A 57,671-nucleotide genomic window follows, 5' to 3' on the forward strand; every position below is an offset into this window, starting at 1 on the left:
CCTCGCTACTATCCACATCTGGATTCACAAAATATTATTAGTGGGATAGGTTCCTGAAAGAACATCAATTAATCCGCCAAATGATTACTCAGATGATAACTAAAGTGAAAGCAGCAAGACTGTTATGTTATCAAGCTGGTTATCTCAAAGATATTAACGACCCCAACTCGATTATGGAGACTTCTATTGCAAAGTACTTTGCATCGACAGTGGCTACCAAAATAGCAAATGATGCCGTGCAAATTCATGGTGGCAATGGTTGTAGTAATGAGTACCCAGTTGAAAGATATTTACGAGACTCTAAAATTATGGAAATTATTGAAGGTAGTACTCAAATTCAAGAAATTACTATCGCAGAATCAGGTTATCAAGATTATTTTTTTTCAACTGTTCCTACTAGCTTAGAAAAAAATATTATTTTAAAATAATATTTTTTTCTAAGCCAATAAAGACAACTAAACTTCACGAAATAAGAAGAAATATTACGAAATGCTTTGTATTCATAGTAGCTAACATTCAATAAATTTATATCGTCGAATCAGGTTATTAAGATTATCTTTTTTTATCCGCAAATAAGGAAAACTAAACTTCACGAAATAAGAAGAAGTATATTTTTGGAGATTGTTTATGAAAGTTAAAAATAGTAACTCAATTTTAAGGATCAAAAATCCTAGTAAAAAAGAATTTGTAGAGCTTTGGAAGCAATATCAGCCTTTTTTAATTGAAGGTGTTGCTGAATATTGGAATGGCTGTAAAAATTGGTCTAATGATTATCTATTAAAAAAATGTGGAAATAAAATTATTCCTATATCAGTTTTTACTAGACAATATTTGTATAACTCTAATTATGTATTACACGAAACTTACAAAAACAAGGAAGAGATGAAGTTAAAAGACTATGTAGATATAATAACTGAAAATAAAAAAGAAATTGATTTAAAATATTATATGAGTGAGCTAGATTTTGAAAAATATTTGCCTGAACTAACTGATGATATAAATTATCCAGAATACTTTAATATAAAACCATTCATTTTCTTCTGGTTTGGTTCCTCTGGTAAAACTACTACTCTTCACTTCGATCAAGCACATAATATTTTTGCTCAAATTCGAGGTAAAAAAAGAATACTTCTGTTTCCTCCTTCAAATTATTTATCATATTATCCACCCCTTGGAGAGAGTGATACTTATGCAAATTATAGTAAGGTAAATCCTATTACCCCAAATTTGGAATTATTTCCAAGATTTCCTTGGCAAGACCAAATTGAAGTTATACTTCAACCTGGAGAAATTCTATATATCCCCCCTCTTTGGTGGCATCACGTTACAGGAGTAGATGAAAACATATCATTATCATTTTGGTATGATGTTAAAATAAAAGATTTTTTCAGGCAAAAGAGATTTTTTTCTACGATTTTGGATATATTGCCTCATTATGCACGTCATTCAATCTCTTCACTGAGCATGCTTAAGTTATTATTTCAATCTCTTTGGTAATCACAAGTAATTTGAAATAAGCTTGTATCAAGTATACAAATGAGCGAAAACAGTTTGGTGTTTATCTTAAAAAACATCAATTAATCCGCCAAATGATTATTCAGATGATAACTAAAGTGAAAGCAGCAAAACTATTATGTTATCAAGCTGGTTATTTAAAAGTCATTAATGACCCAAAATCGATTATGGAGACTTTTATTAAGAAGTACTTTGCATCCACAGTAGTCTACCAAAATAGCAAATAATGCCCTGCAAATTCATGGTGGCAATGATTGTAGTAATGAGTACCAGTTGAAAGGTATTTACGAGACTCTAAAATTATGGAAATCATCAAAGGTAGAGTTCAAATTCAAGAAATTACTATCGCCGAATCAGGTTCTCAGGATTATCTTTTTTAAATACTTCTATTGGCTTAAAAAAATCTGATTTTCAAATAATATTCTTAATCCGCAAATAAATACAATTAAATTCACAAAATAAAAATAAGTAGATTCTTGGAGATTGTTTATGAAAGTTAAAAATAGTAACTCAATTTTGAGGATTAAAAATCCTAGTGAAAAAGAATTTTTAGAGCTTTGGAAGCAATATCAGCCTTTTTTAATTGAAGATGTTGCTAAAGATTGGGATGCTTGTAGTAAATGGTCTAATGATTATTTGATAAAACAGTGTGGAAATAATCTGGTTGATATACAGAATTTTAAAAAAGATTTTTTTGAGGATTATAAGATATTTTCTTATATTGGTGCTTATGTTGAAGATCGAAAAATAATTAAATACAAAGAATATGTAAAGGAGATAGAAGAGAAAGTTAATGAAAATAAGAATGATTCTGATTTAGTAGGATGTTATTTACCTAGTGCATTTTTTGAAGATTCTTTTCCAGAAATTATTGGAGACGTAATTTATCCAGAATACTTAAATAGAAAGCCATTAGTTAACTACTGGCATGGTTTCTCAAGTAAAAACTTTTCTTCAACTACTGTCCTTCATTTTGACGCAGTTCATAATATTTTTGTTCAAATTCGAGGCAGAAAAAAAATACTTTTATATCCTCCTTCAAATTATTTGTCCTTTTATCCACCTCTTGATGATAGTCGTGGTTTAGCAGCTTATAGTAGGGTAGATCCGAATCTCCCCAATTTGGAATCATTTCCGAAGTTTCCTTGCCAGGAAAGAATGGAAGTTTTAATTCAACCGGGAGAAATGCTCTACATACCACCTTTTTGGTGGCATTATGTAACAGCAGTAGATGAGAATATATCATTATCATTTTTCTATGATGTTACAATTCAAGATTATTTCAAGCAAAAAAAGATGTTATCAGTTTTTTTAAACATCGCACCTCATTATCTATATCATGCAATCTCTTCTCCAGACGCTCTACAGTCTTCTATAGCTATGATAAAATCTTTTATTTTACCGGGTAGTTTCACAGAGGGCGCTAGAGACAAAAAACTTAAATAGCAAAAAAAGTCATTGAGATACATTTCGCACGGAAATAAACTGAGCTTTTGATTTAGCTACGAGCTATTAGCCAAGAACTTATAGCTGATAGCTAATAGCTAACCGCTCAAACTATAAGTACACCGAAGAGAAAGGGTTTAATATATGATTAGCATTAAAGAACAAGATGTAAATAGTAAAGATAAAGATAAAAAAGTTATTAAATGTGTGGTTTGGGATTTAGATAATACTTTATGGCAGGGAGTTTTGCTGGAAGATAAGAAAGTTTCTCTGCGAGAAAATATAGTAGAGATTATTCAGATTTTAGATAGTCGTGGTATACTTCAATCTATAGCCAGTAAGAATGAACCTGCTACAGCAATAGCCAAACTAGAAGAATTTGGTTTAAAAGAGTATTTTTTATATCCACAAATAAACTGGAACTCTAAAGCATCTTCTCTCAAAGAAATTGCTAATTTGCTTAATATTGGGATAGATGCGATCGCTTTTATTGATGATCAATTATTTGAACTAGAAGAAGTAAAATTTTCCTGCCCAAAAATCCTGTGTATTAATGCTGATGAAATAAGGTATATTGTCGATATGCCAGTCATGAATCCTCGTTTTATTACAGAGGATTCAAAATTAAGGAGGCTAATGTATCTTAATGATATAGAACGAAATAGTTTCGAGAAAGAATTTATTGGAACTCAAGAAGAATTTTTAGCTACACTAAATATGACTTTCACTATCTCTTCTGCTCAAGAAGATGATTTACAAAGAGCCGAAGAATTAACAATAAGAACAAATCAATTAAATACAACTGGTTATACATACTCCTATGACGAGCTAAATCAGTTTCGTCAATCTGATAAGCATAAAATGTTAATTAGTAGTTTAGAAGATAAATATGGTAACTATGGAAAAATTGGGTTAGCTCTTGTGGAATGTGAAGAAGTTGTGTGGACTCTAAAACTTTTGCTGATGTCTTGTCGTGTCATGTCTAGAGGTGTCGGCACAATTATGCTAAATCATATTATGAAATTGGCTAAAAACAATAATGTTCGTTTGCGGGCTGAGTTTATTTCAAATAATCGGAATCGCATGATGTACATATCTTATAAGTTTTCAGGCTTTCAGGAAGTTGATAAAAATGGAGATTTGCTGATTTTAGAAAATGATCTAAGTCGAATACAGCCTGTCCCTGAGTATGTGAATGTCAAAGTTATAAATTAAAAAATATTGCTGGTTTTTGTAGTTTGACAGGGGAGATTATGGATAAAAGAAAAGATGAAATTTCAAAACGACGGTCAAAGCTTTCACTCGTGCAGCAAGAGTTTCTCAAAAAGCGGTTACAAGGTGAAATTCACTCTGACTTTCAATTAGAAGTTATTCCAAAACGTTCCCAAATAAATCCGGCTCCCCTGTCCTTTGCTCAACAACGCTTATGGTTTTTGGCCCAGTTAGAGCCAAACAGTCCTTTCTACAACATCCCTGCTGCTGTTCGTTTACAGGGACAATTGAATCTAGGAGCATTGCAACAAAGTTTCAACGAAATTATCAGTCGCCATGAAGCGTTGCGAAGCAATTTCCAAACAATAGAAGGGCAAGCAATATCTGTCATTTCTGAAATGATGCCCTTAATATTACCAATATTTGATATTAGCGAGCTACCTTTAAATCAACAAGAAGCTGAAGTCAGACAACAGGCTTCTCAAGAAGCACAAAAACCTTTTGCTCTCAACAGCGACTTGTTACTGAGAGCAAAGCTGTTGAGACTTAGTAAACAAGAACATATATTATTACTGACAATGCACCACATTGTCTCTGACGGTTGGTCGATAGGTGTTATGGTGCGCGAATTAGCAACACTTTATCAAGCCTTCTGTAATGGACAACCCTCGCCGTTACCTGCACTACCAATACAGTATGTAGACTTCGCGGTTTGGCAAAGAGAATGGCTGCAAGGAGAAGTACTCGAAACTCAGATATCTTATTGGCTTAAGCACTTAGAGAACGCACCAAAAGTATTAGAGTTACCTACAGACCACCCAAGACCAGCAATTCAGACTTTCCGGGGTGCAACCTACTCATTTAAATTATCAAAAGAATTATCCGCATCCCTAAACAAATTAAGTGAGCAACAGGGAAGTACTTTATTTATGACTCTGTTAGCAGGTTTCCAAACACTGCTATGGCGTTATACGGGTAAGGAAGATATTGTGATCGGTTCAGCAATCGCTAACCGCAACCGAACAGAGATAGAAGGGTTAATTGGATTTTTTGTCAATACCTTGGTATTGAGAACTAACCTGGCAGGAAATCCCAGCTTTGAAGAACTACTAAAAAGGGTGCGGGAAGTAGCGTTAGGAGCTTATGCACATCAGGATTTGCCTTTTGAGTTGTTAGTTGAGCAACTGCAACCACAGCGAGACTTAAGCTATACACCATTATTTCAAGTGATGTTTGTGCTTCAGAATGCACCGATGTCTGCGTTAGAGTTGCCTGGTTTGACTTTAACTCCCTTAGAAAGCAGTAGTGATAGTGCCAAGTTTGATTTAACCTTACAAATGACAGAAACAGAGGAGGGACTAGCTGGAAGCTTAGAATACAATACTGATTTATTTCAAGAAAGTACGATACATCGAATGGCGGGTCATTTGCAAACGTTGCTTGAAGGAATTGTTGCTAATCCGCAGCAGCGTTTGTCGGAATTACCACTGTTGAGTGAATCTGAACGGCATCAATTGCTAGTGGAGTGGAATGACACTCAGGTTAATTATCCTCAAGATCAATGCATCCATCAGTTATTCGAGGCTCAAGTAGAACGCACACCTGATTCTATAGCAGTGGTGTTTGAAGACCAACAGTTGACCTATGGGGAATTAAACACCAAAGCAAATCAACTAGCGCATTATTTGCAAACATTAGGAGTAAAACCAGAAGTATTAGTCGGGATTTGTGTAGAGCGATCGCTGTTAATGGCGATCGGACTATTAGCCATCCTGAAAGCAGGTGGTGCATATATACCATTAGACCACAGCTATCCTCAAGAACGCATTGCATTTATACTAGAAGACACTCAAGCCCCAGTCTTGCTTACTCAAGAGTCGCTTCTTGAGGCGATGCCGCAACACAAAGCTAAAGTGGTTTGTTTAGATACCGATTGGCAGACAATCGCCCAACAAACCCAGGAAAATTTATTATCTCTTGTCAATAGTCAGAACTTAGCTTATATCATCTATACCTCAGGTTCAACAGGCAGACCAAAAGGTGTAATGATTCAACACGCAAACACAGTTGCAATGTTGGATTGGGCAAACAAAACCTTTGCGATGGAAGCTATGCAAGGAGTTTTAGCATCAACCTCAATTTGCTTCGATCTTTCGGTATTCGAGATATTTGTTCCTCTGTGTTGTGGTGGCAAAGTGATTTTAATCGAGAACGCACTCTTGTTACCAACTTCATCAGTAGCCTTAGATGTAACCTTAATTAATACTGTCCCAAGTGTAATTTCACAGTTATTAAAAACTGATAGTATTCCAGCTTCAGTGCAGATTGTGAATGTCGCAGGTGAACCACTTCATAATAAACTTGTACAACAACTTTATCAGCAAGATAATATACAAAAAGTATTTAACCTATATGGACCTTCAGAAGATACAACTTATTCAACCTTTGCCTGCATACACAAGGATACCAGCAGCACTCCACCTATCGGTCGCCCGATTTACAACACCCAGATTTATTTATTAGATCAAAATTTACAACCTGTTCCTGTAGGTGTAGCAGGGATGTTGTATATTGGTGGTGCAGGTTTAGCCCGTGGTTATCTAAACAAAGCGGAACTGACTGCCGAGAAATTTATTCCCAATCCTTACGCCAACTTGCCAGGGGAACGGTTATATAAAACTGGAGATCAAGCACGCTATTTGCCTAATGGAGAGATCGAATATATTGGTCGCGTTGACTATCAAGTAAAAGTGCGTGGTTTTCGTATTGAACTGTTAGAAATTGAAGCAGTTATTATTCAACACCCAACAGTCCAAGAAGCTGTAGTTGTGGTTAATTTTTCACAGGCGGATTCTCAACAAATAGTTGCCTATATAGTTCCACAAATAGAGCAAACGCTAACGATTTCTGAACTGCGTGGCTTTTTGGAGTCAAAGTTGCCAAGCTATATGGTGCCAGCAGCTTTTGTGATATTATCAGCACTACCATTAACACCTAATGGTAAGGTTGACCGTAAGGCACTACCTACACCTGATACAGCTAGACCTGAAGACAAAGAACTAGTAGCACCTCGTAATTACATAGAAGCCAAACTGACCGAAATTTGGGCAGGAGTGCTTGGTGTGGATAAAGTGGGTATTTTTGATAACTTTTTTGAGTTAGGTGGGGATTCTATCCTTGGCATTGTAGTTATTACCAGAGCCAACCAGGCTGGCCTAAAACTGGGAGTTAAACAATTATTTCAAGCTCAAACAGTTGCTGGCTTGGCAAGTTTGGCAGTTACGAAAAAGGTAAACCAAACTGAACAAGGACTCATCACAGGTTTAGCCTCTCTCACACCAATACAATACTGGTTTTTTGAACAGAATCTACTTGAACCTTACCACTGGAACCAAGCAGTTTTACTAGAAGTTAAACAAGTTCTTCATCTAACTATATTAGAAAAATCTGTACAGCAACTACTGTTACACCATGATGTTCTTCGCTTACGTTTTGAGCAAACAGAGTCTGGTTGGCAGCAAATTATATCCAGCCCTGATACAGAATTACCCTTAATAAATTTTGATTTCTCTGCCCTGTCAGCAAGCAAACAAGAACTAGCCATCGAAACAGCTGCTACCAAATTACAAGCCAGTCTTAATCTCTCAACAGGCCCATTGATGCGAGTTGCTCTGTTCGACTTAGGGCATCGACCAAGCCGTTTGCTGATACTCATCCACCATTTAGCCGTAGATGGCGTTTCTTGGCGGATTTTACTGGAGGACTTGGAGACAGTATACCAACAGTTAAATCAAGGCAAGAAAGCGCAATTGCCAACAAAGACAACTTCGTTTAAATATTGGTCGCAATGCTTACAGGAATATGCACAATCAGCTACCCTCCAGCAAGAATGGGACTATTGGCTGAGTCCGTCTTGGCAGCAGATTGCTCCTTTACCAGTCGATTTTTCTAACGGCGACAATACTGTGGCGGAAGTTCGGAACATCTCAATTTTTCTGACTGTAGAACAGACTCAAGCCTTGCTAAAAGAAGTACCAAAAGCTTATAATACACAAATTAATGATGTCTTGTTAACGGCATTAGTACAAGCTTTTTCTCAATGGACTAGCAACAGTTCTTTGTTGTTGGCTCTCGAAGGTCATGGGCGGGAAGAAATTTTCGATGATGTCGATTTGTCGCGCACAGTAGGTTGGTTTACCTCTGTTTTCCCTGTACTGTTAAATTTAGGAAAAACGTCTCATCCCGTAGAAGCGTTGAAAGTAGTAAAAGAGCAGCTGCGGGGCATTCCAAATAAGGGAATGGGCTATGGTGTACTACGTTACCTGAGTCAGGATACTATGAGAGTAGAGTCACTGCGATCGCTTCCCCAAGCTGAGGTGATCTTCAATTACTTAGGTCAGTTCGATCAAACATTTTCGGACTCGTCAATATTTAAAATCTCTCATAAATCCCAAGGACAAACGCGCAGTTCGCAAAACTGCGAGACATATATGCTAAATATCGATGCTTTAGTAATTGATAACCAGTTAAGAGTGAATTGGGCGTACAGTGAAAAAATATATCGACGAAGTACTATTGAACGATTAGCGCAAGAGTTTTTGGAAGCATTGCAAGTACTCGTGACTCATTGTCAATACCCTGAAGACAGAGGATATACACCTTCTGATTTTCCAGAAGCAGACTTAATTCAACAAGACCTTGATCGGTTTTTAGAGAAAATCAACCGAGGGAGTAAAAATAAAACAACATGAAAGAAAATATCCAAGATATATATCCATTATCTCCGATACAGCATGGTATGCTTTTTCACAGTTTGCACGCTCCTGAAATGGAACTATACCATGCACAAACCGTCTACACTTTCAGTGGCAATCTGAATCTTGCGGCTTTTAAATACGCTTGGCAGCAAGTAGCAACCCGACACACAATGTTGCGTACTAGCTTCTATTGGGAAGAATTGGATAAACCACTACAAGTTGTGCATCGGCAAGTAGAAGTACCTGTAGAATATCAAGACTGGCAGGAAATCAATCCATTAGAACAGCAAGAGCGTTTACAGTCTTTTCTCAACAGCGATCGCCAGCGACGTTTTGATTTTTCCCAAGCACCTCTAATGCGTGTGGCTATCATCCAGATTCAAGAACACGCTTACTACCTTGTTTGGAGTAGCAACCTGATCGTTCTAGATGGTTGGTCATATCCATTGGTATTAAATGATGTGATTGAAATTTATGAAGCTTATTGTCAGGGTGAGGATGCATCCTTAGCAGATGGCAGTTGCTTTAAAGATTATATCAAATGGCTCAAACAGCAGGATTCATCAAAAGCAGAGGATTTCTGGCGACAGCATCTTAATGGAGTTAAAGAGGCTACTCCTTTAAGGAATTTAGAGTCAAACAATTTGTCCAACTTAGAACAACGATACGAGGATATAAAAATCAGTCTATCGGAAGCAACGACAAAGAATCTATATTTATTAGCAAGACAGCATCACCTCACCATGAGTACCCTAGTTCAGGGAGCTTGGGCTATACTTCTGTATCACTACAGTGGCAAAAATGATGTAGTCTATGGTTGTACTACTTCTGGTCGTCCAGTAGATTTACAAGGTTCAGAGTCAATGGTAGGGGAAATGGTTAATACCTTACCAGTAAATATCAAGGTAGATATGAATGAGTATTTATTACCTTGGCTTCAACAATTGCAAAATCAGTTAATAGATATTCGTGAATATGAATATTATCCATTGGTAGATATTCAAAAGTGCAGCGAAGTTCGGGGTAATGTAACCTTGTTTGAGAGCATAGTGGTGTTCGAGAACCAAAAAACAGGTAAATTTCTGGAAGAATGGGGGAGTCTAAACATCTCTGAGAAAACTGAATATTACAAAACTAACTATCCTCTAACGATAGTTGGGTATCCTGGTTCAGAACTGACAATTGGGATTAATTATGATTTTCGCCGCTTTGATGCTGCAACAATCATTAATATATTGGAGCATTTAAAAATATTGCTCGAAGGCATAGTGACGAATCCTAAAGTACGTCTTCAGGAGTTATTATTGCTTATAGAGCAAAAACTCCATATTAAATTATCAATGTTAGAAATAGAAATGTCATTGGATTTTGATTTTGTTTCCACAAATTAAATAGCTAGATAAAGCTTAAAAAATAAAAGTTAGCAAAAAAAATATTTCCAATATTTTAATATTGATTTATTTATAATTAGAGAAAAAGAAGGGGTTTTTGGCTTTTAGCGATCGCTTGTTTGACCCGAAGATTTTTTTGAAGGAAAACCCCAGATTCAGCAATACCAGATTAATGTATTTTGTAATTTAAATAGAAAACTCATGAATATATTTGAAAAGCGTGAATCAAATGTCAGAAGCTATTGCCGCAATTTTACCGCAATCTTTCATAGAGCTAAAGGTTCTATAATTTATTCTGAATCAGGTAAAGAATATATTGATTTTTTAGCAGGAGCAGGTGCTTTAAATTATGGACATAATCACGACTATATCAAAGAAAAGGTGATCTCATACTTAGATGCCGATGGAATAACACATGGTTTGGATATGTATACTTCGGCTAAGGAGAAATTTTTAGCCAAGTTTGATGAGGTAATACTAAGTTCAACAAAACTAGATTATCGCATTCAGTTTTGTGGACCAACAGGAACAAATGCAGTTGAAGCTGCTTTAAAACTAGCGAGAAAAATCAAACGAAGAACAGGCATATTTTCCTTCATGGGAGCATATCACGGAATGACTTTAGGGAGCCTATCGATTAGTGGCAACATCGAAATTAGAGCAGGCACAATTGGTACATCAAGTAATGTAAATTTTATGCCTTATCCCTATGGATTCATGGAGAGTTTTGACACAATAGAATATATAAATTCTGTTTTAAATGATGTCAAGTCCGGAATTGAAAAACCAGCAGCAATAATCTTTGAAACAGTGCAGGCTGAAGGTGGAGTTGTTGTAGCTCCCATTGAGTGGATGCAAAGACTAAGAAGGTTATGTGACGAGAATGATATTTTATTAATCTGCGATGATATTCAGGTTGGCTGTGGTCGAACAGGCTCTTTCTTTTCCTTTGAAAGAGCAGATATTGTTCCCGATATGGTAGTACTTTCTAAATCTATTAGCGGGTACGGGTTTCCAATGTCACTATTATTGATTAAACCAGAATTGGATATATGGGAACCAGGTGAGCATAATGGTACTTTTCGGGGTAATCAATTGGCATTTATAGGAGCAACAGCGGCTCTAGAGTATAGAGAAAGTAGCAATCTCGAACAAGATGTCAAAGCCAAAGAACTTTTTTTGAAAAATTTTCTCACTCAGCAAATAGCACCAATTAGTGAAAAGATAGCAATACGTGGAATTGGTATGATTTGGGGTATTGATTTAAAAAGTTTTGGCGGCAATAGTTTTGCTAAAAGTATAACATCACGTTGTTTTGAGCTAGGATTAATAGTTGAACGCGCAGGTAGAAATGATACTGTAATTAAAATTTTGCCCCCTTTGGTAATTGATATGTCTACCTTAGAAAAAGGTTGTTCAATTATCAAAGAAGCTTTTAATGACTGCATGTCAAATTAAATTGGCATACTAATATTTATAACTCAGCAAGTAATTTATTATCACGAAACAATATGAGTACCAAATCACACTCAAATGACTTATTATCTCAAAAAATTTATTGGATAAATAAGTTATCAGGAGAACTACCAGAAACAAATCTAATTCTGGACTATGTAAGACCTTCATTTTCTAGTGATAGAAACAAATCTCTTAGCTTTGACTTATCAAATGACTTATCTAAAGCAATCATTAAGCTAGCTAAAGGTTCTTATTTTTCAACGTACTTGATATTAGTGTCTGCATTGAATATATTGCTACAAAAATATACTCGAAATAATGATGTTATTATTGGAATACCTATATATGAAGAAAATTGTATAGGTTGTGTAAATAGCAAAGTCATTCCCTTGCGTACTCAGGTAACACGTCAACTTTCATTCAAAGATTTTACTTTTGAAGTAAAAGATGCAATTATCGGTGCTTTCAACAATCAGAACTATAATTTTAATGAGTTAATTAAGTTGTTAGAACTATCAACAAGCCCTAATCGTTGTCCAATTTTTGACATAGTAGTTTTATTAGAAAATATTCATAGAAAAAAAGATTTAAATCAACTTAATAATGACATAACATTTTATTTTTCAGTTAATGGTGAAGATATTATTATTAATGTTGAGTATAAAGAACATCTTTTTCAACGTGAAAATATAAAATTGATGATTAGGTATTATGCTAATGGTCTTGAAAGTATTATCAAAAATGTGAATGATAAAATATCAGATATTCTTTTTTTGAAAGAATCTGATACACACCAGTTATTGAAACAATATAACAACAATACTAAAATATACCCAGTTGATCAGACAATAAATCAATTATTTGAATATCAGGTATCTCAAACTCCAAATAAGATAGCTGTGATTCACAAATCAGCTAAATTAACATATCAAGAAATAAATAAGAAAGCTAATCAAATAGCTAGACTACTACGGAAAATAGGAGTTTCTAAAGGAGAGTTTGTAGGCATTTTTAAAGACCGCGATATCAATTTTCTGGTTGCTATCCTTGCTGTCTACAAGGCGGGTGGGGCATATATACCGATTGATAGTACTTATCCACCAAATCGAATTAAATATATGCTATCTAATAGCGAAGTTAAATTTATATTAACAGATTGTTCGCTATTAAACTCCTTATCAGACTTGCTAGAACATGATTCGCAATTATCATCTATTATTTGTTTAGATGATGTCTTGACTAAGACTACACTATTGGCTAATAAAGCAGAGCTTAAAATATATAGCAAGTGTGATTTTGACCAGCTACCTCATGACAATATAGAACATCTGAATGATGCTGTCACCCCAGCTTATATACTTTATACTTCCGGCTCTACAGGATTATCTAAAGGGGCAATTGTTAGACATGATGGTGCAATAAATCATATTTATGCTCAATTTGATGAGTTGGAGTTAAGGTCGGAATTTTGTTTTCTCCAAAGCGCTCCTTCCTCAACAGATATTTCTGTATGGCAATTTTTGGCGCCACTTTTAATTGGCGGAAAGACTATAATTATAGATATCGAAACTGTTGCGATTCCCGAACAATTATTTGAAGTACTTAAATCAGAAAAAATTACGGTTGTTGAATTAGTACCAACATTATTTGGTGGGTTACTTGAATATACTTCCCAATTACCAAATTATGAGCGGGTATTACCAGATTTAAAATGGATGATATTATCGGGTGAATCTGTATCGGTTAAATGGGTAAATAAGTGGCTTGAGATATACCCCCATATCAGAATTGCTAATGCTTACGGTCCTACCGAAGCTGCTGATGATATTACCCAGTTTATCGTTAACAAACCTTTGCCAGAAAATCAGCGAACAGTTCCAATTGGTAAACCATTAGCAAACTTAAATCTCTACATTCTGGATGAAGAAATGCAGCTATTACCTATTGGTGTTCCTGGAGAAATTTGTGTATCGGGAATTGGTGTAGGTGATGGGTACTGGAAAAACGAAGAAAAAACTAATTTAAGCTTTGTTGCTAACCCGTTTACAAATACCATAAACAGCTTACCTGGTAATCGCAGAGATTTAATTTATAAGACTGGAGATTTAGGAAGATGGCTGACTGATGGGAATATCGAATTCCTTGGACGTATTGACCATCAAGTGAAGATTCGTGGTTTCCGGGTTGAACTTGGAGAAATTGAGACATTTCTAGGTCAGCACCCGAATGTACGTGAAAATGTAGTTGTGGTTCAACACGAGCAAGCAGATAACGTGCAATTAGTTGCCTATGTGGTTGCGAAGACAGAAGTAGTTCCTAGTATTAACGAACTCCGTAGCTTCTTGAAGGAAAAATTACCTGACCACATGATTCCTTCTGCCTTTGTAGTACTGGAAAAACTACCGCTAGCACCAAGCGGTAAAGTAGACCGTAAAGCTCTGCCTAAACCAAATAATCTTCGTTTAGAATTAGAAACAGTTTACGTGTCTCCGCGAAATGAGATAGAGCGGACGGTTGCCGATATTTGGCAAAAAGTACTTAAGGTGGAGAAAGTTGGCATTAAAGATAACTTTTTTGACCTCGGTGGTCATTCGCTAAATGTACTTCAGGTTTATAGCAAAGTGCGAGAACTTTTGAAAGCGGATTTAGCTATAACTGACCTTTTTAAATATCCGACTATAAATTCTTTATCACAGTATTTAAGTCAAAAAAATCATAGTGATGAAGTATTTGCTTCTGAAAGTCATCAAATCAATGAAAATCTAGAAGCTGGTAAAGCTAGATTAAAACAAAGCCTCTTACGAAAAAAACAACAACTTATTTAAAAACGAATAGAATATTAATTAAAAGGATAAAAATAATGCCTAACTCAGTAGATTATTTAAGTGACAAAACAGGCTTAGAAATAGCTATTATTGGGATGAGTGGCTGTTTTCCCAAATCTCAAAATATTGAGCGATTTTGGCAAAATATCCGAGACGGAGTAGAATTGATTCATTATTTCACCGCTTCAGAGCTAAAAGATTTAGGTGTAGATTCTGCCGACCTGACAAACCCTTATTATGTCAGGGCAGAGGGTGTAGTTGAAGGTATAGATTTGTTTGATGCTTCATTCTTCGGTATAAATCCCAGAGAAGCTGAAATTATGGATCCCGGACTCCGTTTGTTTTTAGAACATGCATGGACAGCACTTGAAAATGCTGGTTATAGTTCCGAAGCTTACAATCAGCCGATTGGAGTTTATGTTGGTACTAGTTTTGGCGGTTATTTACGTAATATTTATTCAAATTATGAAATTGTAGAATCTCTTGGTGAACAACAAATAGAGAAAGGAACCTCTGGAGCTTCCGTTACATTTGCTTCTTATAAATTAAACTTGCAGGGACCAAGTTATGCCGTTCAAACTACCTGCTCAAGTTCATTGGTTGCTTTACATTTAGCCTGTCAAGGTTTACTTAGTGGCGAGTGTGATGTTGCTTTGGCGGCTGGAGTCTCAATTTCAGAAGCAGTCGGTTATGTATATCAGCAAGATGGAACTTCATCTCCTGATGGACATTGCCGTGCTTTTGATGTCAAGGCCAAGGGATGTCCGAGAGGAAGGGGTTTAGGTGTTGTAGTTTTAAAGCGTTTAGACGAAGCGATCGCAGATGGAGACTGCATCCATGCAGTCATCAAAGGTTCCGCCATTAATAATGATGGAGCAAACAAAGTTAGCTACACTGCACCCAGCGTTGACGGTCAGGCAAAGGTGATTAGAGCGGCTCAGATTATGGCTGAGGTGGAACCCGAAACAATTACCTATATAGAGGCTCATGGGACTGCAACCGCTCTAGGCGACCCCGTTGAAATTGCTGCTTTAACACAAGCTTTCCGCAGCAAAACTCAGAAAAAGGGCTTTTGTGCGATCGGTTCTTTGAAAACCAACATTGGACATTTGGACGAAGCTGCTGGCGTTGCAAGTCTAATCAAAACCGTTTTAGCGCTCAAGCATAAACAGATACCACCTAGCTTAAACTTTGAAGAACCTAACCCCCAGATAGATTTTGCTAACAGTCCTTTTTACGTTAACAACACATTGTCTGAGTGGAAAAGCAATGACGCTCCTCGTCGTGCTGGAGTTAGTGCTTTTGGTTTTGGTGGGACAAATGCCCATGTAATTTTAGAAGAAGCGACCATAATTAAACCCTCTAGCCCTTCTCGGTCTTGGCAGTTATTATTACTTTCAACCAAAACAAATACAGCACTGGAAACTGCTACAGAAAATCTGGCTAATTATCTCCAAAAGCATCCAGATTTCAATCTTGCTGATGTTGCTCATACTTTGCAAGTGGGTCGCTGGACTTTGAACCATCGCCGAATGGTAGTTTGCCAAGACCAAGGAGATGCAATCAAAGCACTGCAAGACCCTCAAATGGCTTTCACCCATTACCAAGAACCTTGTAATCGCTCGATTGTGTTTATGTTTTCTGGACAAGGTTCGCAGTATGTAAACATGGGTCGGGAATTATACGATAGTGAAACCGTATTTAGAGAGCAAGTTGATTACTGCTGCGAGCTGCTCATACCTCACTTAGAAATAGACCTACGTACAATTTTCTACCCCTGTGAAGAAAAAACTCAAGAAGCAGCACAAAAGTTACAGCAAACAGCAATTATTCAACCAGCTTTGTTTGTGCTTGAATATGCTCTAGCCAAGTTATTGATGGCCTGGGGCGTGCGTCCTGAGAGTATGATTGGTCACGGTGTAGGAGAGTATGTAGCTGCCACTGTGGCAGGGGTTTTCTCTTTGGAAGATGCCTTGGCAATAGTAGCCACTCGCGGAAAACTAATGCAGCAATTGCCTGGTGGTGCTATGCTCTCAGTTCAGCTTCCAGAACAAGAGGTAGAACAACTGCTAGAAAAGGAAATCTCTCTGGCTGCAAGCAATGCACCTTCTTCCTGCGTGGTGTCTGGTTCGACAGAAGCGATAGACCAATTGCAACAGATGCTACAAAAAATAGGTGTAAGTTGTAGACATTTGCATACTTCCCACGCCTTTCATTCTCAAATGATGGAACCCATCATTGAGACTTTCACCTGGTCGTTACAAAAACTAAAACTTAATCCCCCAAAAATTCCTTTTGTGTCCAATGTTAGCGGAACTTGGATTACCGTAGCAGAAGCGACAGACCCTAACTATTGGGCGAGGCATTTAAGGCAGCCAGTGCGTTTTAGCCAAGGGGTAACAGAGTTACTCAAACAGCCAGAGCAAATACTGTTGGAGATTGGCCCGGGACGGACACTGAGTAGTTTGGCTAAACAACATCAAACAGATGAACTGATAGCGCTAACCTCTATACGACATCCTCAAGAGCAACAATCAGATGTAGCATTTTTACTCAACACCTTGGGTAGACTTTGGGTAGTAGGAGTTCACATTAATTGGTCTGGTTTTTACGTAGATGAAAAGCGTCATCGTGTACCCTTACCTACTTATCCTTTTGAGCGCAAGCGTTACTGGCTGGAGGTAAATCGAAATGCACTTCTGGCAATGAAGTCGCCAAAAACCTTAGATAAGAAGCCAGATATTGCTGACTGGTTCTATATTCCTCGTTGGAGAGAATCTACACCGCTTGAGCTTTTCCAAAAACAAAAGCTGGTAGAACAAAAGTTATGTTGGCTAGTTTTTGTCGATACCTATGGAGTTGGATCAGAAATTGCAGAAAGACTCAAACAACAAGGTAAGGATGTGATTACCGTCAAAGTCGCAAATAATTTTGCGAAACTTAGTGACTGTACATATACAATTAATCCCCAACAGAGAGATGATTATGATATCTTGCTTCAAACACTAAGAGAGCAGAATTGGACTGCCCAGGGGATTGCCCATTTTTGGGGCGTTACTCCCAACGATACTCTACACTCTCAAGAGCTAGAAAAACAAACACAACATCAATTTTTTGAAGATTGTCAGTATCTCGGTTTCTGGAGTCTACTTTTTTTAGCACAGGCCTTAGGAAAACAAGATATTAGCAATTCTCTGAAGATGATGGTAGTCACCAGTAATTTATATGATGTAACTGGCGAGGAGAAATTATGCCCTTCTAAAGCAACCGTATTAGGGCCATGTAAGGTAATTCCCAAGGAATATTCAAACATATATTGCCGTAATATTGATATAGTAGTCAATTCTTTAAAAACCCCACCAGGACAAAATGTTTTAGACAATTTGCTCGCAGAATTTACAGCAGATCAAACAGATGACATAGTTGCCTACCGTGGTTATCATCGCTGGATTCAATCCTTCGAGCCTGTGCATTTAGAACAGAGCATAGCTGATAAAACTAAGTTAAAGGAGGGAGGGGTTTACTTAATTACTGGTGGACTAGGCGGTATTGGTTTAGTATTAGCAGAACATCTAGCAAAGAAAGTGCAGGCTAAATTAGTTCTAGTTGGACGAAAGAGTATTCCCGAAAAAAATAATTGGCAAGAATGGTTGGCAACTCATGATCAACAAGATAGGGTTAGCCGGATAATTTGTAAACTGCAAGTATTAGAGGCTCTTGGTGCAGAAGTTTTGGTAATCAGCGCAGATGTGACTAATTCCGAACAAATGCAGGCTGTGATTGCTCAGTCAACAGCAAAATTTGGTGTGATTAATGGTGTTGTCCACGCAGCTGGTATTGCTGGTGGCGGTGTCATCCAACTTAAAACCCCGGATATAGCAAGCAAGGTACTCGCACCAAAAGTCAGAGGAACGATATTACTAGAGCAAGTTTTTCAGAATATTAATCTAGATTTCTTGGTACTTTGTTCATCCCAAAGTTCTATATTGGGTGAATTTGGACAGGTAGATTATTGCGCGGCTAATGCATTTCTTGATGTATATGCATATAATCAAGTTTCTAAATCTGGACGATTAACAATATCAATCGACTGGGATACTTGGCAAGAAGTAGGTATGGCAACGGAGATTATTTTACCAGATAATCTCAAATATATAGCTGAAGATGTAGTTGCAGAAGAGTTAAAAGAAGCTATAATGCCCCAAGAAGGCGCTGATGCTTTTGATCGCATTTTGGGAAGTGCCTTACCTCACGTTGTTGTGTCAACAAAAAATTTCTCAGATGTAATTAAGGAGAATCATTATCTCAATTTTCTGGCAGAAGGATTAAAACTTCTGGAAGATAACTCAGCTTCAGCTAGTATTTTCCAAGTAAACCATCCTCGCCCAAATCTAGGTAATGATTATGTTGCACCTAATAATGAAATTGAAGGAACTATTGCTCGAATCTGGCAACAGATCCTGGGAATTAATCAAATAGGTATTCATGATAGCTTTTTTGATTTGGGAGGACATTCCCTATTAGCTACTCAACTTCTCTCTCGATTGCGTCAAGAGTTTCAAGTAAACCTGTCTCTGCATAGCTTTTTTGAAGCACCCACTATTATCGATCAAGCATTGATGGTTGAACAGACCCGAAGTTCGGGAGAAAGGTATAGTATCAACATGATTGAAAGAATCGAGCGGAGTAATGAGCAACAGGTGTTGGCAAAGCTCGATCAAATTTCAGACCAAGAAGTAGAGTTACTGCTTAATAAGGTGTTAGCAGAAAAGGGAACCGAGCAATGACCAAGAATCGCGAAAAAATTAATGATATTTCACCAGAAAGAAAACGTGAATTGTTGGCAAAACTACTTCAAGAAAAGGTTAGCCAGCTTCAGATTTTTCCAATGTCTTTTGGTCAACAACGACTTTGGTTTATAGACCAATTGCAACCTGGTAACTTTGCTAATCACATATCGGCAGCTTTGCGTCTTACAGGTTTCCTGAATCAAGCTGTATTATTGCAAACCCTGGATGAAATAGTGCAACGCCACGAAGTTTTGCGAACTACTTTCGCAACGGTGGAAGAAAAACCTGTTCAGGTAATTATTCCTACTTTAAGCTTGAATTTACCTACCATCAATCTGGAGGAATTATCTGAGGTTGAGCAAGAAGCTGAAGTTAAAAAGTTAGTTATACAAGAAATTCAGCAACCCTTTAATTTGAGCCAAGCTCCATTACTGCGAGCTACTTTGCTGCGTCTCAAAGAAACAGAACACATTTTAGTGTTCACAATGCACCATATTATCTCTGACGGATGGTCAATGGGAGTACTGACTCAAGAAGTCGCAGTACTTTACGAAGCCTTCTCGAAAGGGCAGCCTTCTTTGCTTTCAGAACTGCCAATACAGTATGTAGACTTTGCAGCTTGGCAGCGACAAAGGCTACAAGGAGAACTACTACAATCACAAATAGCTTATTGGAAAAACCAGTTAGAGGGCGCACCAAAATTATTAGAGTTACCTACTGACTACCCACGACCTGCCGTTAGCAGCTTTCAGGGTGCCAGCTATTCATTTGAGTTATCTGATGATTTATATGTAGCCTTAAATAAATTGAGCCAGCAGTATGGAAGTACCTTATTTATGATCCTGCTGGCAGCCTTTCAAACATTACTATGGCGTTATACAGGTAGTGAAGATATTGTAGTCGGCTCGCCCATTGCTAACCGCGATCGCACAGAGTTAGAAGGATTAATTGGTTTTTTTGCCAATACAATTGCACTGCGAACTAATTTGGTAGGTAATCCTACCTTTGAGGATCTACTAACTCGCGTGCGGACAAAGCTATTAGAAGCTTACACCCATCAAGATTTACCTTTTGAGCAACTAGTAGAAGAACTGCAACCACAAAGAAACTTGAGCTACACCCCAGTATTTCAAGTGATGTTTGTACTTCAAAATACACCAATGTCAGTTTTTGAGTTGCCTGGTTTGACTATAAGTCCCTTGGCAATTGATAATGGTAGTGCCAAGTTTGATTTGACCCTAGAGATAACAGAAACACCACAAAAAATTTTTGCTAACCTGGAGTTTAATACAGATTTATTTAAGGAAAGTACTATTAAGCGGATGGCTGGACATTTCCAGACCTTACTTAAAGAGATTATTGCAAACCCGAAACTACGGCTTTCAGAATTATCACTGCTAACAGAAGCAGAAAAACGTCAATTACTAGTGGAGTGGAATGACACTCAGGTTAATTATCCTCAAGATCAATGCATCCATCAGTTATTCGAGGCTCAAGTAGAACGCACACCTGATTCTATAGCAGTGGTGTTTGAAGACCAACAGTTGACCTATGGGGAATTAAACACCAAAGCAAATCAACTAGCGCATTATTTGCAAACATTAGGAGTAAAACCAGAAGTATTAGTCGGGATTTGTGTAGAGCGATCGCTGTTAATGGCGATCGGACTATTAGCCATCCTGAAAGCAGGTGGTGCATATATACCATTAGACCACAGCTATCCTCAAGAACGCATTGCATTTATACTAGAAGACACTCAAGCCCCAGTCTTGCTTACTCAAGAGTCGCTTCTTGAGGCGATGCCGCAACACAAAGCTAAAGTGGTTTGTTTAGATACCGATTGGCAGACAATCGCCCAACAAACCCAGGAAAATTTATTATCTCTTGTCAATAGTCAGAACTTAGCTTATATCATCTATACCTCAGGTTCAACAGGCAGACCAAAAGGTGTAATGATTCAACACGCAAACACAGTTGCAATGTTGGATTGGGCAAACAAAACCTTTGCGATGGAAGCTATGCAAGGAGTTTTAGCATCAACCTCAATTTGCTTCGATCTTTCGGTATTCGAGATATTTGTTCCTCTGTGTTGTGGTGGCAAAGTGATTTTAATCGAGAACGCACTCTTGTTACCAACTTCATCAGTAGCCTTAGATGTAACCTTAATTAATACTGTCCCAAGTGTAATTTCACAGTTATTAAAAACTGATAGTATTCCAGCTTCAGTGCAGATTGTGAATGTCGCAGGTGAACCACTTCATAATAAACTTGTACAACAACTTTATCAGCAAGATAATATACAAAAAGTATTTAACCTATATGGACCTTCAGAAGATACAACTTATTCAACCTTTGCCTGCATACACAAGGATACCAGCAGCACTCCACCTATCGGTCGCCCGATTTACAACACCCAGATTTATTTATTAGATCAAAATTTACAACCTGTTCCTGTAGGTGTAGCAGGGATGTTGTATATTGGTGGTGCAGGTTTAGCCCGTGGTTATCTAAACAAAGCGGAACTGACTGCCGAGAAATTTATTCCCAATCCTTACGCCAACTTGCCAGGGGAACGGTTATATAAAACTGGAGATCAAGCACGCTATTTGCCTAATGGAGAGATCGAATATATTGGTCGCGTTGACTATCAAGTAAAAGTGCGTGGTTTTCGTATTGAACTGTTAGAAATTGAAGCAGTTATTATTCAACACCCAACAGTCCAAGAAGCTGTAGTTGTGGTTAATTTTTCACAGGCGGATTCTCAACAAATAGTTGCCTATATAGTTCCACAAATAGAGCAAACGCTAACGATTTCTGAACTGCGTGGCTTTTTGGAGTCAAAGTTGCCAAGCTATATGGTGCCAGCAGCTTTTGTGATATTATCAGCACTACCATTAACACCTAATGGTAAGGTTGACCGTAAGGCACTACCTACACCTGATACAGCTAGACCTGAAGACAAAGAACTAGTAGCACCGCAGACAACCCTTGAAAAGCAGTTGGCTGTGATCTGGACAGAAGTATTAGGCCTGAAAAATATAAGTATAAACGACAACTTTTTTGGATTAGGTGGGGATTCGATTCTTAGCCTTCAAGTAATATCCAAAGCCAACCAAACAGGGCTGCACCTAACTCCTAAACAGATGTTTCAGTACCAAACTATTGCCCAATTAGCGACAGTAATTGGTGCAACTCAGAAAATTCAAGCTGAACAAGGAGTTTTAACTGGAGCGCTAGAGCTAATACCTATTCAGCACTGGTTTTTTGAACAAAAGCAACCAGAACCACACCATTGGAATCAAGCTGTATTCTTAGAAAGCAAGCAGAATATTGACCCTGTGGTTTTAGAGAAAATTATAAAGTTTCTACAAATACATCATGATGTACTACGTTTACGATTTATACAAGAGGAATTTAGTACTCAAGCACTTATTGTTAGTCCTGATGATGTAATACCACTGACATGCTTTAATTTCTCAGCACTACCAAAAGATCGACAATCGCCAGCAATAGAGGCAGCAGCAACTAAACTTCAAGCTAGCTTAAATCTGTCACAAGGGCCGTTATTCCAGGTTGCGCTTTTCAACTTGGGCGACAATCAACCCAACCGCTTGCTTTGGATTATTCACCACTTAGCTGTTGATGGTGTCTCTTGGCGAATTTTAATTGAAGATTTTCAAACAGCTTACCAGCAAATTAGTCAAGGCAAAGTAATTAAGTTGCCACCCAAAACAACTTCTTACAAACAATGGTCTAGCCATCTACAAAAATATGCACAAGCTTCAGCACTACTTTCAGAGCTAGACTTTTGGCTGAGAACACAATATCAATCAGTTTCGTCTATACCAAGAGATTTTCCTGATGGAAATAATATAGAAGAAACCACTTCTATGGTATCGGTATCGCTGTCTGTAGAAGAAACCCAAAGTTTGCTGCAACAAGTGCCAGCAGCTTACCAAACACAAATTAATGATGTATTGTTAACAGCACTTATACTAACGTTTAATCACTGGACGGGAGAAAATTCTCTACTAATTGACTTGGAAGGGCATGGGCGAGAAGAAATCTTTGAGGATGTGGACTTATCGAGGACTATCGGTTGGTTTACAACTATTTTCCCAGTACACCTAAAGCTGGAAAATGCCAACGAGCAAGGAAAAGTCTTGAAGTCAATAAAAGAGCAGCTACGAGCAATTCCGAATCGAGGTATTGGCTATGGATTACTGCGCTATCTTTGTCAGGACAAAAAAATAGCTGAACAATTTTCCTCATCAAAGGCTGAAGTTGCTTTCAACTATTTAGGACAGTTCGATCAAGTTTTACCAGAATCATCTTTATTTAGCTTCGCGCAGGAATCGAGTGGTTCTACTAAAAATTTGCAAAGTAAACGAACTCATTTACTGGAAATTAACGGTGGTATTTATCAAGGAAATTTGGAAATGAGTTGGTTTTACAGTAGTCAGTTGCATCGACAAACCACGATTGAAGTACTTGCTCAGAGGTTTATTGAGGAACTGCGATCGCTGATTGCTCATTGCCTATCTCCCAATGCAGGTGGTTTTACCCCTTCCGATTTCGCAGATTTTCAGCAAAGCCAATGGGATCAAACCGATCTCGATGCCATTACAGCAGCTATGGGGGATATCTAACATGGGTGTGCAAAATAAAAACATTGAAGATTTTTATCCCCTCTCGCCTATGCAGCAGGGCATTCTGTTCCATAGTCTTGCAGATCCTAAATCTGGCATCTATTTTGAACAATTTAGCTGGACTCTCCACGGAAAGCTCAACGTTACAGCCTTTCATCGGGCATGGCAGCATATTGTAGAACAATATTCCATTCTCCGAACCTGCTTTGTTTGGGAAGGCTTAAAAGAACCAGTACAAATTGTGCATCGACAGGTGGCTTTACCGTGGCACGAGTATAATTGGCAGGATCTCTCCCCAGAAGAACAACAACAAAAGTTAGAACTTTTCTTACAAAGCGATCGCTCTAGTGGCTTTGAACTTAAGCAGCCACCATTGATGCGCTTAACACTGATTCAGCTTTCAGATATTTCCTATAACTTTACCTGGAGTCATCATCATCTGTTGCTAGATGGCTGGTCTGTTGCCTTAGTTTTTAAAGAAGTCCTTGCTTGTTACAAAGCTTTCAGCAATGGTCAAGATTTATACTTAGAATCAATTCGCCCGTATCGAGATTACATTGTCTGGCTACAGCAACAAAACCTATCTGAAGCTGAGACTTTCTGGCGACAGATGCTTAAAGGTTTTACCACTCCGACACAGCTATCGGTGAATCAAGGAACTAGAAAATTACTGACTCAAACAGATGGCTATGACGAGCGAGAAGTTAAACTTTCTGTAGTAACAACAGCAGCATTGCAGTCTGTAGCAAAGCAACACCAGTTAACGCTGAACACTCTAGTACAGGGAGCCTGGGCTTTGCTATTGAGCTGCTACAGTGGTCAAGAAGACGTAGTTTTTGGGGCAGTAACTTCTGGTCGTCCCCCTACTTTACCTCAAGCCGAGTCTATGGTAGGGCTGTTTATCAACATGTTACCGATTAGAGTACAAGTATCACCCAAAGAATTTCTTTTGCCTTGGCTTCAGAAAATCAAAGATCAACTAGTTGAAGCACGGCAATACGAGTATTGTCCATTAGTGAAAGTCCAAGAATGGAGCGAAGTTTCCAAAGGTGTATCTCTGTTCGAGAGTATAGTAGTTTTTGAGAACTATGCTGTAGATCCTTCCTTACGGCAGAGGGATATAAATTTGGAGATAGAGGAATTTCATAGCTTTGAAAAGACTAACTATCCGATAACCCTAAGCGTGAATCCAGGTGAGGAGTTGTTGCTCAATATTACTTGCGATGACAGCGATCGCTTCGACACTGACACTATCACCCGGATGCTAGGACATTTACAGACTTTGCTAGAGGGTATGTCCACCAATCCACAGCAACGTCTTGGTGAGTTATCGCTCTTAACAGAACATGAGCGACATCAGTTACTTGTGGAATGGAATCAAACTCAGGTTGAATATTCTCAAGATCAATGCATCCATCAGTTATTCGAGGCTCAAGTAGAACGTACACCTGATGCGATCGCAGTGGTGTTTGAAGACCAACAGTTGAGCTACTGCGAACTCAACGCCAGAGCCAATCAACTAGCATATTATTTACAAACTTTAGGAGTAAAACCAGAAGTATTAGTCGGGATTTGTGTAGAGCGATCAATCGAGATGATAATTGGGATATTAGCCATCCTCAAAGCTGGGGGAGCCTATGTACCGATCGATCCAACCTATCCACAGCAGCGATTGGCACTGCTGCTAAATGATGCTCCACTTACAGTATTACTTACACAACAGTACCTACTGGCACAATTACCACCACATACAGCAAAAGTCATCTGCTTAGATGACGATATTAATTGGCAAGCCGGATCATCAGCAATCAAACAAAACCCTGTAAATCAAACCACCCCTGCAAATCTAGTCTATGTGATTTATACATCAGGCTCTACTGGCACACCTAAAGGTGTTACTATTGAACATCAGTCTTTGGTAAACTTTGTCCAAGCAGCGATCGCAGAGTACGAACTACAAGCACAAGACCGGATCTTGCAATTTGCCTCTATCAGCTTCGATGTTGCTTGCGAAGAAATTTTTTCTTGTTTGCTGCATGGCGCAACCTTGGTACTGCGAACCGATGATATGCTGGCTTCAATACCAGCTTTATTGGAAAAATGCCAACAACAGTGTATATCTGTTTTAGACATACCTACTGCCTTCTGGCATCAGCTAACTTCTGAACTTTCAACATCAGAATTAAAGTTACCAGAATCACTGCGCCTAGTTATTATTGGTGGCGAAAAAGCTTCCCCAGATAAGGTTCTCACCTGGCAACAAAAAGTAAAACCAGAGATAAGGCTAGTAAATGCTTATGGTCCGACAGAAACTACGGTTAGCGCTACGGTTTGCAACTTTGCAAGAACCAAAGAACTGGTAAAAGTGGAGCGCGAAGTTCCCATTGGACGAGCGATCGCTAATATGCAAACCTATGTGTTAAATACTGATTTACAACCGGTTCCCATCGGTGTTTGGGGCGAATTGTACATTGGAGGAATTGGCGTAGCCAGAGGTTATCTGCACCAACCAGGACTAACAGCTCAGAAGTTTATACCAAATCCTTTTAGCGATCGCCCAGGTTCTCGTCTTTACAAAACAGGCGATCGGGTACGCTACCGCAGCGATGGTCAAATTGAATTTAGCGATCGTATTGACAACCAAGTAAAAATTAGGGGCTTCCGTATTGAGCTAGGGGAAATAGAAGCACTCATCAACGAACATCCATCTGTTATGGAAGCAACAGTGATTTCTAGGAAAGATGTGTCAGACTACGAGCAGTTAGTGGCTTATGTAGTTGCTAATACATCTGATGTTGTAAAAGAGCAAACATCAGCAGTTGTGTCTCAATTACGGCAGCATTTAGAGGCGAAGCTGCCGAACTACATGATGCCGTCAGCATTCGTGATGCTAAATGCACTACCACTTACACCTAATGGTAAGGTTGATCGCCAAGCATTGCCTGCACCTGGTACGACAAGACCTAAATTAGAAGCAGCTTATCAGCCACCCCAAACCGAAATAGAAAAAACTATTGCTAGTATATGGCAACAAATACTGAATGTTGAGGACGTAGGAATTTATGACAATTTCTTTGAACTTGGTGGTCATTCATTGCTATTAATTCAAGTTCATAGCAAGTTGCAAAAAGTATTTCAGCGATATTTCACCTTAGTTGATATGTTTGAATATCCGACTGTAAGTCACTTGGCTAAATATTTTAGTCAGGAATCTAGCGAAGAAACACCTGTTTTACTAGCTGCTCATCATCCAGAGAGCAGAACGGCTTCAGTACAGCGGCGAAAACAAGTTAGAAAACAGTATCGAGAAGCAACAAAGCAAAAAGATATTTAGTCTCAACAAGGTATTGAAGAAATAAGAGCGATCGCTAGAAGATGGATACCCTATAAAATCAAACATTTTAGAAAGTGTTCATAACACTTAAAAAAAAGAAGGCAAAACCTTCTTATTTCAAAAATGAAGTATAAAAATTTATTGCAACAAACACAATATGACATCGAGCAGCCAAGAAATGCTAAACAAGAATTACCTTTTTGAATCTGAACAGGTATTACATGATGGGATAGAAGAGCAAGTAATGCAAATGTTTGCTTCATTCAATCAGGTAAACTCTATTGAAAAACAAATAGATGAAATAACTGATAATATTTCTCAAGATTTTTTAAGCAATATTGACTCTAATACCAACATTGATTTAGACTCACTATTAGAAAAGTTTTCTGATAGTAAAATTCCAGTTCAGCCCACTAATTTTGAGGGCTATCTTAAGTACATAGGCAATAATCTTGTTGCTCATTCAATACATACATCTTCGCCACGATTTATTGGTCACATGACCTCGGCACTTCCTAGTTTTGTACGCCCTTTGGCTAAACTCATGACGGCAATGAATCAAAACGCCGTCAAAATAGAGACAGCTAAAGCCCTCACCTTCTGTGAACGTGAGGCTTTGGCTATGTTGCATCGACAGATTTATAATTTCTCTGACGGTTTCTACACTCAACATATTCAAAATAACCTCAGTACACTAGGAATCTTAGTTTCTGGTGGAACAGTGGCGAATATCTCAGCACTTTGGTGCGCGCGAAATGCTTCACTAGGGCCAAAAGATGGATTTCTCGGCGTAGAAAAAGAAGGTTTAGCAGCTGCTCTAGATTTCTATGGCTACAAAGGAGCAGTAATTATTGGCTCTGACTTGATGCACTACTCTTTTGATAAAGCTGCGGATTTGATGGGCATTGGTACTCATAGTTTGATAAGAATTCCTGCTGACTGTAATAATCGAGTTAACTTACAAGCACTGCGCCAAACTGTTATAGACTGTCGTAACCAAAACTTACTAATTATCGCAATTGTAGGGGTTGCTGGCACGACAGATTCAGGTGGAGTTGATTCCCTTAAAGATATTGCGGAGATTGCACAAGAAGCCAATGCTCATTTTCACGTAGATGCTGCTTGGGGTGGCCCACTGATTTTTTCTGAACAATATCGGTATAAGCTTGCTGGTATAGAAAAAGCTGATTCAGTCACTATTGATGGACATAAACAACTGTATTTGCCAATGGGTATTGGTATGGTCTTTTTCCGCAACCCCTATCTAGCTTCTTCAATCGAAAAACAGGCTAGCTATACCATGCGTAAGGGATCGTTTGATTTAGGTAAACGTGCTTTAGAAGGTTCTCGGCCGGGCATGGCTTTATTTTTACACGCTGGTCTAAAACTAATTGGGCTTAAGGGATATGAGTTTTTAATTGATGAAGGAATCCGCAAAACTCAATACATGGCTGCTCGGATTTCGGCGATGCCTGAATTTGAATTGTTGGCAGAACCTGATACTAATTTGTTAATCTATCGCTATATTCCAGAGCAATTTAGAGGGCTGATTGCCAAAACACAGTTAACAGAAACAGATAATCAAATTATTAATGATTGTAATGAATATTTACAAAAGATGCAGCGTCATATCGGTCGCACTTTTATCTCACGAACAACGAAAATAACTATCAGCTTGGACAAAGAAATTCCTATAATTGCCATGCGTGCAGTAATTGCTAATCCATTAACGACTGAAGAAGATATTGAGGCTGTTTTAAATGACCAAATTCAGATTGCTTCTGAAATTTCACTTTCATATTGAACAACTTGCTATTAGACAAAAAATATTTATTATAATATTTTGACTTATGGATATAACCAATAATTCTATTCATAGCTTAAATGATAATGATCGAGATGAAATTGCTATTATTGGTATGGCAGGTCGTTTTCCGGGAGCAAATGAAATTGATAGCTTTTGGAAAAACCTGCAAGATGGCATAGAGTCAATTTCTTTTTTCACTAATGAAGAACTAATATCTGCTGGGGTAGATCGATCATTGCTTAACGAACCTAATTACGTGAAGGCAAGCGGTATATTAGAAGATATAGAGTTATTTGATGCTTCATTTTTTGGTTTTTCCCCCAGAGAAGCTGAACTTACAGACCCACAACACCGTCTTTTTATGGAAAGTGTTTGGGAAGCTTTAGAAAATGCTGGCTATAACTCGGAAACTTATAGCGGTCAAATAGGTCTTTTTGCTGGTCTTGCTGCCAGTTCCTACCTGCTATCAAACTTATATTCCCATCGGGATTTAATGGAATCAGAAGGCAGTATTACTATTGGGAATGATAAGGATTTTCTCTCAACACAAATTTCTTACAAATTAAACTTAACAGGGCCAAGTATCAATGTTCAGACAGCCTGTTCCACATCATTGGTTGCTGTCCACCTAGCTTGCCAAAGTTTACTAAATGGTGAAAGTGATATGGCTTTAGCAGGAGGTGTTAGCGTTGGAGTGCCGCAAAAAACTGGTTACCACTATCAACAAGGAGGAATTCATTCTCCTGATGGTCATTGTCGAGCTTTTGACGCTCAAGCGAAAGGAACTAATGGTGGCAGTGGTTTAGGTGTAGTAGTCTTGAAAAGATTAGAGGATGCTATTGCTGATGGTGATTTTATTTATGCAGTAATCAAGGGATCAGCTGTTAATAACGATGGCTCTTTAAAGGTTGGATATACAGCCCCTAGTGTTGATGGTCAAAGGAAAGTTATTTTAGAAGCTTTAGCTTTAGCTGGAGTCGAACCTGAGACTGTTTCTTATGTAGAAACGCACGGTACAGGAACTATCTTAGGAGACCCGATTGAAATTAAAGCTCTCACACAAGCTTTTCGTGCTAGCACAAATAAAAAAGGTTTTTGTGCTATTGGTTCAGTAAAGACCAATGTTGGACATTTGGATACAGCAGCTGGTGTAACAGGCTTAATTAAAACAGTCCTTGCATTAAAACATAAAAAAATACCTCCAAGTTTGCACTTTCGAGAGCCAAATCCACAGATAGACTTTGCCAATAGCCCCTTTTACGTCAATACCAAATTATCCGAGTGGAAAACTAACGGAACACCCCGCAGAGCAGGTGTGAGTTCTTTTGGTATTGGCGGGACTAATGCCCATGTTATTTTGGAAGAAGCTCCAGTAGAGACGCGCCAAGTTGCGTCTCTACACTCCCGTCCGTGGCAATTGTTGTTGCTCTCAGCCAAAACCAGCAAAGCTTTAGACACTGCAACAACACAACTGCGTGATTATTTAGAGCAAAACCCCGATATTCCCCTACAAGATATCGCTTACACCCTACAAGTAGGTCGTCGAGCTTTTGACTATCGCCGCATCGTGATTTGCCAAGACCCAAATGATGCAGTGAAATCGCTTAACAGCCAATACCCACAACGTACTTTTAGTCACCACCACAAGCCAGGTCACTGTCCAGTCATCTTAATGTTTTCAGGACAAGGGTCACAGTATGCAAACATGGGTCGGGAACTGTATGAAGTCGAACCGACGTTTAAAAAACATGTAGATACTTGCGCTGTGATTTTGCAATCTCATCTAGGTATTGATATCCGTTCCCTACTTTATCCCAGAGAAGAAGATACTCAAGCAGCTTGTTTGCAACTACAACAAACAGCCCTCACCCAAAGCGCGTTATTCGTTACAGAGTACGCCCTGACTCAGTTATTAATGTCTTGGGGTGTGCGACCAGAAGCAATGATTGGTCATAGTATTGGGGAATATGTCGCTGCAACCATTGCAGATGTATTTTCTCTAGAGGATGCCTTAAAAATTGTGGCAAAAAGAGGACAGTTGATGCAACAGTTGCCCTCTGGGAGTATGCTGGCAATCAGGCTGCCAGAAAAAGATGTGCAGTTGCTGCTGTCTGCACAAACGTTGTATAAAACATCTCTACAAATCGCAGCGATTAACAGCCCATCTTCTTGTGTAGTTTCCGGAACAAACGAAGCAGTTGCAGCCCTAGAAAAGCAATTATCCTCTCAAGAAGTTGAATGTCAGCTGTTACATACATCTCATGCGTTTCATTCTGTGATGATGGAGCCAATATTGTCAGCATTTATTCAGGCGATAAAAACAGTCAAACTGAATCCACCACGCATCCGTTTTATTTCTAATGTAACTGGTAGTTGGATTAGTAAAGAGCAAGCGACAAATCCCGATTATTGGTGTCAACATTTACGAGAAACTGTAAGATTTTCAGATGGGATATCCCAACTTATACAGGAATTTGAAGGTGTTTTTCTGGAGGTGGGACCAGGGCGAACTTTAAGTACATTAACGACACAGCATTTGGATGGAAATGCCAAGCAACAGGTATTGACTTCATTACGCCATGTTAAAGAACAGCAATCGGATGTTGCTTGGTTGTTGCAAACATTAGGTCGCTTGTGGCTTTCTGGTGTCGAAATAGATTGGTCGGGATTTTATACCCATGAGCAGCGTCATCGTTTGCCTTTGCCTACTTACCCCTTTGAACGACAAAGGTACTGGATTGAACCTAACAAGCAAGGACAAGATGAGCGTCACACTCCAGTATCACTGGGTAAAAAACCTGATATAGCCGACTGGTTTTATATCCCTTTTTGGAAGCCTTCTTTGCCCCCATTACAACTTGAACATCAAGAATTAGCATCTGAGAAGTCCTGTACTTTGGTGTTTATCGATGAGTGTGGCTTGGGTAGTAAATTGGTCAAACAATTAGAAACACAAAACCAGGATGTAATTACTGTAAAAGTTGGTGAGAGTTTTACCATACTAAGTGAATCTCAATATACTATCAATCCGAAAAATAATTATGACTACGATATTTTACTCCATGAGCTTTATAAGCAAAATAATTTGCCAAAAACGATTGTTCATTTATGGAATGTTACACCTAGTAGTGACGAAGAATTAGAAATTGAAAAAGTTGAAAAAGCTCAAACAATAGGATTTTACAGCCTGCTATATCTTGCTCAAGCTTTAGGAAAACTAGAAACTAGTAATGATTTTCAAATTACAGTTATTTCTAACGACCTACAGTCAGTAACGGGCAATGAAGTACTTTGTCCGGAGAAAGCTACTTTACTTGGGCCAATTAAAGTCATATCTCAAGAATATTCAAATATAAACTGTCGTAGTATTGATGTTATACTTGCAAAACAACGAAATTGGCAAGAAGAAAAACTTGTAGAACAATTGCTGGCGGAACTGATAGTTCCTGATTCGGAAAAACTCATTGCTTATCGAGGTTTGAACCGTTGGGTACAAACTTTTGAAGCTGTACGCTTCGATAAAGCTAAAATCGAAAAGCCTCGACTAAGAGAAAAAGGAGTCTATTTAATTACAGGTGGACTCGGAGGTATTGGACTTGTTTTGGCAAAATACTTGGCTCGAACTGTACAAGCAAAACTAGTATTGATAGGACGTTCTGGTTTACCCAAAAAAGACGAATGGTCTCAATGGCTTGCTACCCACGATGAAACTGATAGGACTAGCTACAAAATTCGCAAAGTTCAAGAAATCGAAGACTTAGGTGCAGAAGTTTTAGTGGTGAGTACTGATGTAAGCAACATCGAAAAAATGCAAAGTATCATTGCTCAAACTCAACAGCAATTTGGTCAGTTAAACGGTGTTATCCATGCAGCTGGAGTTCCTGGAAGCGGTGTTATTCAGCGAAAAACTCAAGCAGAAGCAGAAAGTATTCTGGCTCCGAAAGTCAAGGGTACAGTAGTTATTGATTCACTTGTCAAAGAGATTCAGTTAGATTTCTTTATTCTAGTATCATCAAGCACCTCAATTTTAGGGGATTTTGGACAAGTAGACTATTGTGGAGCAAATGCTTTTCTTGATACCTTTGCTCACCGTAATGCCTCAAAATATGATACATTTACTACAAGTATCAACTGGGATACTTGGCAAGAAGTTGGAATGGCTGTAAACACAGGAATTCCTCAACACCTCCAAGAATCACGAATAGAAGAGCTTAAACAAGGCATATTACCTAATGAGGGTGTAGAGGTTTTTCTACGTACTTTGGGAAGTACAATATCTCAAGTTGTAATATCTACCTCTGACTTCTTAAACAAACTCAAACATTATAATTCTTCCAAACAAATACAATCCCTAGAATTTTTAGAAACTGCCAATCTATCTAACTCAAAATATCCTCGACCGGAATTAAGTAATGATTATGTTGCTCCTCGAAATAAAATTGAGCAACAGCTATTTGAAATTTGGCAACAAATCCTTGGCATTGAAAGGATAGGAATCCATGATAATTTTTTTGAACTTGGTGGGGATTCGCTGATAGGTATTCAACTTATTGCAACATTAAATAAGGTATTTAATGTAAATATTTCTGTTGCCAAACTTTATGAATGTCCGAACATCAGTTCTATGGCAAAGATTTTTACCCCTGAAGAATCTCAGGAAAATACTTTTGAACAAAGACTAAGCCGAGGACAGAAAAGAAGACAGATGAAAATAAAAAGTAACTAAAATATGTTAGCTTCAGTTAATTTATCTAGATCGGGAAATTATGAATACCAATATAAAACAAGAACAAACAGCAAATATAGATATAGCAATAGTGGGAATGTCTGGTCGTTTTCCTGGAGCAAAAAATATTGATGATTTTTGGCATAATCTTCAAAATGGTGTTGAATCTATTTCATTTTTTTCCAATCATGACTTAGTAGATTTAAATATTGAAGAGGAAGTTTTAAACGAATTCAATTATGTTAAAGCAGCACCTGTATTAGAAGATATTGAGTATTTTGATGCTAGGTTCTTTGGTTGCAGCCCTAAAGAAGCTGAAGTAACGGACCCCCAACATCGCCTATTCATAGAATGTGCCTGGGAAGCTCTTGAAAATGCTGGATACGATCCAGAAACCTATGAAGGTTTGATTGGGGTTTACGCTGGCGTAAGTACAAATAGTTACTTTTTTCACAATATATATGAAAACGTTAATTTAATAAATATTTCCAATAACTATACTCTAAACAAAGACTTTTTGACGACCAATATATCGTATAAATTAAATTTAAAAGGGCCAAGTATAGGTATCCAAACTTACTGTTCTACTTCATTAGTTGCTGTACATTTAGCCTGCAAAAGTTTACTTGATGAAGAGTGTGATATTGCTTTAGCAGGTGGGGTTACGATTATAGTTCCACAAAAGTCAGGTTACTTATATGAAGAGGACGGAATTTTGTCTCCTGATGGTCATTGTCGAGCCTTTGATGCTAAAGCACAGGGTACTATTTTCGGCAGTGGACTGGGAATAGTCGTCTTAAAAAGATTAAAAGATGCAATAGCAGACAGAGATTACATTCATGCAGTTATTAAAGGTTCAGCAATCAACAATGATGGCTCTTTAAAAGTTAGCTATACAGCACCTAGTGTAAATGGCCAGGCTGAAGTTATTGTAGAGGCTCTGGCAAATGCCGGAATAGATGCTGATGATATTTCCTATATCGAAACTCATGGAACTGGAACAGCTGCTGGAGACCCAGTAGAAATTGCTGCGCTCACTAAAGCTTTTCGTGCTTTTACGCGAAGAAATGGCTTCTGCGCTGTAGGTTCAGTAAAACCAAATATTGGACATCTAGACACAGCATCTGGTGTTGCAAGTCTGATCAAAACTGTCCTAGCATTAAAATATAAACAAATACCTCCTAGTATAAATTTTGAAGCTCCCAATCCTGAGATTGATTTTGCCAACAGTCCCTTCTACGTTAATACTAAACTTACCGAGTGGAAAGCTAACAATACTCCCCGTAGAGCAGGAGTTAGTTCCTTAGGTTTTGGTGGAACTAATGCCCATCTGATTCTGGAAGAAGCCCCTTACATTAAATATTTTGATGACTCTAGACCTTGGCAATTGATATTATTATCAGCCAAAACTAGCACAGCCTTAGATACTGCGACTGAAAATTTGGTTACGTATTTAAAACAATATCCAGATATAAATTTAGCTAATGTTGCTCACACTCTAAAAGTGGGTCGTAGAGCTTTTAACCATCGCCGAATTTTGGTGTGTGAGAGTGTTCAAGATGCTGTAAACTTATTGGCAACACAGGCGCAGGAACGGATTTTTACTGTATGTCAAGAGCATAGAGAACAGCCAGTCATCTTGATGTTTTCAGGACAAGGGTCACAATATGCAAACATGGGTCGGGAACTGTATGAAGTCGAACCGACGTTTAAAAAACATGTAGATACTTGCGCTGTGATTTTGCAATCTCATCTAGGTATTGATATCCGTTCCCTACTTTATCCCAGAGAAGAAGATACTCAAGCAGCTTGTTTGCAACTACAACAAACAGCCCTCACCCAAAGCGCGTTATTCGTTACAGAGTACGCCCTGACTCAGTTATTAATGTCTTGGGGTGTGCGACCAGAAGCAATGATTGGTCATAGTATTGGGGAATATGTCGCTGCAACCATTGCAGATGTATTTTCTCTAGAGGATGCCTTAAAAATTGTGGCAAAAAGAGGACAGTTGATGCAACAGTTGCCCTCTGGGAGTATGCTGGCAATCAGGCTGCCAGAAAAAGATGTGCAGTTGCTGCTGTCTGCACAAACGTTGTATAAAACATCTCTACAAATCGCAGCGATTAACAGCCCATCTTCTTGTGTAGTTTCCGGAACAAACGAAGCAGTTGCAGCCCTAGAAAAGCAATTATCCTCTCAAGAAGTTGAATGTCAGCTGTTACATACATCTCATGCGTTTCATTCTGTGATGATGGAGCCAATATTGTCAGCATTTATTCAGGCGATAAAAACAGTCAAACTGAATCCACCACGCATCCGTTTTATTTCTAATGTAACTGGTAGTTGGATTAGTAAAGAGCAAGCGACAAATCCCGATTATTGGTGTCAACATTTACGAGAAACTGTAAGATTTTCAGATGGGATATCCCAACTTATACAGGAATTTGAAGGTGTTTTTCTGGAGGTGGGACCAGGGCGAACTTTAAGTACATTAACGACACAGCATTTGGATGGAAATGCCAAGCAACAGGTATTGACTTCATTACGCCATGTTAAAGAACAGCAATCGGATGTTGCTTGGTTGTTGCAAACATTAGGTCGCTTGTGGCTTTCTGGTGTCGAAATAGATTGGTCGGGATTTTATACCCATGAGCAGCGTCATCGTTTGCCTTTGCCTACTTACCCCTTTGAACGACAAAGGTACTGGATTGATGCGAAATCCCCATCCACTTCAGTAAATACAAAATTAATAACATTAGATCATAAACAAGATATTGCTGACTGGTTTTATATTCCTTCATGGAAGCGCTCTTTACTGCATAATTCATCCTCTTATTCAATAAAATCTGCACAACAAAAATGGCTATTTTTTGTGGATGATTTGGGAATGGCGAAAAAAGTAATTGGTGTGTTAAAAAATCAAAATAAAAATACTATTTTTGTTAAAAAAGGAGAGTATTTTAGTAAGTTAAGTGAGGGTATTTATACAATTAATCCATATATAAGTGAAGACTACAATACCTTACTAAAAGAATTAGTATTATCAGGTCAAACTCCAGAAAATATTGCTTATTTCTGGAGCGTAAGCTATGTTGAAACCCGTCAAAAATGGAATTATTTAGAATTAAACAGTTTACTATTTTTAATGCAGAGCCTTAGTAAGCTGAAAATTAGCGATCGCTTACAAGTTTTGGTTGTATCGAACAATATCCAAGAGGTTAATGGTAACGAAAAACTGGACACAGAGAAAGCAGCCATATTAGGTTTATGTAAAGTCATCCCTCAAGAGTATCCTAATATTACTTGTCGATGTATCGATATTGCTTTAACTAATCGCAAAGACGCAGAAAAAGGACAAGAAGATTGTGAGAGTAATATTATTGACCAACTTTTGGATGAGTTGACCTCTGTATCCTCAGACATGGTAGTTGCTTATCGCGATCGCTACCGTTGGGTACAAACGTTTGAGCCAGTTCGCTTAGAGTCAGTAGTTAACGAAAAAACACCATTGAGAAAACAAGGTGTTTACCTGTTTACTGGCGGTTTAGAAAGTATTGAAGTTGTGCTTGCAGAATATTTAGCAAAAACTTTTCAAGCAAAACTCATATTTATTGAGGATTTTAGCTTCCCAGAAAAAGACGATTTCTCGCAATGGCTGGAATCTCACACTCAAGAAGATGAAGTGAGTTGCAAAATTCAACAATTGCTTGTATTAGAAAAATTAGGTGCAAAAGTTTTGGTAATGCGTGCAGATACAACTAATTATGAGCAAATGTCTCAAAGTCTTGCATCTGAAAATATTAGACAAATTAATGGGGTCATTTATTCAACTGGAATAAAACGCGAAAATATATTTGGTTCCATTCCAGAAATTGGTAAAATAGAATTACAAAAACTTTTAGACTCCCAACTTTGTAAGATTACAGTATTAGAACAAGTCTTACAAAATATAAAATTAGATTTTTGTATTATTTTTTCTTCTTTATCTTCCATTTTAGGAGGATTTGGATTAGGCTTATATTCAGCAGCTAATCAATCCATTGACACCTTTACTAACCGACACAACAGGAATAATTCTTTTCCGTGGTATATTATAAATTGGGATAAATTACAACTGAATACTAACCAAGAAGAAACAACACTTGCTCAAGTATCTGGGTCAAAATTAGATATTACCCAAACAGAAACTGTAGAACTATTTAAACGAGTATTTTCTTTAAGAGAAGGAACTCAAATTATTCTTTCTAAAGTAGATATTAATATAAGAAAGAATCATATATTTAGCCTCAACTCTCTGGCAACTTCAACATCAACTAATCAATTAGATTTATCTTCACACTACTCTAGACCTAGCCTTAGTAATTCCTATGTTGCTCCGACAAATGAGTTGGAAAAACAAATTACAGAAATATGGCAAGAGGTACTTGGGATTGCAGAAATTGGTATTTACGATAACTTCTATGAGTTAGGAGGCGACTCACTGATTGCAACTCAATTAGTTTCTCGATTGCGAACCAAATTCCCTGTAGACTTACCACTACGTGATATTTTATTTGAAGCAATGATACCAGCCAAACAAGCAGAAATAGTTGAACAACTTCTGTTGGAAAAAATCGAAGAATTATCTGAAGAAGAAGCAGTTCTTTTGTTATCAGTTTTCCAAAATAGTTGATTTTAAATCTTATCTATAAATAGGAAAGGAAAAATAGTTTATGTCTTTAGCCAATAATGATGGAAATCATGATCCTATTGCTTCGGTATATAACGCTATAGGTGTCACTTCCGAGGCGGAAAGTATAGCACTAATTTTAGAACAATTAATGCTAAAACACCTCTCTAAAGGAACACATATTCTCGACATTGGTTGCGCTAACGGACAGTTAGTCCAACAGTTTCATATAAGAGGTTATCAAACAACTGGACTTGATTGTTCTGAAAAACTATTGCACCACGCCCAAATAAATGCACCTGAAAGTAAATTTATTCTTAGTGATATACGTAATTTTGAGTCGCTACCTACCTATGATGCAGTTTTTTCAAGAAACACTCTCGGCTTCATTCTAAACCTTGAAGAATTGACAACTGTCTTCCGAAACGTATATGCGGCGATGCATAATAATGGTATTTTTGTGTTCGCCATAGTAACTGGGGACAGTGTATTGCGTGATAGTTTTCTACAAGATTACAATATATGTGATGTCAATGATAAATATGTTTATGTTGAAAAAGGCAAATACAACCCAGAAGAAAGGATACGGGAACTCAAGTCCACCACGTTTGAATTGATAAATGGAATTTGGGAGCGTTCGGACAGTACTCTACTGGAAAAAAATTATTTCTCATCAGAAATTCAGTCGGCTTTAGAAAATGTGGGCTTTATAGAAATTAATCAGTATGATAGCAAAGATTTTGGAGACCCTACTCCAGCAGGTGAAGATTGCTTCGTTTGTCGAAAACCATCCCTGACGCCATAGTATAATTGCAGAGATTAGTGGCTAAGTCAAAATTAATTTTTTTGATGATAGGACTTGTCACTTAATAAGCTTTTGATAACAGTATAGTTATCTGAATCAAGAGTTTGGGAATGAGAATTTTTATTAAGCGGCAAGTCAAAATTTAGCTAAAAAACTAAAAATAATAAATATTAATAATTTCTTGGCAATGGATAAACAAGACTTTAATTTATCACCAGCGAAAAAAGCCCTTTTAGAAAAATGGAAGAGAGGAAATATTCAAGCTGATATTATCCCCAAACGTCAAGTATTTAAAAATATTCCCTTATCTTTTTCTCAACAAAGACTGTGGTTTATTGACCAGCTTTATCATGGGAGTTCTTTCTACAATATTCCCATCGCTTTTCATATCAAAGGACAGCTGAATATTAAAGTACTTCAGCAAAGTCTGAATGAAATTCTCAAACGTCATGAAGTTTGGCGCACAACTTTTAGCGTTGTAAATGGAGAGCCAGTACAGGAGATTGCACCCCAATTAACTTGGGATTTACCCATTATTAATCTTGAGCATTTGTCTGGTAAAGATTGGGAATCTGAGGTTAAACAACTTGTAGCAGAGTCAGCGAAAAAACCTTTTAATTTAGCTAAAGGACTTTTAGTCAGAGCAACTTTACTTCGCTTGAGTGAAGAAGAACACATTTTGCTTGTGACCATGCACCACATTATTACAGATGGATGGTCTTGTAGTGTGTTCCTGCGCGAGCTGTCAATGCTATACGCTGCTTTCTTGACAAATCAACCTTCTCCCTTACCCGAACTCCCCATTCAGTATGCAGATTTTGCAATTTGGCAACGCGATCGCATCCAAGGTGAATTCCTCGCAACCCAACTAAATTATTGGAAGCAACAACTCAAAGCTGAGTTACCTGTACTACAATTACCTACATACCGTCCGCGACCTAAGGTTACTACTTTCAGTGGTGCCAAGCAGTACTTTACATTCTCAAAAGCCCTAACTGACGTACTCAGACAATTAAGCCAGCGAGAAGACGCGACTTTATTTATGAGTTTGCTGGCAGCATTTAACATATTATTATATTGTTACACAGACCAAGAAGATATCTTAATTGGTTCTCCAATTGCCAACCGCAACCGCGCAGAATTAGAAGGGATGCTAGGTTTATTTGTTAATACTTTGGTGTTACGTAATAACCTCAGTGGTAATCCCAGTTTCCGCGAATTTTTACATCGAGTCCGTGAGGTGACTCTCGATGCTTATGCACATCAAGATTTGCCTTTTGAGATGCTTGTGGAAAAATTGCAACCCGAACGCCACTTAAGCCGAAATCCACTTTATGAAATCATGTTTGTCCTGCAAAATACTCCAACGTCTGTGCAGGAAGTGTCTGGATTAACCTTACGTACCTTGGAATTTGATAGTGGAACAGCTCAACTAGATATTTTCTTGTCGATATCTGAATCTCAAGAAGGGTTAACAGGGTCTTTGGAGTACAATACAGATATTTTTGATTCAACAATGATTACTCAATTTATCAACAATTTCCAAACATTGTTAGGGAATATTGTTGATAATCCAGAGCAGCGCATCAGTGAGTTGTCACTACTAACTGCTTCTGAGCAAGAACAACTATTATTTAAATTTAATCAAACTAGTGCTGATTATCCTCAAGATACATCTTTGCATCAATTATTTGAGCAACAAGTAGAATTAACACCTGATTCTTTAGCGTTAATTAGCCAGTCTGAGAAACTGACTTATCGTCAACTTAACCACAAAGTTAATCAACTTGCACATTATCTACAAAAACAGGGTGTAACAAAAGAAACGCTGGTTGCCCTATGTGTGGAACGCTCCATAGAGATAGTGACAGGAATTTTAGCTATTCTTAAAGCTGGTGGTGCATACATTCCCCTCGATCCAAGTTATCCAGTGGAACGCCTGAATTTCATGCTCTCTGATTCCCAAGCATCGCTGTTAATTACCAAGCAAGAGATATTAGAAAAACTATCATTATCTTCGGCTAAAACCGTTTGTTTAGATATCCAAAAAGATGAAATCGCTCAAGAAAGTTCGGAAAATCCCATTAACATTTATTTATTTGATAATCTCGATAATCTCGCCTATATTATCTACACTTCTGGCTCAACTGGAACACCTAAAGGCGTTCTTGGCACTCATCGCGGTACAGTCAACGGCTTACACTGGTTATGGAAAACCTATCCTTTTACGCAAGGAGAAGTTTGTTGTCAAAAAACAGCTACTAGTTTTGTAGATTCTGTATGGGAAATTTTTGCTCCTTTACTTCAAGGAATTCCTACAGTAATTATCAGCAATGCAACTATACTAGACCCGCAACTATTTATAGAAGCTCTGGCACATCACAAAGTAAGCCGTATTATACTTGTACCTTCACTACTAGGCTTACTTGTTGATAATTACAGTCATTTGACCAAAAAATTATCGCAGCTAAAACTTTGGATAACTAGCGGGGAAACACTATCTATTAACTTAGCTAAAACTTTTCGAGAATTAATGCCATTTGTAAAATTAATTAACTTTTATGGCTCCTCAGAAGTTTCCGCCAACGCTACTTACTATGATACTAGTTTATTACAAGAGCAAGCCAGCAGTGTCCCTATCGGTAGTGCTATTGACAATACTCAAATTTATGTGTTGAATCGTGATTTAAAATTAACACCTATAGGAGTGATTGCAGAACTTTATATTGGTGGTGATGGATTGGCGAAGGGTTATTTACATCGTCCGGAATTAACTCAAGAAAAATTTATTGATAACCCCTTTGTTCCTGGAACCAAGCTTTACAAAACAGGCGATTTTGTGCGTCATCTAAACGATGGTAGTCTAGAGTATTTGGGTCGTCAGGATGAACAAGTAAAAATTAGAGGTTTTCGAGTAGAATTGGATGAAATTACGGCTGCGATCGCCCAACATCCAGATGTACAAGAATCTGTTGTCATTGCCAGCAATGATGCTCAAGAAAATCAGCGTTTGATTGCCTATGTCGTCACAAATAAACAGGATTTAACTACACAACTTTTGTCCTATTTGCAGCATCAATTGCCTAATTACATGCTGCCATCTGCTTTCGTTGTGCTGGATAAGCTCCCACTTACACCTAATGGCAAAGTAGATAAGCGTTCTCTGCCAATTGATGAAGTTATCCGATCAACTACTATCCAATCATTTGTTGCTCCTCGGAATTTTACAGAATTATCATTAGTAAAACTTTGGGAAAATCTCCTAAATACTAACCCTATTGGGGTAACAGATAACTTCTTCGACTTGGGTGGTCACTCGTTTTTAGCTGTACGCTTAATGGCTCAAATTCATGACAGATTCGAGCATAATCTTCCCTTGTCTACTCTTTTTGAAAACCCGACAATTGAAAAACTAGCAAGCATTGTCAGTCAGCCAGCCCGTCAGAGTTCTAATTCTCCTCTAGTAGCAATTAATTCTTCTGGTTCTAAGATACCTTTTTTCTGTATGCATGGTGCTGGTGGAGGTATTAGTCACTATTTTAATTTATCCCGAAGACTTGGTGAAGATTATCAATTTTACGCTTTGGAAGATACCTTAGAACAAGACAAACCAGAAATTATTTCAGTAGAAGAGACAGCAACTCGCTACCTCCAAGAAATTCGTAAAATACAACCAAATGGCCCTTATCTTTTAGGTGGTCATTGTTATGGCGGTGTACTTGCTTTTGAAATAGCGCAACAATTACAAAATAAGGGTCAAACAGTAAGTTTATTAGTTGTCATCGATGCCATACTATCAGAAACACCCATTGAATCTACAGACGATGACGATGCAAAATTTTTACTCCGCATCGCTGAATCAATAAAAACCGATAATAATATAGACTTTGTAGTACCTTTTGAAGAACTTCGAGATTTGCCATTAAATCAGCAACTTCATTTTATTAATCAAAAAGCAAAGTTCATCTTTAGCGATACAGAAATTAACGATTTTCTTCACCATTACAATCTGTTTAAAGCTCATGTCCAAGCTATGCGAGGTTATATTCCGCAGATTTATCCAAAAAAAATGACTTTATTCCGAGCAAAGGAGGAAATAATCCATGATTTTGAAAGCCCTGAATGGAATACCGACGATCCATTTCTAGGTTGGGAGAAATTTTCAAATCAACCTATACAAATAATTGAAATTCCAGGCGACCATTTTTCAATTTTCGTAGAACCTTATATTGAAGAATTAGCTAAACGTTTGAAAATTTGTATCGATCATGCTGTGTGCGATCTAAATAATTAATGGGAGTGAAAAAAGCTGATGAAACTACCTCCAGGACCGAAAACTCCTTCTTGGTTGATAGCTCTACAATTTAAGGCTGATCCCTTTGGCTATATGGATACTATTTCCAAACGTTATGGTGATATTGTCACTTTAATGTTTGGCTTTACACCAAGAATTTATATCAGTAATCCTTCAGCAATAAAGGAGATTTTTACAAATACCAAGGAAATTGTAGCTGGGGGTGAGTTGAACCCGGAGTTCGTCTTGATGACAGGAAATCAAGGAGTTCTCCAACTTGATGGTTTAATTCACAAAAATCGACGCAAACTGTTAATGCAGAGTTTTCATGGAGCGCGGATGCAAGCCTGTGGGCAACGTATATGCGAACTTACAGAAAAAATTATCAGTCAACAGGCAGTCGCAAAGCATTTTGTTGCATACCCAATAATTGAAGATATTACCTTGCGAGTGGGTATAGAAGTTGTAATGGGTTTATATAGAGGAGAGCGCTATGACAAAATTAAGCATTTATTTGTGTCTGCACTTAGACATGGAGAATCTCCAGTAAATAAGATTCTTAGCAATATTTTTGGAGAAAGAGATTTAGGTCGATGGAGTCCATATGGTTCTCTCCTTCACCTTCGACAACAACTTTTTCAATTGCTATTGAGTGAGGTGGAAGAACGTCGCAAGCAAGCAGATTTTTCACGCGTTGATATGATTAGCGATCTGATATTTGCTAAAGATGAAACAGGTCAACCACTAAGTAATGAAGAAGTACGCGACCTCTTATTATCGCCTATATTTGCAGCTGGTGATGCTTCCGGAACTGCGATCGCTTGGTCTTTGTACTGGATTCACCGTTTACCTTATATTCATCATCGCCTGCTATCAGAACTAGACAGCCTTGGTGAAAACCCAGATCCCATGAGCATTGTTGCACTACCCTACCTCAGCGCAGTTTGTAATGAAGCCTTACGAATTTACCCAACTCAGTTGTTTACATTTCCCAGGCTGGTAGAGTCTCCAGTCGAGGTGATGGGTTACAAGTTGAATCCTGGTACAATAGTTATTGGTAATATTTATTCCACTCATCAACGCGAAGATTTATACCTTAATCCAAAAGAATTTCAGCCAGAGCGCTTTTTAGAAAAACAATTTTCTCCCTACGAATTTTTCCCATTTGGTGGCGGCTCTCGGGTTTGTATTGGCGGGACTTTTGCTCTATTTGAAATGAAACTTATATTAGCAACTATTCTTTCCCGTTATGAATTAGAGCTAGTTAGTCAGCGCCCAGAACGTCCCAAATTTGGAGGTCTAATTTGTTACCCAGCTAGCGGCGTCAAGATGGCCGTGCGTGGTCTGCGTCAACATTAACGACAGTCATAGCCATCGATTGCTGACTTAGTTTAAAACCTATCTTAAAACCTATCAATTATTTAACATTTCTCAGAAAAATACCAATGAAACTACCTGATGGCCCAAAAACTTCTCGCCGATTACTCAGTCAATTTGAGACTGATCCCCTTACCTTCATGGATACTATGGGCGATCGCTATGGCGACATTTTCACTATTATGGCTGATTCAATACCTCTAGTAATAATCAGCAACCCAGAAGGGATGAAGCAGATTTTTACTAATGCAAAAGAGATTACAGCTTCTGGTAAGTTGAATCAAGGTGGAGAATCAATTGTCGGCAAGAATGGGTTGCTTGCACTAGATGGGTTGCGTCACAGAAATCGCCGTAAGTTGTTGATGTCACCGATGCGCGAAACTCAGACACAAGAATATGGACAGCATATTTGTAGAGTCACAGAAAAAGTTATGAATCAACTGACTTTAGGTAAATCTTTTCTTGCTTATCCCACTATGCAAAAGATTACCCTAGAAGTAGTTTTGCCATCATTATTTGGGTTACATCAAGGAGAGCGTTACGAACAATTTCGACAACTGTTTTCTAATCTAATAAGTTACGCTCGGTCTCGCTGGCTGGACATCTCTCTGTCCTATCCTTTTCTAAAGAGGGATTTGGGTCCCTGGAGTCCTTGGGGATACTGGCTTCACTTACAACGACAATTTGACAAACTGCTCCACATCGAAATTGAAGAGCGTCACCAACAAGTAAATGCTTTGCGTACCGATGTATTATCAGAACTGGTATTTGCTTACGATGAAACTGGTCAAGCAATGACCTATGAATATATACGAGATTTGTTTCCATCATTGCTATTTGGTGGTCAAGATGCGTCAGCCACTGCTATAAGTTGGTCTTTGTACTGGATTCATAGTACACCTGGTGTTCGCGATCGCTTATTAGAAGAACTTGACAGTCTTGGTGAATCCCTAGAACCTGGGAAGATTATTGCATTACCTTACTTAAATGCTGTTTGTAATGAATCCCTACGAATTTATCCAACTCAGGTTGTGACATTTCCACGACTTGTAGAATTACCAATTGAAGTCATGGACTACAAATTAGACCCAGGTACCGTAGTAAGAGGATGTATATACTTAACTCATCAACGAGAGGATTTATATCCACAACCAAAGCAATTCAGACCAGAGCGCTTTCTAGAAAAAGAATATTCTCCCTATGAGTTTCTACCATTTGGTGGTGGCGCTCGTCGCTGTCCAGGTGAGTTATTAGCACTTTTTGAAATGAAACTGGTATTAGCAACAATTCTCTCACGCTATCAATTAGCGTTAGCAGATAAAAGAGTAGAGAAACCTAAGGCTAGGGGCGTTAACTATCCTCCTGCTAGTGGCTTGAAGATGGTAATGCTTGGGTCACGGTAATAAGTAAATAAATTAAAAATGACTTCACAAAACCAATCTAAAATAAAAAAGGAGATCCTTCAAGGTAACATCTTAAAACTGATGTTCAAGTTATCAGCCCCTGGCATTCTAGTAATGCTGCTGATTAATATGAATGCTTTTATTGATGCTCTATTTGCTGGGCAGTTTATAGGAGAAACAGCAATTGCTGGCATATCTTTATCTCTACCACTTACTGCTATCATCGATGGTTTTGCTTACTTAGTTGGAACAGGTTCAGCTTCTGTCCTGAGCCAAGCTATTGGTGCTGGAGATATAAAAACTCAGTCCAAAATATTTGGCAATTTAATTATAATGGGTATTTTTATATCCTTTTTTATTACTATAATTGGCTACAGTTTTAGTGAAGAATTAATTAAATTAATGGGAGGAAGTGGTCAAGTAGCTTTTGTCGGTTCTGAATACTTTAAAACTTATATGCTAGGCGCAGTATTTTATATTTTAGCAGTAGCTTCCAACCAACTTATTAAGTCAGAAGGTAAAGTTAGATTAGCTATGACTTTTGCAGGTATTTATGTCATTATTAATATAATTTTAAATCCTATATTTGTTGTAGTTTTTCATTGGGGTATCCGGGGAATTGCTCTTGCTACTGTTATTGCTATGATAGTATTTTGTATAATAAACTTTATATACTTCTTATCTGGTAAAAGTTCTATTCCAGTGAATCCTAGAAAGCTGGCTCTAGCAATAAATTTACTTCCGAGAATTTTATCAGTGGGAATGTCAGCATTACTCGCTAATGTTATGGAATTAGTTCAAAATTTTGTTGTTTTTAAATCTATCTCCTATTACGGAACAAATAGTGATATTGCTTTCTACGGAGCAACTATAAGATTGACTTTATTAGCATTCATTCCTTTAAATGGATTTGTGCAAGCATTACAACCAGTGATTGGCATAAATTATGGAGCCAAAAATTATGATAGACTGAAAAAAGCTTATTTTACTTTTATTATTTCTGTGACTGCTTTAGCTGTGTTATTTTGGTTGCCAATGCAATTATCACCAGAAATATTTTTAAGTTGGCTATTGCCAAATTCGACTTTCACAAACAATGATTTACTCAATTTTCGCGTTTTGAGTTTATTAATACCAACAATAGCTTTTGTTCCCTTTGGTTCAGTTTTATTTCAGTCTATAGGAAAGGGTAAAACTGTTTCTATAATAATTATTTTAAATAATCTAGTTTTATTTATTCCATTAGTGGTTATTTTATCAAATTTACTAGGTGTTAGTGGTGTATATTATGGAATAGCTATAACAGACTTTTTACTGATGATTATTGCACTTCTGTTAACATTTATTGAATTCAAAAAAATGAATATAAATCATCTCAAAGATAATCATTATTAAACTATCAATATAATTCCAATTGTATTCATTTTAAATTGTAGTTCTCACACATGCATATTTATTCACTATAAAGGTCACAAAAATGCCTCTAAAACATAAAGGTGCTATCGTAATTACAGGAGCATCAACAGGTGTAGGCAGAGCAGCAGCTCTTATGCTTGACAAAAAAGGATATCGAGTGTTTGCATCAGTCCGTAAAGAAAAAGATGCTGAATCTCTCAAGAGTGATTCCTCCGAGAATTTGACACCGATTTTCATGGATATTACAAAAGCAGAAGAAATCAAATCTGCCGCAGATATTGTTTCAAAATCTATTCCTGATGAAGGATTAGTAGGATTAGTAAATAATGCTGGTCTGTTAGTTGATGGGCCACTGGAGTTTATTTCGCTTGATGATCTGAGATGGCAATTTGAAGTCAATGTTTTTGGGCAAATAGCAGTGACGCAGGAATTTTTACCGTTAATCCGAAAAGTTAAAGGTCGGATTATTAATATTGGCTCTATCGGAGGAGTAATTTCTGGACCATATATCTCTGCTTTGTGTGCTTCCAAGTTTGCGTTAGAGGCATTTACCGATGCTCTGAGAATAGAATTACATCCTTGGGGAATCGAAGTTATCTTAATTGAACCAGGCTCAATTGCATCTGCGGCTCCGGATAAAGTAGAAGAAAGCTTTAGAAAAAATTTTGCCAATATGTCACCTGATGCTAAAGCAATGTATGGAGATACATATAAACTTTTTGTAGAAGATTTAATTCAATCAAATCGTGAAGGGATGCCGCCGGAACAAGTTGCAGATGCAATTATAAAGGCTTTAGAAGTCAGGAAGCCTAAAACACGTTATTTCTTATCTAAGGGGCAGCTAGGTTTAATGCTTGAACTAGTGCTGAAAAAATTTACACCAGACCGTAGTTATGATGCAATGATTATAAAAAGTTTGAATTTAAAACATCAGATTTGAATTCATTATTGTGCATTTTATCCGGTTGAATACTCAAATCATAAGTATATCACTGGAATATTACAGACAATCAACACTTAGTTAATTCACTTCAAAATCATGATTTCATCTGATTCAAAACCTAATAATACAGACTTTCAAATCAGTCCGATAGAATGGGTACATGCTTACTGGGTTTCACGGTGTATCTATGTCGTCGCTAAACTTGGTATTGCTGATTTGCTAAAGGATGGTTCTCAACATTGCGATATTTTAGCTGCTGCAACAAATACGCATAGTGATTCTCTATATCGAGTTTTGCGGGCGATCGCCAGTATCGGAATTTTTGCGGAGACACAAACTCGATGCTTTGAGCTAACACCATTGGCAGATTGTTTACAAAGCAACGTTCCTGACTCAATTCGTGCTATGGCTATTTTCCGAGGTGAAGAGCATTACTATAAATCCTGGGGAAATTTAATGTATTGCTTACAAACTGGTAAAAGTGCCTTTGAAGATTTGTATGGTATGGATTTGTTTGAATACAATGAACAGAATTCCAGCCGAGGAGAAATCTTCGACCAGGCTATGACTTCATCAAAAGATTCTTATACCGAACACCTGGAAGCTTATGATTTTTCGTCAATTAATAAGCTAATAGACGTTGGTGGTGGTAAAGGGAGCTTTTTAGCTGCTGTACTCGAAGCTAATCCTACTATGATAGGAGTATTGTTCGATCAGGCAGAAGTGATTAATAGAGCCAAGGATTCACAAGAAATAGCATCCGTTATTAGTCGTTGTCAGCTTGTAGGAGGTAGCTTTTTTGAAGCTCTGCCACAAGGAGGAGATGCTTATGTTCTTAAACATATTATTCAGGACTGGGATGACGAGCGATCGCTTGCTATTCTTCAACGTTGTCATCAAGCCATGATAGAGCAAGGACGGGTTTTAGTGATAGACTACGTACTTCCTCCTGCTAACGAGTTTTCAGGAAGCAAGTTTATAGATGTCAACATGTTAGTAATGTGTCCAGGTGGACGTATTCGTACTGAAGCTGAGTTTGAAGATTTATTTAAATCAGCAGGTTTCAAACTTACTAAAATTTATCCAACACAATCGGATGTTAGTATTATTGAAGGAGTTAAAATAGATATCAATTAATAATGAAGAATGCTGAGTTAAAAGTGCTGAATTCTGAGTTGAAAGACAACCCATAAACAGAAAGAATGCTATCCCTGTTTTGTCACTATAGGCAGAGGGAAAATAGAAATCAGGGTGAGTTAGGAAAATAAAAATTGAACTAGTGAGGTTATAAATAATAGATTGAAGTTTAGAAAACTCCAAGGACAATTGGGGAATAGGAAAAACTGTTAACCAGGGATATATTAACCCAAGTTGCGGGTTATCAAATACAAATTTACTGCAGTTGTAATAATTTCTGCGTCGCTCACCTCACGGCGACAATCTTCATCATGTCCAATCGCTTTTAATAAGTCGTCAGTCATAGCATAGATGGTAATTATCTCATTAAGCATATTCCCCTCCTACTTTTCTCTCTGGAGGGGATTTTATTGCTTAAATTCCCCCATGCGATCGCCTGAATATATAACTAGCAACTTGAGTTAATAAATTTACAACTTGAAGCAGGTATTATTTGCAATTAAACTCGCAGAAAGATGACTGTTAGAATGCATCCTGATGCATTGGCATTGTAAGGAGACGCATTAACAATGCGACCGACGCATTGGCATTGCAAGGGATTGCCAAATTTAATTCGCTACGAATTAATGAAATGCTGTACTTAACAAGCCAAGGTTAAGACTGCAACCTAAAACTTGAGTTTATTGAGCTTAGTGAAACCCCAGAACAAGCCCGAAAGCTGGCAAAAATAGTGTGATTGACGTAGAGATATCAAGCAGCAATTGGGAAAGGAAACTACTACCTTGAATTGGGTATAACCCGTATGCTCTATGGCTTCAAGTCACTTTTCTAGATTTTATAATGTAAGTAAGACTTAAAAATAACGCTTCAATTATATGAAAATACTCTCATCAGAACTAGTCCATTTGGGATTTGGCAAATATGTGCGTTCTGACCAAGTGACAGCAGTTATACCAATAGAAGAGGAGCGAGGCCCAGGGCGACGAACCTTTGTTCACGTTCAAGGGCAAAGCGATCCAATTATCGCCTCTCGCGCTGAAGATACCATTGTGCGTGATTTAGTACAGGAACCACACGAGGTTACTCAAGCCCGTCAGCAGCAGGAAATTCTTCAAGATTTATTGGTTAATTTAGCTAACGTTAATTCAACTGTGCGTCGAATTAACCGTGATGAAGGCAGTTTGGATCTTGATTTGTTAGAACGACGAATTAAGCAAGTCCTTGAAAATTAATTGTAGAAATCAGCAAACTAAATAACGGAGAAAGATATTGCTGAATACCATTACAGACCAAGTTTCAGTATCAGATACACAAACAAGATCGCCAAGGTTGTGGATACCTGAACGGGTACTGTTTACACCTGCTGCCCTAGATGAGGATTGGGGGCAGCAGATTCTTAAACGTGTGCAGTCACTCAACTTACCAATAGAAGAACTATCACAGAACCGCCTGAAGGGACTGCGCGGTGAGTCTGAGCGGGATACTTACAACATCGCCAAGCGTACCTTAGCGGTGGTTACTGCACCACCCAGTTCTTTTAAACTGAGTCCGATCCCACCTTCTGCGGATTGGCAGTTTCACATTGCCGAAGGTTGTCCTGCTCACTGTCAATACTGCTACCTAGCAGGTAGCTTATCGGGGCCACCTGTCATTCGCGCTTTTGCCAACTTACCGCAGATATTAGAGAACTTAGCGAACTACGAGCAACAGGGAAAAACCACAAGTTATGAAGTTAGCTGTTATACAGACCCATTGGGTATTGAGCATTTAACTGGAAGTCTTGCTGAATGTATCCGTTACTTTGGCACTCGTACCAATGCACATCTACGTTGGGTATCGAAGTTTGATGCTGTGGATGGATTACTCGATTTACCACACAATGGGCATACTCGTTGTCGGATGAGCGTTAATGCAGCACCGATTTCTGGTAAGTTTGAAGGTGGCACGGCATCCGTAGTATCCAGACTGAATGCATTGCGACGGTTGGCGCTACCACAAGAGCGTGGCGGTGGCGGTTATCCAATAGGCTTGGTTATCGCGCCAATTATGCCGATAGACGATTGGCAAATGCACTATAGTCGTTTGTTTGACCAGATAAACGAGGCACTGGATTTTGACTGTGACCTTACCTTTGAGTTAATCTCACATCGGTTCACACCTGGGTCAAAAGAAGTGTTACAAACTTGGTATCCGCAATCAAAATTAGAAATGGATGAAGCAAAACGTAGCGTCAAGCGTAATAAGTTTGGCGGAACGAAGTACGTTTACGAGAAGGACACAATGAAGGCGTTGCGTAACTTTTTTGAGAGTGAGATTAGTAGGCACTTTCCAAATGCTGAAATTCTTTATTGGACTTAGAAGACTACTTCGCTCATATAGAGTTTGAGCAAATTAATTATTGGGCAAGAGAGCGATCAATAGATGCGATCGCTCTCTTTTCAGGTTGCTCAGGTGCGTTAGGGTAAAGCCGTAACACATCCTACTTAAGATTTACTTTATAAATGGTGTCTTACCTTTAAAACCTATTAGTCTGTCCCATTAATTCTGAGAGTTAAGAGAACGAACCGCAAAGGACGCAAAGAGCGCGAAGGAAGAGGTAAGGAAGAGAAATTTAAAAACTGATTTACTCTGCAAAATTAATGGGACAGACCACTAGTACAGTGCAGCATAAATCAAGCTACTATTTTAAAACTTGCAAAAGCCTTGATGCACAAAACTTTTCATTTTTGAATGCGTGACTTCCGCCTTGGGGTACTAGTATGTCTACTGCACCAAGATGAAATCTGCTGTAAGTCGAGCTATTGCAAGTTAAACTTGCACGATGCCAGGGTTGGACTACGCCCACTCAAAGCCGGATAATTTGGGCAGATTACAGGCGGCGTTATACATTAATAAGTGTATCTGCAATACCGGACTTGTTCTGGCTTAGTCTCAATAGCAAAGGTTTGGAGATGTTTACTTTATCAGAAACTTCTATCCTGGCGGCAATCCTACTGGTAGCTTTAGGCATTTTGGGCTGGGGCTTTTATCGCGCCAGACCTTTTGGTAAACTGGGAATCTTAGCCTGGTTACAGTCGGTGGTGTTGATGACTCCCTGGCTCCTGTTTTTTGGATTGTTTGCCACAGGGATTTACATCAATATAGCGGGTATATTGTTCTTAGTGGTGACTTCTGCTGGATTGTACGTGTACTTGGGCAGACAGTTACGCGCAGCTGGGCAAGATGCCATCCTCAAGCAACGCGCAACAGAAAGACTCGCTGCTGATTCCTTACTTGAAGCAAATTCCCCACAACCAAAAGTAGCAGAACTGAAACCGGAGATCCCACCGATACCAGAAGAAGACTTGAATGTAGTTAAAGGTATTTTCGGTATCGATACGTTTTTTGCTACAGAAACGATCGCCTACCAAGATGGAGCCATTTTCAAAGGCAATTTGCGGGGAGAACCAGAAGAGACTCACAACCGTCTAACTGCAAGTTTACGGCAACGCCTTGGTGATCAATATCGCCTGTTTTTAGTGGAAAATACAGACGGCAAACCAGTGGTAATCGTCCTACCCAGCCGCAATGATCCCCGGCCGATGTTGTTATCGCAAAAAGCTTTTGCAGGTATTCTGTTGATAGCGACCATTGCCACAAGTTTAGAAGCTGCGGGATTACTGTTGAATTTTGATTTCTTTGGCAATCCAGGGCGGTTTCAAGAAGCTTTGCCCATAGGCGCTGGGATATTTGCGATTTTAGTAGCTCACGAAATCGGTCATTGGTTACTTGCTCGGCGTCACCAAATCCGCCTTAGCTGGCCTTTCTTTCTGCCGGCCGTGCAAATTGGTTCCTTTGGTGCAATTACCCGCTTTGAATCTCTGTTACCCAACCGGAAAGTATTATTTGATATTGCCTTGGCAGGGCCAGCCGCAGGTGGTATTGTTTCTTTGTTAATGTTGGTGACGGGCTTGGTGCTTTCCCGCCCAGGTAGTTTATTTCAATTGCCAAATCAGTTTTTCCAAGGGTCGATTTTGGTGGGAAGTTTGGCGCGAGTTGTCCTTGGTTCGGCGTTGCAGTCGTCGTTGGTAAGTGTTCATCCCTTAGTGATAATTGGTTGGCTGGGGTTAGTAATTAACGCTTTGAACTTAATGCCAGCCGGACAACTCGATGGTGGGCGCATTGTTCAGGCGATTTATGGACGCAAAACCGCAGGACGAGCAACAGTAGCAACTTTAATTTTACTGGCGCTAGTGTCTCTAGGTAATACTCTTGCCATGTACTGGGCGATCGTAATTTTCTTTTTGCAACGGGATCAAGAACGCCCCAGCTTGAATGAAATCACTGAACCCGATGATGCTAGAGCCGCTTTAGGGCTTTTGGCTCTATTCTTGATGATTACCACGCTTCTACCTCTAACTCCCGGTTTGGCTGGGCGTTTGGGAATAGGATAGAGTTTATGGAGCCTACACCCAAACAAGCAATATCCGCAATTCGGGTGTGTGCCCAACTTACCAGAGTTTATAAAAGAATAAACCTTGTAAGATTAGACGAGCGCACCAGAAATGTTTATATCTTGGCGAATAATTCAATCGAAGCTGAGGTAACACCAACTGGAGAAATTCTTTGGTTATGACAAAACCTAACTTTCAACAAATGCCTTTAGAGCAGCTAAGAACTTATATTTTGGAGCATCGCAACGACAATGAAGCATTCCATATCTACATTGACAGGAGACGCGCCCAATCTCCCAAACAGGTTCCGATGACAATTGAGGAAGCGGAGGCTGATTTACAGAGACGGTTTGGACAGCAAGCTAGTTAAAAGCTCGTGACAGATTTTTAAGTGATTGGCGGTGAGTCAGCGCGGTCTTCTCCCAAAGGGAGAGGCTAGCGCCAAGGGGGTTTCCCCCATGAGCGACTGACGTTAGCGCAGCGTTAGCGAGCTTGCGTATCGCTAAAGCGAAAGCTCCGCTAACGCGCAGCGTCTCGTAGAGAGCGTCACCCCTTCAGGGGGTGAACCTTCACTGAAATTAAGCGTTTCACCGACAGCTTATGAAGAAAATTAACTGAATGGTTTCCAACCTGCTAGCAAATTCGGGTAAGCCGTTGGTGTAGGGAAAAGATTCTGGAAACCAGTTTGACGCTCTTGAGGCTTTTCTTTGCTCATATTCCAAAGGGTTTCATAGAAAAAGAAAGAGACTCCAGCGAAATTGCGATCGCGTACTTTTTGCACTTGTGTTTGAATCTGCTGCATCGGTATAGATCGGTTTTTCAACCCAGCCAAAATGCCCACACTGATTGGAATATGGCTTTTTGCTGCTTTCACTTCTGGATACTCTAATTCGCTAATAAAAACATTCAAGTCATCACGATATATCTGCAAAACTAAGTCTTCAATAATTCCCAGCCGTTCCCATTTCTGCCAGTCTGCTAAAAAGAAATCGTAGGACAAACGTTGAGGATTAGGAGCAACAGAAACCAGGCAATTTTTTTTAGTAGCTTTAATGGCTGTAAATACCCGTTTCATAAACTCGGTGATTTTGTTAGCTCTCCAACTCACCCATTCTGGATCTTTAAAGTTTTTGGAGGGAGCTTTCCCACGATGTTCTTTTTTGTAAAGTGCCACTGTATAGGCATCGTAACCTAATTCTGATGGTAAGCCAAAATGGTCATCAAATTGAATCCCATCAATATTGTAGTTTCTAACAATTTCAACGATTAAATCTTGGATAAACTGTTGTACTTCTGGGCGAAAGGGATTTAGCCAAACGCGATTATGTGTCCCTTCTTTGACAATCCGAGTTCCATCACTGCGACTGGTGAGCCATTGGGAACGATTTTTAGCTAATAGAGAATCTGCTGGTGCCATGAAACCAAATTCAAACCAAGGAATCACTGTTAAGCCTTTTTGATGTCCCACATCTACAATTTCTTTGAGGATATCTCGCCCTTTGAGTCCCGGCGTGGGATCGAGCGATCGCCCAATAATTTTGGCTGCAACTTTGCTAGGATACAATGTATATCCCCAATTCCAAACCGCCGGATATATGGTGTTAAAATTGAGTTCATCAAGGCGTTGCAAAGATCCCTTGAGGCGATCGCGCTCAAATAACACATCACTATCAATATTTGTTAACCACACCCCCCTTAACTCAGATGCTGGCGTTCGCCGCAGATTAATTTGAGCGTTCAAGGGGAACGATAGCATCACCGTAGCAACTACACTCAAGATAGCTATAACGGCAAACAAAAGAGACTTTCTGCTTTGGCGAATATTCAACCAAGAAGGAAACTCAACACACCACTTGACAAACCTTTTTATCATTTGCTAAAGACATCATTCAATTATGAACAATCAGCATGAATAGCAATCGTTTCGATTGTAAGCGCTTACAATCGAAACGATCGCTGAGGTTTATGGGAACTCCAAAAAATAAATTATCTAATTTTTGGAATCAAAAGGATTTTTCCTCCCCCTGCTCCCTACTCCCCTGCCCTAAAAGTGATAGGATATTTTTTTATTTGTCAGTCCCTTATTACTGTGCGCTGGCTATGAGATCATTCCAGGCTTTGACTGCTGCTTGTAAATTCTTTGGCAGGTTATTTCGAGAAATATCGTTGTACTCAACCGTACCCTCTTGGCTGGTAAGAGTGTAGCCGATATAATCAGCGGCACCGCTAGGAGCTGGGTAACTCAGATTTTTGAATTTACTAAATTTAAAACGTTCTAGCGATCGCACAAATTGTTGCACCTGTTGCACAGAAACGCGGCGAACACTACGCTCAGAATCATTGGCATCACCAATCCGCACCCGGATCAATTGTCCATCTTTGAGTAAAACAGTCTCGTAACTTCTGCCAGTAATACCACCACCGGAAATTTCCCGAAATACTACATATTGATCTAATGGTGGTGGTAACTGGCTGACTGGAATTTTCACAGGGGCCAATGGAATTGAGCTAGCTTTTTCATTCAGCCTGAGTGCGGAACCTGTTTGATTGGTATGATAAACCAAGGTTTGTTCACCAATGCCTACAACCACCCGCCAACCTTGTACCAAAGCTTCGGTACAGAATTCATCAGCATTAGCTAATTCTAAACAGCCATTTTTCCAAGTTTGCTGTTGAAACTCAATGATTCTTAGCTGAGAAATTGGCTGTTGCAAACGTTTGGAGGCGGCTTGCAAAACAGCATTTTTTACAGATGTGGGTAATTTATTTTGCAGATTGTTTCCCAAAGCTAAATCTAGCGATCGCCCATTGTTAGGGCCTAAATCTTGCAGTACCGCGTTAGCTACTGGAAATGGCAAACGGTTTGGTTTAATATTGTCTTTGAGAAGTTCATTGCTTGTTTCTAGCGATAACTTTGCAGTAGCGCCCGTAGCACCTTTAATAAATGTTAAACCGCTAGCAACTGACAAAATTCCAGTCAAAATCAAAACAGTGAAAATTCGCGCTTGATTGGGGTTAAAGTAGTCTTTCAGCATTAATTTCATAGTAAGATTTAGTAAAGAGTTATAGGACTCATAAATAGTATCCAGCCAATAATATATAATAAAGTATACAATTCCAAAACTTCACAAGTTGGAATTAATTTAGTACCTGTCTTCTAAAACAGATATAAAGACAGACGCTGATGTAGTGATTGTTTGTTCCTTATAGCGATTCTCATTTGAATAAGGGACATAGCATTCCCGTGTCCCTACGAGTATCTGTGTTCATCTGTTGTTAATTAT

29 protein-coding genes and 1 pseudogene are annotated in these 57,671 nt (G+C 38.4%); 27 read left to right on the forward strand and 3 right to left on the reverse strand.

Going from position 1 to position 57,671, the window contains the following annotated elements:
- Positions 1-53: 53 nt before the first annotated feature.
- The 22 genes from ACFE90_RS02005 to ACFE90_RS02110 all read left to right on the forward strand — a co-directional run bounded on the left by ACFE90_RS02005 (position 54) and on the right by ACFE90_RS02110 (position 49,954).
- On the forward strand, positions 54-428 hold the full coding sequence (locus tag ACFE90_RS02005) for an acyl-CoA dehydrogenase family protein (protein WP_375497315.1): 375 nt from the start codon (positions 54-56) through the stop codon (positions 426-428).
- Positions 429-627: 199 nt separating this feature from the next.
- Positions 628-1,497, forward strand: coding sequence for a cupin-like domain-containing protein (locus ACFE90_RS02010; protein WP_375497249.1), 870 nt, complete (start codon positions 628-630; stop codon positions 1,495-1,497).
- Positions 1,498-1,523: 26 nt separating this feature from the next.
- Entirely contained in the window at positions 1,524-1,742 is a 219-nt protein-coding gene (locus ACFE90_RS02015; RefSeq protein ID WP_375497317.1) for an acyl-CoA dehydrogenase family protein, read from the forward strand.
- Positions 1,743-2,004: 262 nt separating this feature from the next.
- Positions 2,005-2,961 carry a cupin-like domain-containing protein gene (locus tag ACFE90_RS02020; RefSeq protein WP_375497251.1) on the forward strand — a complete coding sequence of 319 codons (957 nt, stop codon included), beginning with the start codon at positions 2,005-2,007 and terminating at the stop codon, positions 2,959-2,961.
- Positions 2,962-3,105: 144 nt separating this feature from the next.
- Positions 3,106-4,176, forward strand: a complete 1,071-nt coding sequence (locus tag ACFE90_RS02025; protein WP_375497253.1) for an HAD-IIIC family phosphatase — start codon at positions 3,106-3,108, stop codon at positions 4,174-4,176.
- 38 nt (positions 4,177-4,214) lie between these two features.
- Entirely contained in the window at positions 4,215-8,924 is a 4,710-nt protein-coding gene (locus tag ACFE90_RS02030) for an amino acid adenylation domain-containing protein (protein WP_375497255.1), read from the forward strand.
- On the forward strand, positions 8,921-10,321 hold the full coding sequence (locus ACFE90_RS02035; protein ID WP_375497257.1) for a condensation domain-containing protein: 1,401 nt from the start codon (positions 8,921-8,923) through the stop codon (positions 10,319-10,321). The genes ACFE90_RS02030 and ACFE90_RS02035 overlap by 4 nt, the downstream gene beginning before the upstream one ends.
- 201 nt (positions 10,322-10,522) lie before the next feature.
- Positions 10,523-11,779, forward strand: a complete 1,257-nt coding sequence (ectB, locus tag ACFE90_RS02040) for a diaminobutyrate--2-oxoglutarate transaminase (protein WP_375497259.1) — start codon at positions 10,523-10,525, stop codon at positions 11,777-11,779.
- Between the two features lie 53 nt (positions 11,780-11,832).
- Positions 11,833-14,604: an amino acid adenylation domain-containing protein gene (locus ACFE90_RS02045; protein ID WP_375497261.1), complete on the forward strand. Its 2,772-nt coding sequence runs from the start codon at positions 11,833-11,835 to the stop codon at positions 14,602-14,604.
- A 35-nt stretch (positions 14,605-14,639) separates the two neighbouring features.
- Positions 14,640-19,391 (forward strand): SDR family oxidoreductase, encoded by a 4,752-nt coding sequence (locus ACFE90_RS02050; protein WP_375497263.1) that lies wholly within the window; start codon positions 14,640-14,642, stop codon positions 19,389-19,391.
- Complete coding sequence (locus tag ACFE90_RS02055; protein WP_375497265.1) at positions 19,388-24,043, forward strand: amino acid adenylation domain-containing protein; 4,656 nt, start codon at positions 19,388-19,390, stop codon at positions 24,041-24,043. The genes ACFE90_RS02050 and ACFE90_RS02055 overlap by 4 nt, the downstream gene beginning before the upstream one ends.
- A complete protein-coding gene (locus ACFE90_RS02060; RefSeq protein ID WP_375497267.1) occupies positions 24,012-27,377 on the forward strand; it encodes an amino acid adenylation domain-containing protein in 3,366 nt (1,121 codons plus the stop codon). Before ACFE90_RS02055 ends, ACFE90_RS02060 begins: the two co-directional genes overlap by 32 nt.
- Positions 27,378-27,534: 157 nt before the next feature.
- Positions 27,535-29,181 carry a pyridoxal-dependent aspartate 1-decarboxylase PanP gene (gene panP / locus ACFE90_RS02065; protein ID WP_375497269.1) on the forward strand — a complete coding sequence of 549 codons (1,647 nt, stop codon included), beginning with the start codon at positions 27,535-27,537 and terminating at the stop codon, positions 29,179-29,181.
- A gap of 46 nt (positions 29,182-29,227) precedes the next feature.
- Positions 29,228-33,910, forward strand: coding sequence for an SDR family NAD(P)-dependent oxidoreductase (locus ACFE90_RS02070; RefSeq protein WP_375497271.1), 4,683 nt, complete (start codon positions 29,228-29,230; stop codon positions 33,908-33,910).
- 40 nt (positions 33,911-33,950) lie between these two features.
- Entirely contained in the window at positions 33,951-38,582 is a 4,632-nt protein-coding gene (locus ACFE90_RS02075) for a beta-ketoacyl synthase N-terminal-like domain-containing protein (protein WP_375497273.1), read from the forward strand.
- 40 nt (positions 38,583-38,622) lie between these two features.
- Complete coding sequence (locus tag ACFE90_RS02080) at positions 38,623-39,384, forward strand: class I SAM-dependent DNA methyltransferase (RefSeq protein ID WP_375497275.1); 762 nt, start codon at positions 38,623-38,625, stop codon at positions 39,382-39,384.
- 187 nt (positions 39,385-39,571) lie between these two features.
- Positions 39,572-43,678, forward strand: coding sequence for an amino acid adenylation domain-containing protein (locus ACFE90_RS02085; RefSeq protein ID WP_375497277.1), 4,107 nt, complete (start codon positions 39,572-39,574; stop codon positions 43,676-43,678).
- An 18-nt stretch (positions 43,679-43,696) separates the two neighbouring features.
- Positions 43,697-45,037 carry a cytochrome P450 gene (locus tag ACFE90_RS02090; protein ID WP_375497279.1) on the forward strand — a complete coding sequence of 447 codons (1,341 nt, stop codon included), beginning with the start codon at positions 43,697-43,699 and terminating at the stop codon, positions 45,035-45,037.
- 86 nt (positions 45,038-45,123) lie between these two features.
- Positions 45,124-46,458, forward strand: a complete 1,335-nt coding sequence (locus ACFE90_RS02095; RefSeq protein WP_375497281.1) for a cytochrome P450 — start codon at positions 45,124-45,126, stop codon at positions 46,456-46,458.
- A gap of 18 nt (positions 46,459-46,476) precedes the next feature.
- On the forward strand, positions 46,477-47,853 hold the full coding sequence (locus ACFE90_RS02100; protein ID WP_375497283.1) for an MATE family efflux transporter: 1,377 nt from the start codon (positions 46,477-46,479) through the stop codon (positions 47,851-47,853).
- A gap of 82 nt (positions 47,854-47,935) precedes the next feature.
- Entirely contained in the window at positions 47,936-48,814 is an 879-nt protein-coding gene (locus ACFE90_RS02105; RefSeq protein ID WP_375497285.1) for an SDR family oxidoreductase, read from the forward strand.
- 99 nt (positions 48,815-48,913) lie between these two features.
- Positions 48,914-49,954: a methyltransferase gene (locus ACFE90_RS02110; protein WP_375497287.1), complete on the forward strand. Its 1,041-nt coding sequence runs from the start codon at positions 48,914-48,916 to the stop codon at positions 49,952-49,954.
- 90 nt (positions 49,955-50,044) lie between these two features.
- Here the strand turns inward: ACFE90_RS02110 and ACFE90_RS02115 are convergent.
- Positions 50,045-50,182: pseudogene (locus tag ACFE90_RS02115) on the reverse strand (IS701 family transposase); the annotation flags it as partial.
- Between the two features lie 647 nt (positions 50,183-50,829).
- On the opposite strand from ACFE90_RS02115, the gene ACFE90_RS02120 reads away from it, so the two are divergent.
- The 5 genes from ACFE90_RS02120 to ACFE90_RS02140 all read left to right on the forward strand — a co-directional run bounded on the left by ACFE90_RS02120 (position 50,830) and on the right by ACFE90_RS02140 (position 54,757).
- Positions 50,830-51,186 (forward strand): hypothetical protein, encoded by a 357-nt coding sequence (locus ACFE90_RS02120; RefSeq protein WP_094351476.1) that lies wholly within the window; start codon positions 50,830-50,832, stop codon positions 51,184-51,186.
- A 103-nt stretch (positions 51,187-51,289) separates the two neighbouring features.
- Positions 51,290-52,312 (forward strand): spore photoproduct lyase family protein, encoded by a 1,023-nt coding sequence (locus ACFE90_RS02125; RefSeq protein ID WP_375497319.1) that lies wholly within the window; start codon positions 51,290-51,292, stop codon positions 52,310-52,312.
- 593 nt (positions 52,313-52,905) lie between these two features.
- Positions 52,906-54,387: a site-2 protease family protein gene (locus ACFE90_RS02130; protein WP_375497289.1), complete on the forward strand. Its 1,482-nt coding sequence runs from the start codon at positions 52,906-52,908 to the stop codon at positions 54,385-54,387.
- Between the two features lie 5 nt (positions 54,388-54,392).
- Positions 54,393-54,569, forward strand: coding sequence for a DUF6888 family protein (locus tag ACFE90_RS02135; RefSeq protein WP_375497291.1), 177 nt, complete (start codon positions 54,393-54,395; stop codon positions 54,567-54,569).
- Entirely contained in the window at positions 54,566-54,757 is a 192-nt protein-coding gene (locus tag ACFE90_RS02140) for a DUF6887 family protein (protein ID WP_375497293.1), read from the forward strand. The genes ACFE90_RS02135 and ACFE90_RS02140 overlap by 4 nt, the downstream gene beginning before the upstream one ends.
- Before the next feature lie 240 nt (positions 54,758-54,997).
- Here the strand turns inward: ACFE90_RS02140 and ACFE90_RS02145 are convergent, their stop codons facing one another.
- Together ACFE90_RS02145 and ACFE90_RS02150 are read right to left on the reverse strand one after the other, a co-directional pair.
- Positions 54,998-56,260 carry a glycoside hydrolase family 10 protein gene (locus ACFE90_RS02145; protein WP_375497295.1) on the reverse strand — a complete coding sequence of 421 codons (1,263 nt, stop codon included), beginning with the start codon at positions 56,258-56,260 and terminating at the stop codon, positions 54,998-55,000.
- A gap of 211 nt (positions 56,261-56,471) precedes the next feature.
- Complete coding sequence (locus ACFE90_RS02150) at positions 56,472-57,431, reverse strand: hypothetical protein (RefSeq protein WP_375497297.1); 960 nt, start codon at positions 57,429-57,431, stop codon at positions 56,472-56,474.
- Between the last annotated feature and the right edge of the window lie 240 nt (positions 57,432-57,671).

The organism is uncultured Nostoc sp., assembly GCF_964245445.1.
Lineage (GTDB): Bacteria > Cyanobacteriota > Cyanobacteriia > Cyanobacteriales > Nostocaceae > Nostoc.

Coding starts and splice junctions, on each gene's coding strand:
- ACFE90_RS02075 (WP_375497273.1), top strand. CDS start 33,951: ATGAATACCAATATAAAACAAGAACAAACAGCAAATATAGATATAGCA.
- ACFE90_RS02055 (WP_375497265.1), top strand. CDS start 19,388: ATGACCAAGAATCGCGAAAAAATTAATGATATTTCACCAGAAAGAAAA.
- ACFE90_RS02025 (WP_375497253.1), top strand. CDS start 3,106: ATGATTAGCATTAAAGAACAAGATGTAAATAGTAAAGATAAAGATAAA.
- ACFE90_RS02035 (WP_375497257.1), top strand. CDS start 8,921: ATGAAAGAAAATATCCAAGATATATATCCATTATCTCCGATACAGCAT.
- ectB (WP_375497259.1), top strand. CDS start 10,523: ATGAATATATTTGAAAAGCGTGAATCAAATGTCAGAAGCTATTGCCGC.
- ACFE90_RS02030 (WP_375497255.1), top strand. CDS start 4,215: ATGGATAAAAGAAAAGATGAAATTTCAAAACGACGGTCAAAGCTTTCA.
- ACFE90_RS02145 (WP_375497295.1), bottom strand. CDS start 56,260: ATGATAAAAAGGTTTGTCAAGTGGTGTGTTGAGTTTCCTTCTTGGTTG.
- ACFE90_RS02140 (WP_375497293.1), top strand. CDS start 54,566: ATGACAAAACCTAACTTTCAACAAATGCCTTTAGAGCAGCTAAGAACT.
- ACFE90_RS02050 (WP_375497263.1), top strand. CDS start 14,640: ATGCCTAACTCAGTAGATTATTTAAGTGACAAAACAGGCTTAGAAATA.
- ACFE90_RS02120 (WP_094351476.1), top strand. CDS start 50,830: ATGAAAATACTCTCATCAGAACTAGTCCATTTGGGATTTGGCAAATAT.
- ACFE90_RS02080 (WP_375497275.1), top strand. CDS start 38,623: ATGTCTTTAGCCAATAATGATGGAAATCATGATCCTATTGCTTCGGTA.
- ACFE90_RS02090 (WP_375497279.1), top strand. CDS start 43,697: ATGAAACTACCTCCAGGACCGAAAACTCCTTCTTGGTTGATAGCTCTA.
- ACFE90_RS02100 (WP_375497283.1), top strand. CDS start 46,477: ATGACTTCACAAAACCAATCTAAAATAAAAAAGGAGATCCTTCAAGGT.
- ACFE90_RS02105 (WP_375497285.1), top strand. CDS start 47,936: ATGCCTCTAAAACATAAAGGTGCTATCGTAATTACAGGAGCATCAACA.
- ACFE90_RS02020 (WP_375497251.1), top strand. CDS start 2,005: ATGAAAGTTAAAAATAGTAACTCAATTTTGAGGATTAAAAATCCTAGT.
- panP (WP_375497269.1), top strand. CDS start 27,535: ATGACATCGAGCAGCCAAGAAATGCTAAACAAGAATTACCTTTTTGAA.
- ACFE90_RS02010 (WP_375497249.1), top strand. CDS start 628: ATGAAAGTTAAAAATAGTAACTCAATTTTAAGGATCAAAAATCCTAGT.
- ACFE90_RS02130 (WP_375497289.1), top strand. CDS start 52,906: ATGTTTACTTTATCAGAAACTTCTATCCTGGCGGCAATCCTACTGGTA.
- ACFE90_RS02070 (WP_375497271.1), top strand. CDS start 29,228: ATGGATATAACCAATAATTCTATTCATAGCTTAAATGATAATGATCGA.
- ACFE90_RS02135 (WP_375497291.1), top strand. CDS start 54,393: ATGGAGCCTACACCCAAACAAGCAATATCCGCAATTCGGGTGTGTGCC.
- ACFE90_RS02045 (WP_375497261.1), top strand. CDS start 11,833: ATGAGTACCAAATCACACTCAAATGACTTATTATCTCAAAAAATTTAT.
- ACFE90_RS02095 (WP_375497281.1), top strand. CDS start 45,124: ATGAAACTACCTGATGGCCCAAAAACTTCTCGCCGATTACTCAGTCAA.
- ACFE90_RS02110 (WP_375497287.1), top strand. CDS start 48,914: ATGATTTCATCTGATTCAAAACCTAATAATACAGACTTTCAAATCAGT.
- ACFE90_RS02150 (WP_375497297.1), bottom strand. CDS start 57,431: ATGAAATTAATGCTGAAAGACTACTTTAACCCCAATCAAGCGCGAATT.
- ACFE90_RS02085 (WP_375497277.1), top strand. CDS start 39,572: ATGGATAAACAAGACTTTAATTTATCACCAGCGAAAAAAGCCCTTTTA.
- ACFE90_RS02060 (WP_375497267.1), top strand. CDS start 24,012: ATGCCATTACAGCAGCTATGGGGGATATCTAACATGGGTGTGCAAAAT.